41 protein-coding genes (2 of these 41 cut by a window edge) are annotated in these 57,671 nt (G+C 69.6%); 22 read left to right on the top strand and 19 right to left on the bottom strand.

The window, feature by feature from the left end:
* From D7Y04_RS33715 to D7Y04_RS33735, 5 genes are all read left to right on the top strand, one after another.
* On the top strand, positions 1–389 hold the final stretch of the coding sequence (locus D7Y04_RS33715) for a hypothetical protein (RefSeq protein ID WP_121761961.1). Its footprint begins 424 nt before the window's first position; only the last 389 of its 813 coding nucleotides appear in the window; its start codon lies off the left edge, out of view; the stop codon is at positions 387–389.
* Entirely contained in the window at positions 386–1,300 is a 915-nt protein-coding gene (locus D7Y04_RS33720; RefSeq protein ID WP_199749776.1) for a type VI immunity family protein, read from the top strand. Before D7Y04_RS33715 ends, D7Y04_RS33720 begins: the two co-directional genes overlap by 4 nt.
* A 28-nt stretch (positions 1,301–1,328) precedes the next feature.
* Complete coding sequence (locus D7Y04_RS33725) at positions 1,329–2,615, top strand: TIGR04013 family B12-binding domain/radical SAM domain-containing protein (RefSeq protein ID WP_121761962.1); 1,287 nt, start codon at positions 1,329–1,331, stop codon at positions 2,613–2,615.
* A gap of 26 nt (positions 2,616–2,641) precedes the next feature.
* Entirely contained in the window at positions 2,642–2,977 is a 336-nt protein-coding gene (locus D7Y04_RS33730) for a hypothetical protein (RefSeq protein WP_121761963.1), read from the top strand.
* 82 nt (positions 2,978–3,059) lie between these two features.
* Positions 3,060–3,305, top strand: coding sequence for a hypothetical protein (locus tag D7Y04_RS33735; protein WP_120575298.1), 246 nt, complete (start codon positions 3,060–3,062; stop codon positions 3,303–3,305).
* Positions 3,306–3,365: 60 nt separating this feature from the next.
* Here D7Y04_RS33735 and D7Y04_RS33740 read toward each other — a convergent pair whose 3' ends face one another.
* The 3 genes from D7Y04_RS33740 to aceB form a co-directional block, all read right to left on the bottom strand.
* Positions 3,366–3,782, bottom strand: coding sequence for a hypothetical protein (locus D7Y04_RS33740; RefSeq protein ID WP_121761964.1), 417 nt, complete (start codon positions 3,780–3,782; stop codon positions 3,366–3,368).
* A gap of 213 nt (positions 3,783–3,995) precedes the next feature.
* Positions 3,996–5,282, bottom strand: a complete 1,287-nt coding sequence (gene aceA, locus D7Y04_RS33745) for an isocitrate lyase (protein WP_120575296.1) — start codon at positions 5,280–5,282, stop codon at positions 3,996–3,998.
* Positions 5,283–5,345: 63 nt separating this feature from the next.
* Positions 5,346–6,968 (bottom strand): malate synthase A, encoded by a 1,623-nt coding sequence (gene aceB, locus D7Y04_RS33750; RefSeq protein ID WP_121761965.1) that lies wholly within the window; start codon positions 6,966–6,968, stop codon positions 5,346–5,348.
* Between the two features lie 275 nt (positions 6,969–7,243).
* On the opposite strand from aceB, the gene D7Y04_RS33755 reads away from it, so the two are divergent.
* The gene (locus tag D7Y04_RS33755) at positions 7,244–7,603 is read left to right on the top strand and encodes a PspC domain-containing protein (protein ID WP_120593617.1); all 360 of its coding nucleotides are present in this window, start codon (positions 7,244–7,246) and stop codon (positions 7,601–7,603) included.
* A gap of 32 nt (positions 7,604–7,635) precedes the next feature.
* On the opposite strand, the gene D7Y04_RS33760 is transcribed toward D7Y04_RS33755, so the two are convergent.
* Together D7Y04_RS33760 and D7Y04_RS33765 are read right to left on the bottom strand one after the other, a co-directional pair.
* Positions 7,636–9,543 carry a methyl-accepting chemotaxis protein gene (locus D7Y04_RS33760; RefSeq protein WP_121761966.1) on the bottom strand — a complete coding sequence of 636 codons (1,908 nt, stop codon included), beginning with the start codon at positions 9,541–9,543 and terminating at the stop codon, positions 7,636–7,638.
* Positions 9,544–9,574: 31 nt separating this feature from the next.
* On the bottom strand, positions 9,575–10,126 hold the full coding sequence (locus D7Y04_RS33765) for a PDC sensor domain-containing protein (protein ID WP_121761967.1): 552 nt from the start codon (positions 10,124–10,126) through the stop codon (positions 9,575–9,577).
* A gap of 258 nt (positions 10,127–10,384) precedes the next feature.
* Here D7Y04_RS33765 and D7Y04_RS33770 point away from each other — a divergent pair, with 258 nt between their 5' ends.
* Positions 10,385–10,927 (top strand): Uma2 family endonuclease, encoded by a 543-nt coding sequence (locus D7Y04_RS33770; RefSeq protein ID WP_233601699.1) that lies wholly within the window; start codon positions 10,385–10,387, stop codon positions 10,925–10,927.
* Positions 10,928–10,931: 4 nt separating this feature from the next.
* Here the strand turns inward: D7Y04_RS33770 and D7Y04_RS33775 are convergent, their stop codons facing one another.
* Positions 10,932–11,411 (bottom strand): MOSC domain-containing protein, encoded by a 480-nt coding sequence (locus D7Y04_RS33775; RefSeq protein ID WP_233601700.1) that lies wholly within the window; start codon positions 11,409–11,411, stop codon positions 10,932–10,934.
* Positions 11,412–11,510: 99 nt separating this feature from the next.
* Here D7Y04_RS33775 and fumC point away from each other — a divergent pair, with 99 nt between their 5' ends.
* Positions 11,511–12,908 carry a class II fumarate hydratase gene (gene fumC, locus D7Y04_RS33780; protein WP_121762060.1) on the top strand — a complete coding sequence of 466 codons (1,398 nt, stop codon included), beginning with the start codon at positions 11,511–11,513 and terminating at the stop codon, positions 12,906–12,908.
* Between the two features lie 9 nt (positions 12,909–12,917).
* Here fumC and D7Y04_RS33785 read toward each other — a convergent pair whose 3' ends face one another.
* Positions 12,918–15,656: a hypothetical protein gene (locus D7Y04_RS33785; protein ID WP_121761969.1), complete on the bottom strand. Its 2,739-nt coding sequence runs from the start codon at positions 15,654–15,656 to the stop codon at positions 12,918–12,920.
* Positions 15,657–15,932: 276 nt separating this feature from the next.
* On the opposite strand from D7Y04_RS33785, the gene clpP reads away from it, so the two are divergent.
* Both clpP and D7Y04_RS33795 read left to right on the top strand, forming a co-directional pair.
* Positions 15,933–16,532 carry an ATP-dependent Clp endopeptidase proteolytic subunit ClpP gene (gene clpP / locus D7Y04_RS33790; protein ID WP_014399808.1) on the top strand — a complete coding sequence of 200 codons (600 nt, stop codon included), beginning with the start codon at positions 15,933–15,935 and terminating at the stop codon, positions 16,530–16,532.
* Positions 16,533–16,744: 212 nt separating this feature from the next.
* Complete coding sequence (locus tag D7Y04_RS33795) at positions 16,745–17,065, top strand: hypothetical protein (protein ID WP_233601701.1); 321 nt, start codon at positions 16,745–16,747, stop codon at positions 17,063–17,065.
* Between the two features lie 3 nt (positions 17,066–17,068).
* Here the strand turns inward: D7Y04_RS33795 and D7Y04_RS33800 are convergent, their stop codons facing one another.
* The 5 genes from D7Y04_RS33800 to D7Y04_RS33820 form a co-directional block, all read right to left on the bottom strand.
* Positions 17,069–18,982 (bottom strand): bifunctional UDP-sugar hydrolase/5'-nucleotidase, encoded by a 1,914-nt coding sequence (locus D7Y04_RS33800; RefSeq protein WP_121761971.1) that lies wholly within the window; start codon positions 18,980–18,982, stop codon positions 17,069–17,071.
* A gap of 144 nt (positions 18,983–19,126) precedes the next feature.
* Complete coding sequence (locus D7Y04_RS33805) at positions 19,127–19,576, bottom strand: DUF3293 domain-containing protein (RefSeq protein WP_121761972.1); 450 nt, start codon at positions 19,574–19,576, stop codon at positions 19,127–19,129.
* On the bottom strand, positions 19,569–21,110 hold the full coding sequence (locus D7Y04_RS33810) for an MBL fold metallo-hydrolase (protein WP_301540810.1): 1,542 nt from the start codon (positions 21,108–21,110) through the stop codon (positions 19,569–19,571). The genes D7Y04_RS33805 and D7Y04_RS33810 overlap by 8 nt, the downstream gene beginning before the upstream one ends.
* A 135-nt stretch (positions 21,111–21,245) precedes the next feature.
* The gene (locus D7Y04_RS33815; RefSeq protein WP_121761973.1) at positions 21,246–21,761 is read right to left on the bottom strand and encodes an ester cyclase; all 516 of its coding nucleotides are present in this window, start codon (positions 21,759–21,761) and stop codon (positions 21,246–21,248) included.
* On the bottom strand, positions 21,758–24,172 hold the full coding sequence (locus D7Y04_RS33820; RefSeq protein WP_121761974.1) for an acyl-CoA dehydrogenase: 2,415 nt from the start codon (positions 24,170–24,172) through the stop codon (positions 21,758–21,760). The genes D7Y04_RS33815 and D7Y04_RS33820 overlap by 4 nt, the downstream gene beginning before the upstream one ends.
* 151 nt (positions 24,173–24,323) lie before the next feature.
* Here D7Y04_RS33820 and D7Y04_RS33825 point away from each other — a divergent pair, with 151 nt between their 5' ends.
* A complete protein-coding gene (locus D7Y04_RS33825) occupies positions 24,324–25,592 on the top strand; it encodes a phosphatidylserine/phosphatidylglycerophosphate/cardiolipin synthase family protein (RefSeq protein WP_121761975.1) in 1,269 nt (422 codons plus the stop codon).
* A 3-nt stretch (positions 25,593–25,595) separates the two neighbouring features.
* On the opposite strand, the gene nth is transcribed toward D7Y04_RS33825, so the two are convergent.
* On the bottom strand, positions 25,596–26,360 hold the full coding sequence (gene nth, locus D7Y04_RS33830) for an endonuclease III (RefSeq protein ID WP_233601702.1): 765 nt from the start codon (positions 26,358–26,360) through the stop codon (positions 25,596–25,598).
* 264 nt (positions 26,361–26,624) lie between these two features.
* On the opposite strand from nth, the gene D7Y04_RS33835 reads away from it, so the two are divergent.
* Entirely contained in the window at positions 26,625–26,912 is a 288-nt protein-coding gene (locus D7Y04_RS33835; RefSeq protein WP_233601703.1) for a hypothetical protein, read from the top strand.
* Between the two features lie 74 nt (positions 26,913–26,986).
* Here D7Y04_RS33835 and D7Y04_RS33840 read toward each other — a convergent pair whose 3' ends face one another.
* The 4 genes from D7Y04_RS33840 to D7Y04_RS33850 are packed head-to-tail and all read right to left on the bottom strand — an operon-like array spanning position 26,987 to position 31,506.
* Positions 26,987–28,573: a DUF262 domain-containing protein gene (locus D7Y04_RS33840; protein ID WP_121761976.1), complete on the bottom strand. Its 1,587-nt coding sequence runs from the start codon at positions 28,571–28,573 to the stop codon at positions 26,987–26,989.
* Between the two features lie 2 nt (positions 28,574–28,575).
* Positions 28,576–29,679 carry a hypothetical protein gene (locus D7Y04_RS44165; protein WP_147477247.1) on the bottom strand — a complete coding sequence of 368 codons (1,104 nt, stop codon included), beginning with the start codon at positions 29,677–29,679 and terminating at the stop codon, positions 28,576–28,578.
* 43 nt (positions 29,680–29,722) lie between these two features.
* On the bottom strand, positions 29,723–30,988 hold the full coding sequence (locus D7Y04_RS33845) for an AAA family ATPase (RefSeq protein WP_121761977.1): 1,266 nt from the start codon (positions 30,986–30,988) through the stop codon (positions 29,723–29,725).
* Positions 30,988–31,506, bottom strand: a complete 519-nt coding sequence (locus tag D7Y04_RS33850) for a GNAT family N-acetyltransferase (RefSeq protein WP_121762064.1) — start codon at positions 31,504–31,506, stop codon at positions 30,988–30,990. The genes D7Y04_RS33845 and D7Y04_RS33850 overlap by 1 nt, the downstream gene beginning before the upstream one ends.
* Before the next feature lie 166 nt (positions 31,507–31,672).
* On the opposite strand from D7Y04_RS33850, the gene D7Y04_RS33855 reads away from it, so the two are divergent.
* The 3 genes from D7Y04_RS33855 to D7Y04_RS33865 all read left to right on the top strand — a co-directional run bounded on the left by D7Y04_RS33855 (position 31,673) and on the right by D7Y04_RS33865 (position 38,812).
* Positions 31,673–37,375 carry a hypothetical protein gene (locus D7Y04_RS33855; RefSeq protein ID WP_121761978.1) on the top strand — a complete coding sequence of 1,901 codons (5,703 nt, stop codon included), beginning with the start codon at positions 31,673–31,675 and terminating at the stop codon, positions 37,373–37,375.
* A 33-nt stretch (positions 37,376–37,408) separates the two neighbouring features.
* Entirely contained in the window at positions 37,409–38,335 is a 927-nt protein-coding gene (locus D7Y04_RS33860; RefSeq protein WP_233601704.1) for a CHAP domain-containing protein, read from the top strand.
* Between the two features lie 72 nt (positions 38,336–38,407).
* The gene (locus tag D7Y04_RS33865; protein WP_233601705.1) at positions 38,408–38,812 is read left to right on the top strand and encodes a hypothetical protein; all 405 of its coding nucleotides are present in this window, start codon (positions 38,408–38,410) and stop codon (positions 38,810–38,812) included.
* A gap of 13 nt (positions 38,813–38,825) precedes the next feature.
* Here D7Y04_RS33865 and bla read toward each other — a convergent pair whose 3' ends face one another.
* Positions 38,826–39,572, bottom strand: a complete 747-nt coding sequence (gene bla, locus D7Y04_RS33870; protein WP_233601706.1) for a subclass B1 metallo-beta-lactamase — start codon at positions 39,570–39,572, stop codon at positions 38,826–38,828.
* Between the two features lie 119 nt (positions 39,573–39,691).
* Positions 39,692–42,136: a protein kinase gene (locus D7Y04_RS33875; protein ID WP_199749777.1), complete on the bottom strand. Its 2,445-nt coding sequence runs from the start codon at positions 42,134–42,136 to the stop codon at positions 39,692–39,694.
* Positions 42,137–42,304: 168 nt separating this feature from the next.
* Between D7Y04_RS33875 and D7Y04_RS33880 the strand changes: the two genes are divergently transcribed.
* From D7Y04_RS33880 to D7Y04_RS33910, 7 genes are all read left to right on the top strand, one after another.
* Positions 42,305–51,844 (top strand): flagellar hook-length control protein FliK, encoded by a 9,540-nt coding sequence (locus D7Y04_RS33880; RefSeq protein ID WP_121761980.1) that lies wholly within the window; start codon positions 42,305–42,307, stop codon positions 51,842–51,844.
* A gap of 13 nt (positions 51,845–51,857) precedes the next feature.
* The gene (locus tag D7Y04_RS33885; protein ID WP_120593600.1) at positions 51,858–52,466 is read left to right on the top strand and encodes a hypothetical protein; all 609 of its coding nucleotides are present in this window, start codon (positions 51,858–51,860) and stop codon (positions 52,464–52,466) included.
* 57 nt (positions 52,467–52,523) lie between these two features.
* A complete protein-coding gene (gene queC / locus D7Y04_RS33890) occupies positions 52,524–53,219 on the top strand; it encodes a 7-cyano-7-deazaguanine synthase QueC (RefSeq protein WP_121761981.1) in 696 nt (231 codons plus the stop codon).
* On the top strand, positions 53,219–53,884 hold the full coding sequence (ddpX, locus tag D7Y04_RS33895) for a D-alanyl-D-alanine dipeptidase (protein WP_199749778.1): 666 nt from the start codon (positions 53,219–53,221) through the stop codon (positions 53,882–53,884). Before queC ends, ddpX begins: the two co-directional genes overlap by 1 nt.
* A 98-nt stretch (positions 53,885–53,982) precedes the next feature.
* Positions 53,983–55,221, top strand: coding sequence for a serine/threonine-protein kinase (locus D7Y04_RS33900; RefSeq protein ID WP_121761982.1), 1,239 nt, complete (start codon positions 53,983–53,985; stop codon positions 55,219–55,221).
* A gap of 52 nt (positions 55,222–55,273) precedes the next feature.
* Positions 55,274–56,893 (top strand): DUF1800 domain-containing protein, encoded by a 1,620-nt coding sequence (locus D7Y04_RS33905; RefSeq protein ID WP_121761983.1) that lies wholly within the window; start codon positions 55,274–55,276, stop codon positions 56,891–56,893.
* Positions 56,894–56,954: 61 nt separating this feature from the next.
* A protein-coding gene (locus D7Y04_RS33910; protein ID WP_121761984.1) for a DUF1501 domain-containing protein crosses the window boundary here: on the top strand, positions 56,955–57,671 show its 5' portion. It continues 522 nt past the right edge of the window; only the first 717 of its 1,239 coding nucleotides appear in the window; the start codon lies at positions 56,955–56,957; its stop codon lies off the right edge, out of view.

Raw genomic sequence — 57,671 nt, forward strand, 5'->3', positions numbered from 1 at the left:
CGGCGCTGGAGTGCGTACAGCGGGAGTTGGGCGCCACGGACGCGGGGCGGTTCAGCCTGGCGCCGCGCTACCTGCGCGATGCGAAGACGGGCCGGACGCGCTGGTTGGATCCGGAGGAGGTGGCGCGCTGGCTGGCCGCCGGACAGTTCTTCCTGCTGACAGGGACCATCGCTCCGGATGTGGTGCTGCACGCCTTGGGGAACCCGCTGAATGTCCAAGCCGTCTACGACTTCAAGTTCCCGTGCCCGGTAGGCAACTTTCCTAGATGGGATCCCTATCCTGACGGGCACCCCTTCGCTTCAAAGGATCAGGGCGAGATCTATCAGCAGATACTCAAGAGTGAGGGGGCACCCCAGCTGATGTCTCCCAACTTTGGAGTTACGCCATGAGCGGGCGAGTCCCAAGGATTCGTGAAGACATCGACATCGACGGCCAGTGGGTGGCCCTTGTGCGGGAGGGGCTCAGCATCGCGTTCTACATGCGGCAGCCCCACGAGTTGATGGCCCCGGCCGTGTTGCGAGCACTGGAGCGTTACCGTCAGGCCATCAGCCCGCGCCAGCCTGGCTGGTACGTGGACTCCTCGGGGGACTGGCAGCCGGTGGACGCCGCAGGCGAGGCTGTCGTCCGGCAGCGGCTGCTGGCAACCTCCGCACTGGTCGATCTGATCGAGCGCCCCGACTCCGTGACCGGCGTCGCTTTCAAATACCAGGGGCGGAGCAAAGCGGTGGCTGGCTTCGAGAATGAGGATCGGGAGAGTACCTGCGCTCTGGAGTTCAGGCTGCCCATCGAGTTCCTGGACGAACGCGGGCCGGAGTGGATCCGCTCATTCGCCATCGACCTGGGGAGTGAGCTGCCATGGAGCTCAGGGCACGCGGGGCTCTCGCTTGAAGTGGGCGCCTGGCCCCGGACCCTTACGCCGCGCCTGCGTGAAGTGACCCGGCGTCACCCCGGCTTCGACCTGAACCGGTTGGGCAGCCTGTCCCTGTACCTGGGCACGAAGCTCCGCCCCCCCGCGTGGCTCAACTTCCTGGGCCCACCGGTGCTGAACGAACTGGGCGGCGCGGAGGGACTGCGCTCACGGCTGCACTCACCCTCGACCCAGGTCGAATCCCTGTCCCCGGACCGCGCCGTGGTGTCACTGGGCCCGGTTCCCGAAGCCGGGGACCTGGAGGCCGGTGACACACTGCCCGCGTACCGCGAGCTGGCCCGCGTGCTGGAGCCGTGGCTCTACGCGCACAAGGGCTCCTGGGGCGACCTCACCGAAGCCGAGGTCCGCCAGTGGGAGCGCCGCTTCCTCTGACCGCGCTGTGGCATCATCCGCGGTCGCCATGTCGCAGACGCCTCGCAAGGTCTCGCTCGTCCTGAGCTACCAGTACCCCGGCAAGTACGCCTTCACCGTGCTCGCTGGCGCCGTGGAGGCGGACCCCTCGCTCGCGGACGTGTCGATGCACTTCCCTCGCAACCGCGAGGACCTGCTGACCACCGTGCGCGAACGCGTGGACGCGGGTGACACCGTCGTCGCCGCCTGGTCCTTCTACTCCGCCAGCTTCGGCCCCTCCGTGGAGGAGCTGAACTGGGTGCGTGAACGGCTGGAGGGCCGCGACGTCCTCTGCATCGCGGGCGGGGTGCACGCCACCGCCGAAACGCTCCAGACGCTCCAGGCCGGCTTCGACCTCATCGCCGTGGGTGAGGGCGAACACACCCTGCGCGCCCTCCTGGCCCGCATCCTCAAGGGCGAGGACCCGCGCACCACGCACGGCACCGCGCACCTCAAGGACGGCAAGCTCGTGCAGCACGGCCACGGTGAGGGCGTGCGCCTGGACGACTTCCCTCCGTTCGCCGTGAAGAACGTGAAGTTCGGCGCCATCGAGATCACCCGCGGCTGCATCTACGCCTGCCGCTTCTGCCAGACGCCCTTCATGTCCAAGGCGCGCTTCCGGCACCGCACCGTGGCCAACATCGCCCACTGGGCCCGCGAGCTGCGCCGCGCGGGACGGCGCGACCTGCGCTTCATCACCCCCACATCCCTGTCCTACGGCACCCCCAACGAGACCGTGAACCTGGCCGCCGTGGAGGAGCTGCTCGCCGCCGTGACGGAGGCCATGGCCCCGGACGGGCGCATCTACTACGGCACCTTCCCCTCGGAGGTGCGCCCGGAGCACGTCACGCCGGAGGCGCTGGCCCTGCTCAAGCGCTATGTGGCCAACGACAACCTTATCATCGGCGGTCAGTCCGGCTCCGAGCGCATCCTCCAGGCCACCCGGCGCGGCCACGACGTGGAGACCGTGGTGCGCGCCGCGCGGCTCGCGGTGGAGGGCGGCTTCGTACCCAACGTGGACTTCATCCTGGGCCTGCCCGGCGAGGAGCCCGCGGACGTGGACGCCACGCTGGACCTCATGCAGCGGCTGTCCGACCTGGGCGCCCGCGTGCACGGCCACACCTTCATGCCGCTGCCCGGCACGCCGTACCGCGACGCGGCCCCCGGCCGCATGGACGAGCGCACCCGGCAGCGGCTGGACTTCCTCGCGTCCCAGGGCCGCCTGTATGGCCACTGGCGGGCGCAGGGCGTGCTCGCGGAAGGCATCGCCGCTCGCAGACAGCCGCGCGCCCGCTAGCCACAGCCGTTACACTGCCCTCCGCGATGGCTGAACAGACGCCCTATTGGCTCCTCATCTCCGTGCTCTTCAGCTCCCAGCCCCTCACCCCGGCGCTGGCCATGACGCTGCACGAGGCCGCCTTCGAGCTGTACACGCGCGGCGAGGGCTCGCGAGAGGTGGCCGGCGATCTCATCTCCGGCCGCGTGAACAACCTGCGCAAGGACGTGTCCCTGGGCGGCATCGCCGGGCCCGCCTTCGAGGCTGAAATCGAGACCGAGCGCGGCTCCGGCGTCGTCCGCTTCATCCTCACCCGCCAGGGGCTGGAGATGATGAAGGCCCAGTCGCCCGCCGCGCCCGCGAAGCCGAAGTACCTCAACTGAGGAAGGGGAGGCCTGTCCGCCCGGCCGCTCCCGGTACGGCGCTTCCGTCACCACCTTGAGGACTCAAGGGAGGAATGACGGCATGGACCCCAAGGACGAATACCTCAAGAAGAGCGCCGGCATCCCGCTGGACCCCAGCAAGCAGAAGGACCCGGAGGAGCACGGCGACCGGGTGCCCGCCGAAGGCCGCGCCGAGGAGCTCAACGACGTCACCGGGCAGAACGGCGGGCAGCGCTCCGACGTGGATCAGCCCTGGAACGACACGAAGAACCGGCACGACGGCATCCGCGACCAGTACAGCGACGACAGCGACAAGAAAAAGCCCTGAGGTCTCCCCCAGGGCTCATGTGAAGCAGATGCTGTGAAGGACGGCCTTGGGGCGCGGGGACTACTCGCGGTCCAGGGTCAGCTTCATGCCGCCCATGTGCAGGATGGACTGGGACATGGACACCGCGGACATGGTGGCCAGGTCTTCAATCGCCTGCATCTCCTCGCTCTTGGCCTCCGTGCCCGTGCCCGTGCCCGTCTGCGAGGCCGCGGCCTGCTGCTGCTGCTGGCCCGTGACGTTGACCGGCGTGGAGGTGGCGCCCGCGGTGTAGGTGCCCAGCAGCGACCCGTGCGGCACCGCGCCCATCTGCGCCAGCGCCGTCGACACCACCGACCCGCCCGTCACCTGCGCGCCCACCTTCGGCTGCGCGGCGGCGCCCGACATCAGCGAGCCGAAGCGGCTGCCCGACACGGAGGAGGCGGTGTTCGTCGCGGTCGGCTGCACCCGAGGACCGGAGAGAGACGTGATGCGGTTCATGGCGGCTCCCGTCAAAAGGCCCCGATCTGCGCGGCGCACCCGAAGGCGTGCCTGTGGGGCTTCAAGTTCGTTCTCTGCATTATCGCCCCAGCCCCGGGGAAGTTGCCTCTTTCGCCTCGCGAACGGCGAAGGCCGCGGAATCCCAGGGAATTTTCCCTGGGACGCCACGGCCTTCAGTGCCTTTTCAGGGCGTCCGAGCCTGATCCGCCAGGCCTAGAACTGGTGGGCCTCGGTGGACTCGTGCAGGGCCAGGGTGCTGGCGCTGCCGCCGGAAATCACCTCGGCGACCTGGTCGAAGTAGCCGGTGCCCACTTCGCGCTGGTGGCGCGTGGCGGTGTAGCCGTTCTTCTCCGCGCCGAACTCCGACTGCTGCATCTCGCTGTAGGCCGCCATGCCGCGGTCCTTGTACTGACGGGCCAGCTCGTACATGGAGAAGTTCAGCGCGTGGAAGCCCGCCAGGGTGACGAACTGGAACTTGTAGCCCATGGCGCCCAGCTCCCGCTGGAACTTCGCGATGGTGCTGTCGTCCAGGTTCTTCTTCCAGTTGAAGGACGGCGAGCAGTTGTACGCGAGCATCTTGTTGGGGAACTTCTTGTGGATGCCCTCGGCGAAGGCCTTGGCCTGCGCCAGGTCCGGGGTGCTGGTCTCGCACCACACCAGGTCCGCGTACGGCGCGTAGGCCAGGCCGCGCGCGATGGCGCACTCCAGGCCGCCCTTGATGCGGTAGAAGCCCTCGGCCGTGCGGCCCGCCGCCTTGTCGATGAAGGCGTGGTCGTACTCGTCCGCGTCGCTCATCAGCAGCTTGGCGCTGTCCGCGTCCGTGCGGGCGACGAGCAGCGTGGACACGCCCATCACGTCCGCCGCCAGGCGCGCCGCGGTCAGCGTGCGCACGAAGTGGCTGGTGGGCACCAGCACCTTGCCGCCCATGTGGCCGCACTTCTTCTCGCTGGCCAGCTGGTCCTCGAAGTGCACGCCCGCGGCGCCCGCTTCGATCATGCCCTTCATCAACTCATAGGCGTTGAGCGGACCGCCGAAGCCGGCCTCCGCGTCCGCGATGATGGGCGCGAACCAGTTGCGGTCCTTGCGGCCTTCCGCGTGGTCGATCTGGTCCGCGCGGCGCAGGGCGTTGTTGATCTTCTTCACCACGGAGGGGACGGAGTCCACCGGGTAGAGGCTCTGGTCCGGGTACATCTGGCCCGCGGAGTTCGCGTCCGCGGCGACCTGCCAGCCGGACAGGTAGATGGCCTTGAGGCCCGCGCGCACCATCTGCACCGCCTGGTTGCCGGTGAGGGCGCCGAGCGCGTTGATGTACTCGTCCGTGTGGAGCAGCTCCCAGAGGCGGCGGGCGCCCATCTCCGCCAGCGTGTGGCTCACGCGGATGGAGCCGCGCAGCTTCTCCACGTCCTTGTCCGTGTAGGTGCGCTTGATTCCCTCGAAGCGCTGCGCGTGGAGCTTCGCGTGAGGGGAGGCATCGGAAGTGGTCTGCGTCGCGTCGTACATGCCAGGACTCCTCGGGCTACAGTGAAGGGTTGAAAAAGCTTCGGTGCTGCGTTTGGAAAAGCGTCAGGACCGCGGGTCGAGGGCCTCGTAGGCCGGCAGCGTGAGGAAGTCCTCGAAGGCGGGTGCGGTGGACAGCTGCTCGAAGAGGGCGCGGGACTTCTCCATGTGCGCCTGGCCGTAGCGCTCGGTGGCGCCCTCGCGGTCCATGCGCGCCATCTCCTCCGCGAGCAGCGTGCGGAACAGCTCCGGCGTCACCTGGCGGCCGTCCTCGAGCGTGGCCTCGTGGTGGATCCACTGCCACACCTGGGCGCGGGAGATTTCCGCCGTGGCCGCGTCCTCCATCAGGTTGTAGAGCGGCACGCAGCCCAGGCCGCCCAGCCACGCGGCGGTGTACTGGATGCCCACGCGGATGTTGTGGCGCAGGCCCTCTTCGGTGCGCGTGCCGGAGGGCAGCTTGAGCAGGTCCGCTTCGGTGATGCGTACGTCCTCGCGCTTGTTGGCCACCTGGTTGGGGCCCTGCATCTGCGCGTCGAAGATCTCCTTGGCCAACGGGACGAGACCGGGGTGCGCGACCCAGGTGCCGTCGTGGCCGTTCTTCGCCTCGCGCAGCTTGTCCGCGCGGACCTTGGCCATCACCGCGTCGTTGGCGGCGGCGTCTCCCTTGATGGGGATGAAGGCGGCCATGCCGCCCATGGCGTGCGCGCCCCGGCGGTGACAGGTCTGGATGAGCAGCTGCGAGTAGGCGTTGAGGAAGCCCTTGTCCATGGTCACCTGCCCGCGGTCGGGCAGCACCACGGACGCGTCGGACTGGAGCGTCTTGATGAAGCTGAAGATGTAGTCCCAGCGGCCGCAGTTGAGGCCGGCCGAGTGCTCGCGCAGCTCGTAGAGGATTTCGTCCATCTCGAACGCGGCGGGCAGCGTCTCGATGAGGACCGTGGCCTTGATGGTGCCGCGCGGGATGTCCAGCTCGCTCTGGGCCAGGTGGAACACGTCGTTCCACAGCCGGGCCTCCAGGTGGCTCTGCATCTTGGGCAGGTAGAAGTAGGGGCCCGTGCCGCGCTTCAGCTGCTCGCGCGCGTTGTGGAAGAAGAACAGGCCGAAGTCGAAGAGCGAGCCGGAGATGGGCTTGCCGTCGATGCGCACGTGGCGCTCCGGCAGGTGCCAGCCGCGCGGGCGCACGAACAGCACGGCGTGCTTCTCATTCAGCGCGTAGTGCTTCCCGTTCTCCGCGGAGAAGGAGATGGACTTGCGCACGGCGTCGCGCAGGTTCAGCTGGCCGCGCACCACGTTGTCCCAGGTGGGGCTGTTGGCGTCCTCGAAGTCCGCCATGAAGACGCTGGCGCCGGAGTTGAGCGCGTTGATGATCATCTTGCGGTCCACCGGACCGGTGATTTCCACGCGCCGGTCCTGCAGGTCCGCGGGCACCGGGGACACGGTCCAGTCGCCCTTGCGGATGTCCGCCGTCTCCGGGAGGAAGTGTGGGCGCTCGCCCTTGCGCCAGTCCTGCGCCACCTTCTTGCGCCGCTCCAGCAGTGCTTCCCGCCGTTCACCGAAAGTGCGGACCAGCTTCGCCACGAAGGCCATGGCCTCCTGCGTCAGCACCTCCGCGTAATCCGGGTGCCAGGGGCCCTCCACGGTCACGCCGGGGCCGAAGGCCGGGGGATTCTGGGAGGTGCGCGCGTCCATGTCGGCTCCTGACGAGATGCGTTGTAAAAGCGGTCCAACGGGCTGAAAGATGTCCCTGCCGTCTAGGGAAGGGAAGCCTTGGTGAATTAGAAGCTGCTTGCCTGTAAGGCTGTCAACATCGCCCGGATTAAATCTGTAAATCCACTGACGCAGCCGGCCAGAACCCCCCGGAATCACGACATCGGAGGGGCGGGTGCAATCACGGGCGGTGGGTTCCGTAGGTAGGTATGGGACCCCCATCGTGCCAAGCGGGGGCCTGACTGGGAGGTCACCTCATGGACGTCACGACACGCTGCAGGGCCTGTTCGAAGGAGCTGTCCGGCGAGGCGCAGCGCTGCCCGCACTGCCGTGCGCGCACGGTGCCCATGCACCGGGGGCAGGGGCGGGCGCTCCTGGGCGTCTGCGCGTCGCTGGCGCGCGAGCTGGGCGTGGACGTTTCGCTGGTGCGGGTGGCGTTCGTGCTGATGCTGTTCGCGTCCGCGGGGATGAGCGCGGCGCTCTACCTGCTGCTCTGGGCGTTCATCCCGGCGAAGGCGTTCGGCCGGGCCCCGATGCAGGGGACGCTGGACTGGGTGTCCAAGGTCGCGAACACGCCCGTGGACGACGACACGCCCCGCTGGGAGAAGCGCGTCTGACGTGGCTGCCGTCTCCCTGGCGCGTTTCGCTGCTAGACGCGCCAGACGCCGGCCACGGACTCCATGCGCTCGGCCACGCCGCGCAGGGCTTGCGTCATGCGCTGGGTGCCGTGCATGGCCTGGAGGGTGTCGTCCATCATCCGGGACAGGTCCGTGACGGCGGCGAAAATCTGCGCGATGCCGGCGTTCTGCTGGATGACGGCGGCGGCGATCTGCTGGGCCGCGGACGCGTTGTCCTGGATGATGTCCGTCAGCGCACGCAGGCTCTGACCGCTCTCGCGCACCTGGGCCAGGCCCGCCTCGGAGCGGCGCTGGCCCTCTTCTGAGAGCGCCACGGTGTCGCGGATGCCGCCTCGGATGGCGTCCAGGATGTCGCGCACCTTGCCGGTGGCCTGGATGGACTGATCCGCGAGGCTGCGGATCTCCCTGGCCACCACGCCAAAGCCCTTGCCGTGCTCGCCGGAGCGCACTGCTTCGATGGCCGCGTTGAGCGCGAGCATGTTGGACTGGTCCGCCAGGTCCTTCACCGTCTGGGTGATGCCGCCAATCTGGCGCGTGCGCTCGTTGAGGGAGGAGATGCCTTCCGCCAGGCGCTCGCCGTGGTCGCGCAGCTGTTCGAAGCCGTCCAGGCTGGCGCCGAGCGCCGTCTGTCCAGCGCCTCCCGCTTCACGCGCCCGCGCCACCAGCGCGAGCACGGCCTGCGAGCGCTCCGCGGCCAGCTGCGAGGTCTGTTGAATCTCCTTCGCGGTGACCTGCGTCTCGTGGATGGCGGTGCCCTGCCGGGTGAGGTTGCGCTCCTGCTGCTCGGTGGCTTCGGTGAGCTCGCTCACCGTCTGCCCCAGGACGCGGGTGGCCTGCTGGAGGCTGGTGGTGGACTCGCGCAGGTGGTCCATCATCCGGGAGAAGGCGGAGGCCAGCTCGCCCACTTCGTCCTGGTGGCCGTGGGCTTCCACCTTCTGGGTGAGGTCGCCCTCGCGCACCACGCGGGACACCAGCGCGCTCAGCGTGGCGATGGGCCGCGTCACCCCGCGCGCCAGGGCCCAGGCGGCCAGGACGGCCACCCCCAGGAGCGCGCTCCCCGCGAGCAGGCTGAGCTGCAGGAAGCGCCGCAGGGGCAGGAAGGCCTCGTCCGACTCCATCGCCGCCATGAAGCGCCAGTCCTGGCCGGCGGCGAAGCGGTGGGTGGTGCCGTTGTGGACCTCGGCCCGCACGGGGTTGATGAGGTTCGGCGTGCCTTCCGCGCGGGCGCTGAAGAGGCTGGCGCCGTCCGGGGCGAGGACCTCCAGGGTGAAGCTCTTCTGGCCCCGGTCCTGGGCCCGCTGGAGCGCACCCTCGACCACCTTCTCCACCTGGCCCCAGTCATACGCGGCCAGCAGCACGCCCACCCTGGCTCCGGAGATGGGGCTGAGCACGGGCATGGCCAGGGGCATCACGGTGCGGTCGAGGAAGGGGTCCTTCTTCGTGAGGGCGCCCGTGAGGACGGCGGGGTCCAGCCGGTCCTCCAGCGCGGTCTGGAACCAGGGCGCGGCGCGCACCTCCTGTTCGCGGCCGGCGAAGGCCTGGAGCAGCTCCGGCCGGCTCACGGAGACGGCGCGTCCGTCGGGGGTGAACAGCACCAGTCCGGCGAAGCTGGTGTGCCGGCTGTTCAGCGAGGCGAGCACCGCGTCGCTCTTGGCGTAGGTGTCGAAGAGGAGCGCGCCGCGCACGATGGCGTCCTCGGTCCACGCGCGGGCGTTCGCTTCGCGCTCGTTCAGCGAGGCTTCGATGAGGTCCTGCAGGCCGTCCGCCTCCACCTGGAGGACGCCGCGCACCTGCTGCTCCAGGTTGCGCCGGAGGGTGTGGACGCCAGCGCCGACGGCGGGGACGAGAGCCGCGACGAGCAGCAGGCAGATCCACAGCGTGAGGCGGCCCCGCAACTTCAATCCGGACAGCAGTCGCATGCAGGAGAATCCAGTTTGGGAGCGGTCGGTGTCACAGGTCGAGCAGGGACAGGCCCACGGTGAGCGCGCCGATGACCTGGGCGCCGTCGCGGACGGGGAGGGACACCTGGATGACGTAGGCCTGGGAGGACTCGTCGAAGAAGGGGGCTTCCTTCAGCGCGGGGCCGCCGCGGCCCTGGGCGTAGGTGAGGCGCCACTTGTTCTCGTCGCCCTGCCAGTAGTCGGACGTGCGCCGGCTGGCGCAGACGAGCGCGCCTTGATCATCCATGGCGAAGGCCTCCGCCATCGCCGGGCCCAGGCGCTCCCGCAGGCGGCGGAGCGCGCCCGTGCAGGGGCCGTCCAGCACGCGCTGCTTGTGGGGCGTGAGGCCCGGGGTCGCCATCCATTCCGAGTCCAGCTGCTGGATGGTGGCAAGCGGCGTGCGGCGTGCGTTCTGGGCGCGGAGGGCGCGCACCACTTCCGGGTCCTCCGCCAGACGCCGCAGGTGGGGCATCACGCCATCCACCTTCTGGAGCTGCGCGACGCCGTCCGGCGGCAGCTGCCCCCAGGCTGCCAGCGCCAAACCCAGCCAATGAATGGACATGCAGGCATCCCCAGGGGCCGTGAGAACGATTGAGAAAAGTGTGTCACGGAATCACTCGTGACGTCACCCGGGGTATATGTGAAATGTATAATTCAAATTAAGCTTGTTTTCATCGGGTTCAGGGCAGGCAGCGCTGCACGGGCCTGTCTTCCTGCCTCTGTGCGCCGGGCATGGTCGGCCGTCGGCTTGAGGATGTCAGGGGTAGGGGGCATCCTTGCGCGCATGGGTGATGGAAACGGGAGTGGGAAGGGGAAGTCGGTGTCGTACTCCGTCCTGGAGGACGTGCCGCCGACGAAGGTGGGGGAGATCATCGAGGGGGAGTTGGTTGTCAGTCCCAGGCCGGCGTCTCCCCACGCGCGGGCGGCGACAAAGCTCGGCGGCTGGTTGGATGGGCCGTTCGACGAGGGCAGCAGCGGGCCCGGCGGGTGGCTCGTCCTGGATGAACCGGAGTTGCGCTTCGCAGGAACAGGGGATGCGCTGGTGCCGGACCTCGCGGGCTGGCGCCGCGACCGGATGCCGCGCTTGCCCAATACGCCTGTCTTCTCCCTGGCGCCGGATTGGATTTGCGAGGTGTTGTCACCGTCCACCTACCGATGGGACCGGGGCCCGAAGATGCGCGTCTATGCGCGCGCGGGCGTGGAGTGGCTGTGGTTCATCGACCCGCTGGCGATGGGGTTGGAGATCCACCGCCTCCAGGACGGGCAGTGGCGCCTGCACGGGGTGCATCTGGGCAGTGGAACCGTGAATGCCGTTCCCTTCGACGCGGTGCCCTTGAATCTGGGCCGGCTCTGGAGCCGGTGACGGCTCAGGGCAGCTTGGGCCGGATGATGCGCGGGGCGTCCGGGTTCACGTCCAGCAAGCGCACGGTGTCGCCTTCATGCACGGTGCCTGCCTTCAGCACCCGAGCGAGCTGACCCCTGCGGCCCCAGCTGTCCTTCAAGAGCCCGGGGCGCAGGGCGTCCAGCTTCCAGCAGGGCACGCAGGGCTCGGTCAGCTCCACCACGACTTCGGCTCCCAGCGCCAGGCGCTGTCCTGGTGGCAGCGCGTCCAGGGGCAGTCCTTCCACCAGCACGTTCTCCTTGAGCGCGCCTTCGGGCACATCCAGCGCCGCGCGCTGCGCTTCGTCCATGAGCAGGAGCTGGCGCTTGTGGCCCACCGCCCTGCGCTGGTGGCGGTCGCCCTCGAAGCCGTGCTGCTCCACGGCCCGTGCCTCCGGGACGCGGCGCATGGGCGTGCCTCGCTCCTGGGCCAGGAAGAGGGCTCGGATGGTGCCTGCGGTGCTCACGAAGTGACACTCATGCCAGGGTCGTCACTCTGCCCTGCCGTGACAGCTCGGCGGTGTTAATCGCGCGGGACATCGTTCCTTTTGCGCGGAGGCCGCACCGTGAGCACGAAGAATGTTCGCATCGAGAAGGACACCTTTGGTCCCATCGAAGTCCCTGCCGACCGGCTCTGGGGCGCGCAGACGCAGCGCAGCCGCCAGAACTTCGCCATCTCTTCCGAGCGCATGCCGACGGCGCTCGTGCACGCGCTGGTGCTGGTGAAGAAGGCCGCAGCGCTCGTGAACCAGGAGAACGGCTCCCTCTCCAAGGAGAAGGCCCAGTCCATCGTGAAGGCCTCCGATGAAGTGCTCGCCGGCCAGCACGACGAGGAGTTCCCCCTGCTGGTGTGGCAGACGGGCAGCGGCACCCAGACGAACATGAACTGCAATGAGGTGCTGGCCAACCGCGCCTCGGAGCTCTTGGGCGGCGAGCGCGGTGAGGGCCGGAAGGTCCACCCCAACGACGACGTCAACAAGGGCCAGAGCTCCAACGACGTGTTCCCCACCGCGATGAGCGTGGCCGCCGTGGAGGCCGTGGTGAAGCACGTGCTGCCGGAGCTGGTCGCCCTGCGCGACGTGCTCGCCCAGAAGTCCCAGGCGTTCCAGTCCATCGTGAAGATTGGCCGCACGCACCTGCAGGACGCGACCCCGCTCACCCTGGGCCAGGAGTTCAGCGGCTACGTGGCGCAGCTGGACCGCGCGAAGGGCCACATCGAGTCCGCGCTGCCGCACATGCTGGAGCTGGCGCTGGGCGGCACCGCCGTGGGCACCGGCCTCAACGCGCCCCCGGGTTACGCCGAGCGGGTGGCGGCGGAAATCGCGAAGCTCACCGGCCACGCCTTCGTCACCGCGCCCAACAAGTTCGAGGCGCTGGCCGCCAACGACGCGCTGGTGCAGGGACACGGCGCGCTCAAGGGCCTGGCGGCGGTGCTGTTCAAGGTGGCCAATGACATCCGCTGGCTGTCTTCGGGGCCACGCTCGGGCATTGGGGAGATCAACATCCCGGAGAACGAGCCGGGCAGCTCCATCATGCCGGGCAAGGTGAACCCCACGCAGAGCGAGGCGCTCACCATGCTGTCCGCCCAGGTGATGGGCAACGACGTGGCCATCTCCCTGGGCGGCGCGTCCGGCAACTTCGAGCTCAACGTCTTCAAGCCGCTCATCATCCAGAACTTCCTGCAGAGCTGCCGCCTGCTCGCGGACGGCATGCGCAGCTTCCGCCTGAACTGCGCGGTGGGCATCGAGCCCAACCTCCCGCGCCTCCAGGAGAACCTCCAGCGCAGCCTGATGCTCGTCACCGCGCTCAACCCGCACATCGGCTACGACAACGCGGCGAAGATCGCCAAGACGGCCCACAAGCAGGGCAAGACGCTGAAGGAGGTGGCGGTGGAGCTGGGGCTCGTCACCGCCGAGCAGTTCGACCAGTGGGTCCGCCCGGAGAAGATGACCGGGAACCTCTAGGCCTTCGCCTCACGGCATGGGCAGGGCCCACAGCTCCCGGCCCTGGGTGGGTGTCCAGGCCGGGAAGTACACGCGGTCACCCGAGGGCACCATGGGCCCGCTGGGTGCGGAGGACAGGAGCCCCGGCGCGATGTCCGCGGCGCGCACCGTGCCCCCGGGCGTGCCGTCCGTCTTCCACAGCTCCAGGCCGGAGACGCCGTCCGACGCGGCGAAGAGGAAGGGGCCTCCGGGCCTGCTCCGCACGAGCGGGCCCGGCGTCGCCACCGCGCTGCGCCCCGCCTGCGCCTGCATCAACAGGGTGACGTCGTCCCCTGGCCCCGCGCGCCACAGCGCGTAGCCGCTCGTGGGGGTCGCGGCCCAGAAGAGCAGGTGGTCGTCCTGCACCGTCAGGTGGTTGGGCAGGAACGGCGTGCCTTCCGGCCCGAACGTGTCCGTCATCCGGCCGATGTCCCGTCCATCGCTCCACCAGCACAGCTGGGGCGCTCCCAGGTTGGAGCGGCAGGGGAAGTAGAACCTGTCCCCCACGGCCACGCCTGGATCCGTCGATGTCGGATGGGCGCCGGGCATGGCGCCCACGGGCACCGTGCCCTCGGGCGTGCCGTCGCTCGTCCAGAGCACCAGCGTCTCGCTGCCCTGACCGGTCCAGAAGAGGAGGTGGTTGCCCATGGCGGCACCTCCGAAGATGAGCGGGGTGAACTCCGGGGCCGTGAGCCGCACGGTGCCCGCTTCGGTGCCGTCGCTGGTCCACAGCTCCGCGTGGGTCGGGCTCTTGTTCACCGCGATGAAGAGCCGTGAGCCCACGGGCATGAAGTTCGCCGCGAAGGAGGGCTCGAGGTGGGTCTTCAGCCGCACGGTGCCCGCCTCGGTGCCGTCTGTCTTCCACAGCTCGTCCGGGCTGCCACCGTCCTTCCCAGAGACCATGAAATACGCCTGGCGTCCCACCTTGACGGGGTGGGAGGTGAACAGCAGCGGATCCGTCGCCGTGACCCAGCGGCCCAGCGAGGTCGCGAGCCGCGTGGCGTTCCCGGACGCCGGGTCGTAGCTCCAGAGGGAGTAGGGCACCTGGAGCTCCGGGGACATGGCGGCGAACAGGAGCTGCCCGTTCACGACGGTGAGCATCTCCGGTGACAGCGGCACGTGGTTGAACTCACCCGCGACGGGGGGCTTCGCCTGGACCGTTCCCGCCGCCGTGCCATCGCTCTTCCACAGCCGCCAGGTGTCCATCCGGGTGGGGTCGCGCTGGGTGAAGTACAGCGTGCCTCCCAGGTCCACCGCTTCCGTGGCTCCCTCCCAGGAATCCGCGGGCAGGGGAGATGGCGGCACGACCTGGGTCGCGGGGCCTGTCATGCCATTGTGCGTCCAGAGCCCGTCCTCCAGGCTGCTGAGATAGAGGACGCCTCGCGCCGGTATCTCCAGGCTCATGGGCACGGAGAGCGGCCCCGACACGGCCGTCGCCCCGGCGGTGGTCGCTCCCACGCGCCACAGCCGGAGCGACGTGTCCGCCTGCGTGGTGGCGAGGAAGAACAGGGCGTCGTCGGTGGCGACCATCCGTCCCCCGGTGGGCTGCGGAGCCTGCTGTGCGCCGTCGTCCCAGGCGTTCACGCGCGTCGTGTTCTCCTCGGCCCCGAGGGTGCGGAACAGGCGCGTCCCGGCCTCCGTGCGCGCGGTGAAGTAGACGTAGAAGCCCTGACGCGTGAACGCGGTGGGGTGGGAGCCCGCGGTGCCGGGGATCATGTCGGCGATGAGGGCGGTGCCCTGCGTCGTGCCATCCGTCCGCCAGGGCTCGCTGCCGGTCAGCGGATCCTCTCCGCTGAAGAACGCCATGCCGTCCCGCACGAAGAAGCTGTCCTGGTCGCGGTCCGGGGCGATGTCCGCGAACGGGACGGTGCCCTCCTCCGTTCCGTCCGAGTGCCAGAGGACCACCCTCTGAAGGCCTCCCAGGGCCTGCGCCCAGAAGATCACCTGGCCGCCCAGCGTCGTGAGCCGCCGGGGAGTCTCTACGTTCCCATAGGGGGGCAGGAGCGCCAGCCGCCGCGTCCCCTCCATCGTTCCGTCCGCCCTCACCAGCTGCCAGCCCCCAACGGAGGTCCGGGCGGTGACCAGCACCGCGTTGCCCAACGTCGCGGCGCTCGAATCCTTCAGGGAGAGGCGGGTGTCGGGTGGTAGCGCCACCTTCCGGCTGCCCCCGGGCGTGCCGTCGCTGAACCAGAGCGACGCCGCGTCCTCGCCGGAGTCCGTGAAGTCCGGCGCAGACAGGTAGACGCCGCCGCTCGCGGTGACGAGGAAGCCCGGGCGGCGGGGCAGCGCCAGCAACAGGGTGGTGCTCTCCGCGGTTCCCCGGGTGCGGAACAGCGCGAAGGTGTCCGCGCCTCGGGGAATCACGGTGTCGGAGGCGTAGGTGGTCCGGGCCACGAAGTAGACGCTGTCGTTGTCCGCCCGCGTGAAGGTGTCCGGCTCGGAGCCCGGGAACCCGGGCAGCAGGTCCAGCATCATCGCGGTCCCCTGCGCGGAGCCGTCGGTGGTCCAGAGTTCGCGGCCGTGGACGCCGTCGTCCTGGGTGAACAGGAGGGTGGTGCCCAGGTCCATCAGGTCGCGAGGCGCGCTCGTCCTCTGTCCAGGACGGTCGCCCGTCTGTCCATCCCAGACGGGGTACGCGTCCCTGGGACCTTCCGGCGTGCTCTTCCCACCGCAGGCCATCCCCAGGGCCAGTGCTCCTGCCAGCAGCATCTTCACGGACTTCGACGTCATGCGTCCCCCTCTGCGCTGGGCCCGGAGTGTCCGGTCCCGCACGGCGGGGGCAATCCCTATCAAATCCGCCGGAGCGTACGACAGCCACTCTCCGGCGAACCGCCAGGCTTTCCCCGCGTCAGCGCGGGGGCGGCTTCCTGACCGTCCGGACGGTGGGTGTGTGTCGGCGGGGGATGTGTTGGGACCCGCCTCCGACCCGCCCAAGCGTGGGACAGCGCACGCTCCCGCAAGAAGGGGGGAGCGCGCGGGAAGGGGGACGATTAGGGTACGGGGGCCATGAACGTCCCCTTCGTCATTGAGACCACGCACCGCGGCGAGCGGGCGTACGACCTCTACAGCCGTCTGCTCAAGGACCGCATCATCCTCCTGGGCACGCCCATCAACGACGATGTGGCCAACCTCATCGTCGCCCAGTTGCTGTTCCTGGAGTCCGAGGACCCGGACAAGGGCATCAACCTCTACATCAACTCGCCCGGTGGCTCCGTCACGGCGGCGCTCGCGATGTATGACACGATGCAGTACGTCAAGTGCCCCGTGTCCACCATCTGCGTGGGCCAGGCGGCCTCCGCGGGCGCGCTGCTGCTGCTGGCGGGCTCCAAGGGCAAGCGCTACGCCCTGCCCAACAGCCGCATCATGATCCACCAGCCGCTGGGTGGCGCGCAGGGCCAGGCGACGGACATCGACATCCAGGCGAAGGAGATCCTCCGCCTGCGCACGTACCTCAACGGCCTGTTCGTGAAGCACACGGGCCACACCATCGAGCGCATCGAGAAGGACACCGAGCGCGACTACTTCATGAGCGCCGAGGAGGCCCGGCAGTACGGCCTCATCGACGAGGTCGTGGAGCGCGCCTCGGGCGTGCCGGCGCCCAAGTAGCTTCCATTCCTGCGGGACCGGAGGAGCAGGCCCCGTGCCGCTGCTCCGGGCAGGCATTCGACGGGTAACGGCTTCGCAAGCCGTCCCACGGTGCAGCTTGACGGGGGGGTGCCCAATGTTTGGGCATGCTGCCCCGCCTCCTTGCCGCTGCTCTGCTGCCTGCCTTCCTGGCGGGTGTGGGTTGTGCCACCGGTCCCACGGGCCGCCTTCCCGTGCCCCCCAGCTCCCAGCCGGTCCAGGAGGAGTTGGGGGAGCGCAATGTCGTCGACGCGGGCGCGGAGTACGCCCGGCAGAGCGGCATGGTGCTGGCGGAAGCGGGCGAGGCGGTGCGGATCCGCCCCAACTACTGGCGGGTCCGCTTCGCGCTCCCGGAGGAGGGCTCCGGGAAGGTCCTGGAGCTGGACTTCGACGAACTGGCGCAGCGCGTGACGGGGTCGAGGCTCATCGACATCAACCCCTCCTTGCTGCCCCTCCCCAGGACCTCCCTGCCCAGCGAATCGAGCCCCGCGACGGGCGGCTCGGGCCCCCAGTGAGGGCTACGGCAGCCGCGTGACGCGGTCGAGCGCCGGGGCCGGGAGTGGCGTGGCCTCCGAGCTCTTCGCGGTGAGGTAGGCCTCCAGCGCGTCCGAGTCCACCGCGCCGCCCAGCGGGTTCGTGCCCTCCGCGAGGACGGTGAAGCCGTCGCCGCCGGGGGCGAGGAAGCTGTTCACGGTGACGCGGTAGCTGGCGGCCGGGTCGATGGCCACGCCGTTGAGCTGGATGCTGGCGGGGTCGATCTTGGCGCCCGCGGGCGCGGACGCGCTGAACGCATACGTGAAGCCCGCGGAGGGATGGAGGATGCGGGGGCTGGCGAGCTGGAACTGCTGCTCCATCAAGCGCTCAATCTGCGCGCCCGTCAGCGTCAGGGTGACCAGGCTGTTGCCGAAGGGCTGCACGGTGAAGGCCTCGCCGTAGGTGACGGCGCCCTTGTCGTTGGGGTCGGCCGGGTCGCGCAGCAGGTCCGCGCGCACGCCACCCGGGTTCATGAAGGCAATCTGGGCGCCGCCCACGGTCGCGCCCTTGGTGGCCTCCAGCTGCGCGTCCGCGATGACGAAGCCCATGGTGGACTGGCCGGTGGGGTCCAGCTGGATGTTGCCGCGAATGAGCGTCTGGTCGATGTAGCCGATGACGCGGTTCTCCAGCGGCGTGGTGAGGCCCTTGTAGCGGGTGATGAGCTCCGCGACCTCCGGGTCGGGCGTCACGGTGCGGGTGACGATGACGTTCTGCGCCTGGGCCTTCACGACCTGACCCGTGGCCGCGTCCAGCGTCACGTCGATGTCCGTGACGAGCCGGCCCACCGACGCGGCGCTGGTGACGAGCTTGCCGCTCAGCGTGCAGTTGTAGGCCTGGTGCGTGTGGCCGCTGACGATGATGCTCACGGCAGGGTCCAGCTTCGACGCGATCTCCACGATGGGGCCGGTGAAGCCCTTGCACTCGTTGTAGAGCGAGTCGACGCCGGGCGTTCCGCCCTCGTGCACGATGACGACGATGGCGTTCACGCCCTGCGACTTGAGCTCCGGGACGAGCGCGTTGACGGTCTCCACCTCGTCCTTGAACTCCAGGCCGCGGATGCCCGTGGGGGTGACGATGTTCGGCGTGCCCTCCAGGGTCATGCCGATGAAGGCCATCTTCACGCCTTCGAAGGTGCGCACGTCGTAGCGCGGGAGGAGGGTGCTGTTCGCGCCGGTGGCGACGTTGGCCGCGAGGATCTTGAACTTCGCGCCGGTAAAGCCGGTGCCGTCCTGGCAGCCGTCCACCGGGTGGCAGCCGCCGGACTGCATGCGCAGGAGCTCCGTGCCGCCCTCGTCGAACTCGTGGTTGCCCACGGCGCTGATGTCCAGGCCGATGTCGTTCATGGCCTCGATGGTGGGCTCGTCGTGGAAGAGCGCGGAGAGCAGCGGCGTGGCGCCGATGAGGTCACCCGCGGACACCACGATGGAGTTCGGGTTCTTCGCGCGCAGGTCCGCGATGTAGCGGCCGAGGTACACGGCGCCGCCGGCGTTCACTCGGGTGGTGGTGTCCACGCCGCCATCCGGCAGCAGGGCCTGGTGAATCTGTCCGCCGCTGCCGGCCGCGGGCTCCAGCTGCCCGTGGAAGTCGTTGAAGGCGATGATCTTCACGGCGACGGTGGTGCCGCCGTCGGTGCCGGTGCCCGCGTCGTTGTCGCCGGTGCCCGCGTCGGTGTTGTTGGCCGGGGGCGGGAAGGTGACGGCCTGGCAGACGTGGTCCACGCAGGTCCAGCCCTGGCCTGCCGGCGCGGGGTTCTGCTCCTGGCAGTCGAAGGCGTTGGTGCACTCGTTGTTGCCGCAGCCGCCGTGGAAGGCGAGCAGCAGGCCGGTGACGAAGGCGCCGGCGAGGAGGAAGACGCTGGGACGCGCGACATCACGCGCGCTAGGGACAGAAGGCTGCATATCGAGACGGCTCCTGGGACAGGGAGGCGGTGGACCCGGCGAGGCGCGGGGACCCTGGCATCGTCTCGTGGCGTGGAGGTGAGGGCCGGGTCCCGAATGCGTGTCGTCCCGTCGGATGTGACCTGCCTGACACCTGTCGCGGGCTCAGGAGTGCGCGGGCACCCGGCACATCACCAGCTCCGCGGCGCCGCCCACGGCACCCCAGAGCACGGCCTCCTGGTCGAACAGGCGGCCGAAGCGCAGGGCCTCGTCGCGGGACAGGCCGGGGACGAAGAGGCTCTCCTCGAACCAGCGGCGGTCCTCCGCCACGCCCACGGCGGACACGCTCGGGTGGCCCCGGGCTTCGAGCAGCGCGAGCAGCCGTTGCTGGAGGCGCGCGTTGGTGCGGAGCGGACGCGCGTGCGCGTGAGGGTTCCACGCGGTGAGGAAGGCCCAGGTGGTGAAGCGGTGCGCGGTGAGCGCGGCGTCGAGCTCCGGATGCAAGGCATCCACGCGCAGCACGTGCTTGCGGTCTCCGACGAGCGGATGCGGGCGCACGACGTAGCCCGTGGCCTTGAAGGCCCCGAGCAGCGCGGCCCGCCGTGCGTCACTCATGCGGAATCGCGACAGCGGCTCCCGTGCCCTGTGGACTGGGGACAGGAGTGACCACCGTCGCTGGGACGGCGGGCTGCGTCCCCGCGCCTTGCGGAGCCGGCGACGGAGGATCCGCGCTCGGCGGAGCGGATGGCGGAGTCGCTGCCGTCGGACTCGCGCCCTGCGGAGCCGCGGGCGGCGCGGGAGGATTCACGCTCGGCGCTGCTGGTGGCTTCGGGGTCGCCTGCTTCGAGGCCTGCGGACTCACGGCTGTGGGCACCGGGAGCAACGGCAGCGCCGGGTGTCCTTCTCGCAGCTTGGGCGGAATCTGGCTGGCCACGATGGGCGATTCCTCCGCCGTCTTCCACGGACGGTCGGGCCACCAGCGCTCCACGGGCGGCGGCGTCAGTGCGAGGAAGTCCTGCCCGGGCCGGGGCGTGGTGATGCCCACGCCGTCGTGCTTCGCGGCCACGAGCGAGCGCTCAACCGGCTCCGTCCAGCCGTGGTACGCCAGCGTCACCAGCCCCCAGTGCACCGGCAGCATCAACCGGCCCTGCACCAGCCGGTGGGCCAGCACCGCCTGCTCCGGCCCCAGGTGCCAGTCCGGCCAGCCCGCGCCGTACTGGCCCGTTTCAATCATCGTCAAATCGAACGGCCCCAGCTTCGTGCCAATCTCCTCCATGGCGGGGAACAGGCCCGTGTCGCCGGAGTAGTAGACGCGGTGCTTGGAGCCGACCAGCGCCCAGCCCGCCCACAGCGTCTTGTTCTGCTGGAGGAACCGGCCCGATGCATGCCGCGCGGGCGTGCACACGATGTCCAGCCCCTTCACCTTCGTGCGCTCCCACCAGTCCAGCTCCACGATGCGGTTGGCCGGCACGCCCCAGTATTCCAGGTGCGCGCCCACGCCCAGCGGCACCACGAACGTGGTGTCCCAGTCCTTCATCGCCTCGATGGTGGCGAAGTCCAGGTGGTCATAGTGGTCGTGGGAGATGACCACCGCGTCGATGGGCGGCAGTTCGTTCAGCGCGATGGGCGCGGGGAACCAGCGCTTCGGGCCAATCCACCCCAGCGGTGACGTGCGCTCGCCCCACACGGGGTCGGTGAGCACGCGGTGCCCGTCCACCTCCACCAGCGTGGACGAGTGCCCCAGCCAGGTGACGCGCAGTCCGTCCTCGGGCGGCGTGGCGAAGCGCTTCGGGTCGATGCGGTCCACCACCACCGGCATCCGGGGCGAGCTATCCGGGCTCGAGTGGAACAGGTCCGACAGCGTCCGCTCCCAGTTGTTCAGGATGGGCTGCGGGTTCTCGAAGCTTCCGTCCAGCCACTGCGGCGAGCGCTTCATCCGCTCCAGCCGCGCTCCTTCCGGCACCTCGCCGAACGAACGCCAGCCGTCGATGACGACGACCAGCAGGAACGCACCCAGCAGGAGCAGGCCCCATCCGAACAGGCGCAACAACCTGCCGCCCCAGGACGGCGGCTGGCCGTGGGAGGGAAAGGCCGTGCGGAAGGCCTTCTGTCGGGCCTTGTCCGCGGCCCGCATGGGTCCCGCGTTCATCCTCATCCCCGGACCCTGATGGGTCCGGTGTCCCAGTGTCAATGGGGAGACATCCCGCTACGCCCCGGTTTTTCCTGACTCCAGCGGCGTCGAGCCCGACCCGTGGCCGTTTGGCGCGTCCCGGGTCAGGACGCTTCAGGACTCGGGCGGTACGACCTTGAACCCGCGCTGGAGCAGCGGATCCAGCCGGTCCGTGAGGTCCCACGACTCCACCAGCCTGCCGTCACGCAGCCGGTACAGCGAGTCCCCGTGGAACGTGAGCGGGCGGGACTTGCCGTCCGCGGTGGGCGGGCCCTGGGTGTCCGTGCCCGTCGCGCGCCAGCGCACCATCACCCAGTCGTCCTCCGCCATCACGTGGAGCAGCTCGAACTTCAGGTCCGGGAAGAGGGTGAACCCGGCTTCCGCCTGGGTGCGCACCACCTCCGGGCCGCGGAGGTCCTGGGGGGCGCCCTCGGAGCGGTCCACGTAGTCGGCCGCGATGTACTCCGGGAGGCGCTCCAGGCGCTTCTGGTTGTAGATCTCCTCGGTGAACAGGCGGGCGCGTTCCTTGTTGGATTCGCCCATCTGACGGGCCCGTTCCGCCGGGGACACCGTCGCGCAACCGGTGAGCCCCACGAGCCCCAACACCACCCACGACGCACAGGTCCTCATGACGCGCGGGAATCTGCCGGGCCCGCACGGGCGCTGTCAGCCGCCGTGTCGTCGAACCGTTCACCGCCGGGCGCCAGCCGCCCCAGGCCGATGGGCGCCGCCAGGCAGGTGTCGGGAATCCCGAACGCGTCCACCAGCCCCACGGCATCCGGCCGCAGCTCCTCGCACAGCTTCACGCGCTCCTTGCGGATGGCCTGGGCCTTGGGGGCCGTGAGCCAGCCGTGCTCCAGGAACCAGCCGCTGGCGGACTCCAGGCAGGACAGGCCGAAGAGGTCCGCCATGCGCCCCAGCACCGGCTTGAGCGCTTCGTCCTTCACGTCCGCCACGCCGCGCAGGAACTGCTCCAGCACGATGCGCTCCACGCTCGCGTGCGCCAGGGCCAGCAGGTGCGCCTGCACCTGGTTGAAGGCCTCGAAGGCCTCCACGCCCGCGGTGAGCCGCTTGCGGATGCGCTTGGACACCGACGCGAGCAGGGCCTCCTCGCGGAAGCGCAGGGCGCGCAGCTGGAAGTCACTGTCGCGCAGGTGGTCCGTGTCCGTGCGCCGGCCGGCGATGGGGTTTCTGTCCGTGAACACCGTGGCGGCCTGGTCCACGATGAGGCGCAGCACCGCGAAGACGCGGTCGTCCTCGAAGCGCTGGCGGTAGCCCGTGAGCAGGCCCTTGGCGACCAGCTGCATGAGCACGGTGTTGTCGCCCTCGAAGGTCGTGAACACGTCCGTGTCCGCCTTGAGCGACGCGAACCGGTTCGCGGTGAGGTAGCCCTGGCCACCGCACGCCTCGCGGCACTCCTGGATGGTGGCGGTGGCGTTCCACGACGCGTAGGCCTTGAGGCCCGCGGCGAGCGCCTCGATTTCGCGCGCGTCGTCCTCCGTGCGGTGGACGTAGCGGTCCACCAGGTACTCCAGCGCGAAGTCCACCGCGTACGCCTTGGCGACGAGCGGCAGCAGCCGCAGCTGGTGCACCTGGTGGTCCAGCAGGCGGACTTCAGGAGCGCCCTGGGGGCCGAACTGGCGGCGCAGGTCGCCGTAGCGCACGGCGATGGTCAGCGCGCTCTTGGTCGCGCTCAACGACGCGCACGCCACGCTCACGCGGCCCGCCACCAGCGCGCCCAGCATGGTGAAGAAGCGCTTGGAGTCGCCGGTGATGGAGGAGGTGTACTCGCCGGCCTCCGTCACCTGTCCGTAGCGGTCGAGCAGGTTGTCGCGCGGGACACGCACGTGGTCGAACCACAGCCGGCCGTTGTCCACGCCGTTGAGGCCCATCTTCTCGCCGCAGTCCTCGATGCGGATGTTCGGCAGCACCTTGCCGTGCTCATCGCGCAGCGGGACGAGCAGCGCGTGCACGCCCAGTCGTTCCCCGTCCACCTCCAGTTGAGCGAACACGGTGGCGATGCGCGCGTGACGGGCGGCGTTGCCAATCCACTCCTTGCGCGCGGTCTCCGACGGCGTGTGGATGACGAACTCGCTCGTGGCCGCGTCGTAGCGGGCCACCGTCTCGCAGTCGCGCACGTTGGAGCCGTGGCCCAGTTCGCTCATCGCGAAGCAGCCGGGCAGCTCCAGCGATGCGACCCTGGGCAGGTACTGCTGGTGGTGCCGCTTCGTGCCCAGGAACAGGATGCTGGAGCCGAACAGGCCGAAGTGCACACCCGCCTTGATGACGAGGCTCAGGTCGAAGAAGGCCATCGTCTCGAACGCGGCGATGAACGCGCCCAGGTCGCCGCCGCCCTCGCGGCCCTTGGGGAAGGCGAGCTGGCCCAGGCCGTCATTGGCCAGGTGCTTGAGCCAGTCGAAGACCTGGTCGCGGTAGGCGGTGGTGCCGAGCCCTTCCTTGTAGCGGAAGTCCGCGTCCTCCAGCCAACCGCGCACCTGCCGGCGCACGTTCGCGTAGGTGCGGTCCAGCACGGCCGTCATCGCCGTGGGGTCGAAGGACGACGTGTGGGAACGGGGCTCCGCGTGCGGAACGCGCGACGCCTTGGGCACCAGCGAGCGCACCGCTTCCTTGCCGTCCACGCCCAGGGTGGCCTCGATGGAGGCCAGGGCCTTGGCCAGCTCCGCGGGCGGGATGTTCAGGGGCGCTTCACCCGCGAGCGCCTGGGCCAGCTGCACGCCCAGCTCCGCCAGGTTCTGCTGCTGACTGGTGGCCAGCTTCTCCGCGGTGGCGCGGATGTGTTCGCGCACGAGGGCCAGTTCGCGGGGCGGGGGCGGACGCAGCGGATCCACCCAGAGGGCCAGGACGGAGCTGGACTTGAGGTCCAACCAGGGCTGGGAGCGAGCGGCGGAGCCCAGGGCGCGGAGTTCGTCGCCCGTCAGCTCGCCGTCCGTCCAGGCGACGTACAGCATGGGGACCAGCGGGGCGAGGCTGGACAGGGACAGCAGCTCCCGGGCGGAGGGGCGAGATGGGGCGTCGAGCATGCGGACTCTCCAGGCGAGGGAACGGAACCCGGGCAGTGTCGCCACGCTGAAAGGCTCCGGCAATGACGGAATGGGGTCCTGTTCACCGGCCGGAGCGGGAGGTGGGCGGTGACTCCCGGGGGAGGGCAGGCGTCCCTACGTTGCCGGGACCATGAGCGAGCTGATGGACGAGTTGCTGCCCCAGCCGGGGGCGCATGGGTTCGACGGCGGCGACGAGACGCGCAAGCACGAGATGCAGGGCCCGTTCGAGTTGCCACCGGGACCCGAGGGCTTCTCGTTCGCGCTCTACCAGTCCACGGGCGTGGGGCTGTCGCCCGGGCACCGGATGCACCTGTTGGAGAACAGCCAGGTCTTCGACCGGATGTTGGAGGACATCCGCGCGGCGAAGCACAGCGTGCACATGCTCGTCTACATCTGGCGGCCGTGCGAGCTGTCGGACCGGTTCGTGGAGGCGCTGATTGAACGCTCGCGCGCGGGCGTGCAGTGCCGCGTGGTGGTGGATCCGGTGGGCAGCGAAGAGACGACCGGGGACAAGGACTTTGATCAGCAGATCGAGAAGCGTCTGACGGACGCGGGCGTGGAGGTGCACTACTACCGGCTGCTGGCGGGCAAGGTGCTGGGGCGGCTGTTGAGCCGGTCGCACCAGAAGATCGTCGTGGTGGACGGGCGCATCGCGTACACGGGCGGCTTCGGCATCTGGAAGGTGTGGGAGGGGGACGGGCTGAAGGAGGACAACTGGCGTGACACGCACATCCGGGTGGAGGGGCCGGAGGTGCGGCGCATCCAGGTGACGTTCTCCAAGCACTGGATTGAGTCGGGCGGAGGGTTCCTGCCGCGCGAGTGCTTCCCGGAGCTGAAGGAGGACGGAGGCGGATGCGCGGCGTTCATCGACAGCGCCGGTCGGTTGGGCATCACCGAGGCGGAGCGGATGGTGCGGTTGGTGGTGGCCGCGGCGACGAAGCGGCTGTGGATCGCCAACGCGTACTTCACGCCGCCCAACGACATCCTGGAGCAGCTGGAGGTGAAGGTCCGGCAGGGCGTGGACGTGCGGGTGATGGGCCCGGGGCCGATGCACGACGTGCCGGTGGTGCGAGCGTCGCAGCGGTCCACGTACGAGCGGCTGTTGGCTGCGGGGGTACGCATCTGGGAGTACCAGCCGGCGATGCTGCACTCGAAGACGATGCTGGTGGATGACTGGCTGTGCGTCGTGGGCTCCACGAACCTGGATTCGCTGTCGCTCAACAAGTTGAGCGAAGGCTCACTGGTGTTCGAGGACCGGGAGATCGCCGCGAAGTTGGAGGCGTGCTGGGAGAAGGACGTGCGGCACTCGAAGGAGATCTCTCTGGAGAACGGCGGCCGGACGAACCCCTGGCGGAGGTTCGCGCGGAGGGCGACGCAGTGGGCGGGGCACGACCGGTAGTCGTCAGCGGTGGGAGGTGACGCCTTCCTGCCGGCAGTAGGGGAGCACGGGGCAGGTGGAGCACTTCGGGCGGGAGCCGGTGCACACGTGTTTGCCGAAGGGGACGAGGAGCCGGTTGAGCTCCACCCAGTAGGGGCGAGGGAGCACGGCTTCGAGCGCGGCGAGGGTGCGCTCCGGAGTGGAGGCCTTCACGTAGCCCCAGCGGTTGGTGACGCGGTGGACGTGGATGTCCACGCTGATGACCTCGTGGCCGCAAGCGATGCCGAGCGCCAGGTGCGCGCACTTGGGGCCCACGCCCTTGAAGGACTGGAGCACATCCGGATCCGCGGGGAGCTGGCCCTGGAACTCGTCACGTGTGCGCACGGCGATGGCGTGGACCTGGTGGGCCTTGCCTTCGTGGAAGGTGACGGGGCGGATGAGGGCGTCGATTTCCGCTGGGGTGAGGCGCGAGAGGGCTTCGGGCGTGTGCGCGCGGCCGAGGAGCCGGAGGGACGCGGGGAGGCTGACTTCATCGAGCGTGCGGATGGAGAGGATGCACGCGATGAGCTGTTCGAAGAGGGAGCCGTGGCCTTTCGCGGCGAGCTCGAACATGGCGGCGTCCGCGAAGGAGCGGACCTCGTGGCGCACGCGGCGGAGGACCTCTTCGATGTCGAAGGGGAGCTTGTCCGTGTCTGACGGAGCGGTGTGCACGGTGCGGGCGCTCTGGGTGCGCGGCGCACGCCGTGGACCTGTCATCGTCGTGGAGCGGGACTGCTTCTTGACCGCCATTCGGGCCTCCTGACCTGGGAAGTTGGGTCCGGAGGGTGTGACTGGCCGGGCGTACTTGCCGGGCCGGTGGGCGGGCGGTCAGGCTGGCGGGGTGATGCGGCAACGTCCCCACTTGCGAGGTGCTTCTTGCTGAAGCCTCATCATGTCCTGCTGTTGGTGTCGCTCGTTGCTGATGGGGGGCTCATGCCCTCCCGACCAGATGCAGGAGTTCCTGCAGAGCCGGATGCCGGAGCTTCGGGCGCAGGCATTCAGTGGCCTACGGATTTGCGCCCGCTCGCGACGCTGGATGGGCCAGCTGTCCTGGCGGCCCATGCCGCGCTCCAGCGCGTCCTTGCGAGCTTTCCCAATCAGGACGCGGGGGCTTGTGAGTCATCCGCCCGGTCGCTGGACGTGGTGGTGGGCCTGGAGGGCGGCGTCTACTTCGTCTGGATCGACCGGAGGCTCGACCGGTGTGGATGGCCCGTGGGCAGTCAGACGGAGTTCGACTGGTTCGAGCTGTACGCTGTATCTCCCGAAGGAAAAGTCCTTGGGCAGCGCGTGCGTCATCCATAGCCAATGCGTATGGGAATCCGGAAAGGCATTCAATGTGGAATTGATTGGTTCTGCCGGATTAGCCAGATGGTCGACTAGAAATAAGGGTCTAGACCCAAATCCTTTATGAATCGTGCCTCCAGTGCGCTAAGCATCAATCGCCTTTCTTCAAGAATGTATTGCGGATCGCGTACCCTGAAGAGAGGTGCCGAATCAGTCGGAACGCTGTATCGGGATAGCAGGGCAGAATTACTTTCTGAAAGAGGCTTGTTCTGCGTTACAACTTTACGCAGGCGACCCAACTCGTCAGAAAGTGCGACGACTCTATTGGCAGGGTCTTCGCTGGCCTCTTCAGGGAAGAGTCGTTCGACTGCGGAGGAACCGGTTATTCCCAGGATGCGTGCAGTTCTCTCGCGGAACCCCTTTTCCTTGATTTGATTTACGAGGAGAAGCGCGAAAGCCTTGCTCCTTGTTGAGTTGAAATTGAAGTTTTCGAGCGGTTGGACTTGGCGAGATAGATCGACGGGTAGAGGGCTCAGGTTGTCTGTCAGTATATGGAAAAGGTCGTCAATAGAATCTCGGATTCTGTTTGAAGTGATCCCAGTGAAATATCCAGTGTATGTTGTCGCCCAAAACCAAATTCGAAGAGCCTCTTTCTGAGACGGAGAAAGGTGGCGAGTTATTCTGCGGAGTGCTTCAATGATTGCAACCAGTTGATATGCGTAGGGGAGCGAGCGCGGGCCCCCAACGCCGCAAGTGGCTAGAAATTGAACTGCTTGCCTTGTGTTGGCTTCGAGTTCGTCAAAAATAAAATTCTTGTCTGACCTTGAGAGGTGATCGTTTAATTCTCGAGGCCCTGCTTTGTAGATGTCTAGCTCCCAGCGTGCCTTGAGTGTGTTGACGAATACCTGGTCTTCCAGCTCAGACCAGCCTAGAGGCGCCAGTCGTTGCCGAATTTGATTGAGCTTTTCTCTGATGTCCATGCTTGAATACGAGAGAGCACGAATCATGTGTGTCTCTTGCATGGGCTTGCCCTGATTGTTTACCCGGACAAAGCTGTCTGTCACCACGTCAAGGTCGTCCGTGACTAGCGGTATGATGGGGATTTGGTAGTCCTTGAACGCGTTTGCAAGCGCTTCTGCTCGCTCTGCTTCTCGGAATAAGCCCTTGTCCATCAGGCCTTTCTGGAACGCGTAGAGTTCTCTAGGTGCAAGCAGAACAGAGAGTGGAACCCAAGTGGGTTTAGGTGCAGCTCGTCCTCTCCGGAAAGTGAATGCTTGTTCGTTCCGGTTGGCTGAGAGGTCGTAGTAGACAGGCCAGCGCACTGCATTGTTTTCAGGGGAGATTGTGGTCGTTTCGGTGAGCGCCGAGAACAGGGTTGTTAGTCTTTGGTGCCCATCAAGAAGATACGAGCGCACTTCTCCTTCGACGGGCTCCTTGTCGAGCTTGAAAGGGCCGATGCTCTTGTATGACTTCAACTCGCTCTTCCGAGTTCTCCAGACAAGAAAGCTTCCTATAGGCATTCCTTTGCTGACGCTGTCGAGCAATAGGAGTCTGCGGTCGTCATCCCATTCAAAGGGGCGCTGGAAGTCTGGGATGAGCAGATTGCCGCTGCGAACTTCCTCAAGCACCGTCAGTAGACGCGGTACCGTGGGATTGTCAAATAGGCTTCTGCTGGACATTGTTACATCCGGGAAATGATTGAAGAGAGAAGATGCAGCCGCTGAGGCTGATTTGACGGGCCCTGGTTGTACTCTGCTTCAAAGGAGGTTTCCCAGGATGTTTGGTGGCGTTTGTATAGGCGGGCTATGTCTTTTCCGAATCCATGAGACAGGGACTGGCGGCTGGCATCATCTAGAGGGGCGAAAATGGGGTCTACGTCAGTTGCTCGAAGATCCCTGCCCTGGTTTTCTATTTCCGTCAAGGTTGCGCGAGAAAGATCTCCGTAAAAGCCGGATTTCATGTTGTACTGCCACTTGGCGGAAGGGCTTTGCTTGCCAAGGAATGCGAAGGCTTCAACTGTTCTTCTGCGATCTGTTCCTTCGGCTCCAGAGCGCTCTGCTTGCCAAGCCTTTAATGCGTCAAGCGGTATGTAGTTTTCGATACTGCGCCGTCCAAGCTGGAAGAAGTCAAGAGGCCATGGCTTTTGAGCCTTGAATCGTTCACAGATGGAGCGAACTTGATTTGAGGCGGCTGATGCTTGGCTTCGGTCTGCTGCATCACTATCCCTGTCGAACATGACCCAAAGGCGTAGCCTGTGTATGTGCGACGAAATGTCGGAGGGTGGCGCTGTATACAGATCCTCAAGAATGGTCTTCATCTCCCCGAGTCCTCCAGCTTGCTCTATTTCAATCCACCCTTTGTTGATGAATTCATTTAACTCTTGCCTCTGTGTGGGAGGGGCGAGTTGGAGTAGGAAGTGAAAGTCGTTTCGACTGTTCTCAAGTAGGATCTTTAGTGGTGTTCGCAGCAGACGCACTGCGTCGTTGATGTTTATGCGAGCATTTTCCCAGTTGCTTTCGGAAGAAATCACGGTGATGCGAGATGTGTTGATTGGTCTGCGCAGCGCTAGTGATATTCCCTGTGTTAATATTTGGGTGACTTCTCTCTGAAGTGGAGTTGAGAGTGTGTTGATCCATGTGTTTGCGGGAGCGTTTGCAGTAGGGTCAAATTGTGGCCGGGTGAGAATGGCATGGCGCTCATCCCAACCTAGCGAGAACAATTCAAGCAGTGATAGGGGACGGTTCTTTCCGTGGTTGAATGCCGTTTGATCAATGATGGCGAACACGTGGTGTCCCTCAAAATAGACCTGGAGACGCTTGGCGATGCTGCTATTCTTTTGTGGAAAGTTGTTCTGCTAATAGTTCGCGGGCTAGGCTTTGGTCCTCCGCGAATGCGCTTGAGGGCCAATTGCTAAGGCCTCCACTAGTGTCAAATTCACCTAGTGTTGCTACGCTGTGGCCACCTTCTTCTTGATCCACCCAGTAGGCACACGCTTTCTCCGGGGGGAGACCACGTGCAATTGCTAGTTGTATTCCAAGCAAAAGCATTCTTGAGTGGGTCTCAATGATTACTGTAGGCGCCGTCGCGCTAGCCGCTATTTGGGAGAAATAGGCTGCAAGTGCTTTTTGGGCGTTCGCATGGAGATGAGACTCAGGCTCCTCTACGGCTAAGAACGCGGTGCTACCTACTTGCCGAGCGAGTGCGGCTGCAACGAGCACCGGAAATACCTGAACCATCCCCTCGCCGGTGTCAGATATATCGATATCGCGGCATGGGCCTTCCTTGGGGTTTAGGAAGATTCGATACATTGGATTTAATATTTCTTTGGCTTCGAGAGTACGTTTGATTTCTGGGCTCGAGTACCAGGATTGAAGTTCGCTAAATATGAAATTCGAAGCCAAGGTGGCTTCCGCTGCTCTCTTCCCGTTTGGGCTGAGGACTCGCGGTGTGCCGCCAGGTTTGCGAATAATCCGCTCGGGGGGGATTCGAACTGATTCAAGCCACTGTACTTGGTTCCGGAGAGACTTTAGTCGTTCTGTGAGTTCTTTTAGTTCGGCGATTGGCTGGGGACTGCTTGGAATGAGTCCGGTAAATGATATTTTCATCTCGCCCTGGATGGTGTCTTTTTTTATGACGGTGTATTTTTCTTCTTCTCCAAAGGCTACGGCGTCCAGGGTGAGCTTGGTTTGGTTGTTTTTGTCTGAGTTTGTGTATTTTCTGACGTATGTTCCGATTTTGTCTGAGTGGTCGAGCGTGTAGCTGTCCGTAGTTGTTGAGTCGTCAGACGCCCACTCAAGTTCGAGAGTGAGTTTTTTGCTGTCTGGTAGTTGGCCGCGCCAGAGGATGTCGAGAAAAGTGGCGCCTCGGGCGGCGGGACCAGATAGATCGAGTGGGGATTCTGCTCTGTCCGAAACAGAGTCGGCTAGGATGGGAAGTAGTCTGAGTAAGGCGCTCTTTCCTGCATTGTTTCTGCCGTATATGAGTGTGAGAGGCCTGAGTTCAAGGGTTGTCTTGTTTGCGAATGATCGGTAGCCTGTGAATCTGATTGCTTTTAGTTTGTGCATGGTGGGTACGCTTGTTTCGGTCTTGGACATTATGCCGTGGAATCGGAAAGATTGAGATTGGCGAGGTTCATCGCGTACCAGCGGTCGCAGCCGAAGTGGCCGGTGCGGCCCATGGGGGCGCAGAGCGGTTCGAAGCCGACCTTGCGGTAGAGCTTCTGTGCTTGATCCATGCCCGCCAGCGTCTCCAGGTAGCACTGCCGGAAGCCGGCGCTTCGTGCGAACTCCAGACAGTGTCTCAACAGGCGCTCGCCCGTGCCGTGGCCTCGGGCCTTGGGCAGGAAGTACATCTTGCGCAGCTCGCAGACGTCCGGCGCTCCTCCGTCCAGCGGCGCGATGCCCGCGCCTCCCACCACCTGGCCCCCATGCTCCACCACGAAATACACGTGCCGGGGACGGCTGTAGGCCGCGGTCATCGCGTCCACTTCCGGGTCGTGGATCGCGAACCCCGGGCCGTCCGCTCCGAACTCGGGCATCACTGCTCGGATGACCGCCGCCACCGCCGCGTCGTCACGGGCCTCGATGGGCCTCAACGCCAGTTCCGTGCTCATGACCTCCACGGTCCCATGAGTCACGCCCTCCGGCCAGCGGCGACCGGTGTGCACCTGTGCAGCGCCCTGCACAACCGCCACGCGCCCGACGCACCCCGGCGGATTTCAATCCCGCGCCTTTCCAGGGCATTCTCCGTGGCACGGTCGTTGTAGAGGGGGAAGTTCCATGTACTGTTCCGCCTGCCGACAAGAACGCCTGGGAAGCGCGTCCCAGTGCGTCGTCTGTGGCAATCGTCTCGCCGCCCGCGCTCGCTCCGCCATCGAGGCCGAGCTCGCGCATGTCCACTTCCTCCTGGACGAGGTGCGCCGCTGGGATGTCCACGACGTGCCGCCCATGGTCGGCCGCCGCCTCACCGAGCGCTACGAGCGCCAGGCCCGCGTCCTCCTCTCCGTCCTCACCGAGACGCCTGTCGACGCGCTGCCGTCCGCGCCCATCCAGCTTCGCAATGAGGCCGTGACGCCTCAGACGATGGGGGAGGGCGCTGTCGCCCTCGGTCCCGTGTCGCTTCCCACCGTGGAAGCGGCCGTCGAGGAGATCCCTGTCGCGCAGGCCATGGCCTCCGACGTAGACGTCGCTTCTGTCGCGCAGGTCGCCGCGAACGTCGTCGAGGACGCTTCCGTTGTTCACGCGGCGGTCGTCGATTCCACCGTCGCTCACGTTGCTGCTGCTGACACCGCTGTCGCTGACACCGCTGCCGCTTCGGACGCTTCCGCCGCTGTCCCCGACGCCTCCGCGACTCCTGGCTCCACGGGCGCTTCCTCTCACTTCAACTTCAACTCGCTCGACCTCATCGCGTGCCTGGGCATCGCCTCCCTGTCGGATGCCTCCGCGGCTCGCCGGCTGAACGCGGGCCGTGCCTCCGCCGAGTCCCGCGCGCGGGCCGTCAACGAACAGCGGACCGCTCGCCAGTTGCCCCCGAACCCGGGCGAACCGTTCGTGGAGCCTCCCGCTCCGAACAGCCGCACCGCCCGCATCGTCGAGGAGACCTCGACGTGGAGCCGCGTGTGGCGGCCGTTCCTCTACGAGAGCATCGCGTGGTTCATCGGCGCGTTCCTCATCCTCTCCGGCACGCTCTACTTCGTCTTCGAGTCCTGGGACGGGATGACGTCCGTCACCCGCTCGCTCACCGTCTTCCTCATGACCGTGGGCTACTCCGTCGGCTTCTCCGTGTGGGGCGGCTACCTCGCCCGCCGCGAGTCCCTGCGCAAGCCGGGCCGCATCCTCGGCCTCATCGGATCCGCCGTGGCTCCGCTGGGTGGCGTCGCGCTGGGACCCCTGGGCTTCGGTGAAGCGCTCCACCTCGACGGCGTGCGCCCCTTGTTGCTCGTGCCGCTCCTCTTCGCCTGGTCCGGCGTCGCCGCGTGGCTCGCGCGCAAGCCCATCGAGTCCTTCGATGCGCCCTCGCGCCCGTTCATCCAGCTGGGCCTCGTGGGTGCCACGCTCATCATGGGTCTGGCCCCCGTAGCCGCGCGCGTGGGCGTTCCTGCGGTGTGGCTCAACACCCTGCCGTGCATCCTCTTCTTCTTGCTGTCGAGCAAGGCCACCGAGACCCCTCGCAAGGGCGGTGCGCTCACCTTCGCGCTCGCCGCGCCCCTGTTCCTCACCGCGATGTTCGCCATCCGGTTGCACCTGGCCCTGGGCGCCGCTGGGACCTCCGTTCCTCCTGGCACCTACGCGCCCTTCGCGGCGTTCCTGCTCGCAACCTGCCTGCGCTTCCGCACGCTCGATGAGAAGCGCGCCGCGGATCCGCTCGCGGTCGTCACCATCGCGCTCCAGGTGGCCTGCCTCGCGGGCGCCATCGTCGGCACCAAGCCCGCCTTCTTCTTCACCGCCGCCATCTTCACCGGCACGCTCGTGTCGCTGTCGCGCGGCCCCCTCAACCGCCTGCCGTGGCTCTACCCGGCGTACGCGGGCGCCTACTTCAGTTATGCGTCCAGCGCGCAGTTGATCCCGCACGCGCTCACGCTCCTCATCAATGCCATCAAGACGCGCATGGGCTACCCGCCCGCGGCGCCGCTGCCCATCCAATACGGTGCGCTGACGGCCGTGCCCTTCGTGCTCGCGGGCCTGGTGCTCGCGTTCTTCGCCCAGAGGCGCGGCGAGCGCACCGGTGACGCTCGCTCCCTGGGACTCGCGGACGTGCTGCTGCGCTGCACCACCTGGGCCGCGCCCGCGTTCGTCCTCTACTCCCACCTGGGTCCCGACTCGCGGCCCTCCTTCTTCGCCACGCTCGCCCTGGCCGCGATGTCCCTGGGCGCGGGCCTGCTGTTCAAGCGCTTCCCGCTGACCGCCGTGGGCGCGGTGCTCTTCGGCCTGCTGCCCTTCAGCGCCTTCCGCGTCTACGGCGCGGCCCCCGCGGCCGTCGTGTCCGGCATCCTCGCCCTGGGCCTCGCGGGCCTCACGTGGCGGCTCACGGACGAGCGCACGCGGCGCTTCATCTCCGCCGTGGTCGGCGTCATCGCGACGTGCGGGTTCGCCATCGCGCTGGGCATCACTCCCGTCGCCGCGCCCGTCGTGGGCATGACGCTGGGGGCCGCGGGCGTGCTGGTGGCCGCGTACCGGCTGCGAGACGAGAACTACCTCGCCTACGGCGCCTTCCTCGCGGGCGCCATCCTGCCGAAGCTGGCCGCGGCCCACTCCACGCAGGCGCTGGTCGCCGCGATGGTGGGTGGTTCGCTGGTGCTGGCGCTCCTGGGCGAGCGCGGCGGCCTGCTCAAGCGGTTCGGCGTGCCGGGCCTCCTGTTCGCGGGGCTCGCGGTGGTGTGGGGCCTGACCGAGCAGGTCTTCATGGGCCCCGTGCTCCTCACCGCCGCCGCGACGGTGGCGGTGGCCTCCCGCTCCTTCCCCGGTGTGCGGCCGTTCGCGGTCGTGCTCGTGGGTTTGGCGCTCCTGCCGGACGTGCCGCACGCCTACACCGCGTGGGGCCTGTCTCCGGGGTTGTCGTTGGTGCTGCTCATCGCCGCATCGCTCGCGGGCTCCATCGTCGCCGCGCGCAAGGGCAAGAGCGCGAGCACCACCACCGCGGGCATCCTCGCGCTCATCCTGCCGCTGTTGCCGGTGGCCCTGGGTCGCTCCAGTGATCAGTCCCTGTTCCTGATGGGTGCGGCGCTGGCGGCGCTCTTCACCGCCCGCACGCTGCCCGTGACGTTGGGACTGATGCTGGCCTCCATCGAGGCCATCTTCGCGCTGCACTCGTCCGGCCCGCTGGCCCTGTTGGGGCTCGCCACGTTCCTCAGCGTCCTGGCCCTCCTGGAGGACGTGCCCGCGGTGCGGCGCATCGCCGCGGGTGGCGAGTCCTTCCGCATCGTCGCCACACTGGGCGCGATGGTGGTGCTGGCGGACGCCTCCTTGTCGTGGGACGGGCACGCGCTGTCGCAGATGCGCGGCGCCACGCAGCTCGCGCTCATTGGTCCGGCGCTGCTGCCGCTGTTGTGGACGCGCTCGCTGCACCGGCCCTTCGCCGCGGCGCTGATGGTGCCCTACGGCGTGGTGACCCTGATGGCCTGGCACCCGCCCTTCGCGTGGGTCGCGCTGCTGCCGCTGTTCCCGCTGCTGGTGGTGCGCGTCGTGGAGCACGTGCCGGCCGTCGCTTCGCTGCTCCTGCGCTCACGGGAGGAGGGCCCGCGCCACGAGCTGTCGATGTGCATGCAGGTGGCGCTCGCGTGCCTGGGCGGACTGGCGCTGCTGGTTCCGGAACAGGGGCTGAGCCAACGCACGGCCCTCTTCTGCGCCATCGCGCTGGTGCCCATGACGGGCCCGCTGCCTTCCTTGCGCGTCATCGCCGCGTCCCTGCTGCTGATGTTCATCCCGGAGGCGCGTCCCTGGGCCACGGGCCTGCTGCTGGCCCTGGCGCTGGCGGACCACCACGCGCCCCAGGCCCTGGTCTCCTTCTTCCGTGGCCCGCGTGACGCGGCGCTGCGCGCCTCCGCCACGGGCTCGGCCCTGGCGATCTCGGCGATGTCCACGCTGGTGGCGCCGACCCCTGGCGCGCTGACGATGCTGGGCGCGGTGGTGCTGCTGTCCGCGTTCCTGTTGTCGCAGCGCTGGTTGCTCACGGCGGCGGTGGCGGTGTTCGCGCTCGCGCCGCTGGGCCAGACGGACGTCTTCTCTCTGGGCCAGTGGCGTCCGGAAGGCGGCCTGCTCGTCGCGGCCGTGGGTCTGGCCTCCGCGTTGCTGTCCGCGCTGTGCCAGTCCGGCGCCGTGCAGCGCACGCTGACGAACGTCACCGCGCGCCTGACCCCCGGCATCGAGGGCACCTGGAGCGAGCCGCTGTGGGCCGGTGGCGCCGGCACCGTGGCGCTGCTCGTGGGTTTGCGGCTGTTGGACGCGGGGCCGGGCGAGCTGCCCCTGTCCGTGGCGCTGGTCGCAGGCGCCGCGTCGCTGACGCTGATGGTGACGCGCGAGCGCCTGATGATGAACGCCGCCACGGCGCTGCTGGGCCTGGTGCTGGTCGCCACCGTGCCGCCGCTGTGGGCGCCCGCGGTGGTGGCGGGCACGGGCCTGCTGCTGGCCGTCGTCGGCTTCGCGCTGGACAAGCGCGGCGTGGCGGTGGGCGCGGCGCTGCACAACGGCGGCGCGGTGCTGGCGCTGCTGTCACTCGTGGGCCTGCGTTCGCTCACGCACCCGGGCATGCCGCTGTGCGTGTTCTTCGCGTGGGCCACGGCGTGGGTGGTGGTGCTGCGCCGCCGCGACCGCGAGTGGGTGGGGTGGCTGGCGTCCCTCTTCGCTGTGCACGCCTTCCTCCTGAACTATGGCGCGACCCACTCCACCGGCCGGGGCGCGCAGTTCCTCCTCCCGTACTTCGGGGCGGCGACGTCGCTGCTCGCCACGCTGGTGCTGTCCGTGGCGGGCAAGGCGGTGCGCGGGCGCATGGGACGGGCGTTCTCCATCATCGCGCTCACGGAGGTGCTGTTCGCGGTGCTGGCGGTGCGTCTGCCGGGCGGCGCGGCGCGCGAGGCGTGGGTGGCATGCGGCGGGCTGGTGTTCCTGCTGTTCGCGCTGGTGCGTCACGCGGCGCGCGAGGAGGACGAAGGTGCGGCGTGGCTCGCGCAGGCGGCGGTGGCGTTGGGCTACTTCTGCGTGCGCTTCATCGGCCTGAACGCGCGCCCCGACGCCGCGGACAGCCTGGTGTCCATCATGGGCGGCGCGGCCTTCATCGGCCTGTACCTCTTCGTGCGGCGCGAGGGCTCGGGCCTCAAGGCCTTCCGCCGTCCCGCCGTGGCGGGCGCGTGGCTCTTCCCTCTGGCGGGCCTCCTGACGGTGCCGTGGAGCCAGCCGTTCATCGCGGTGGCGCTGCTCGTGGGCTACGCGGCGCACTTCGCGGCGCTCGGAGCGTTCACGAAGCAGAAGGGCCTCGCGTCGACGATGTCCGTCGCGGCCTTCAACACGGCGCTGTACCTCGTGTGGCTGGCCACCGGCTCCGGCGAGCCGCAGTACTACGTCATCCCCGCGGGACTCTCCCTGCTCCTGCTCCTGCGCGTCTTCCGCAAGAGCCTGTCGCAGGACGCCTACGCGCAGCTGCGCGCCATGGCGGTGACAGGCATCTACGTGGCCGGCGCGTGGAAGCCGCTGCTCTTCAACGACGGCGGGGCGATGCTCCTGTGCGTGTTCCTCTGCCTGGTGGGCGTGGGGGCGGGCATCGCGCTGCGGATCCGCTCCTACGTGTACCTGGGCTCGGCGTTCTTGGTGACAGCGGTGGCCGCCAACCTGGTGCGCTTCGGCATGCGCGACCACCGCATCGGCGCCCTGTTCCTGTCGATGCTGGGCCTGCTCGTGGTGGGTTTCATGGTGGTGCTCAGCGCCCACCGCGCCACCCTGCTCCAGAAGTACGGGCGGGTGCGCGACCTGCTCGCGACCTGGGAGGGATGATCGCTGTTTGACGTAAAACGATTCCGGGGTTGAATGCGCCCGCTTTCACCCCCGGAGGACTTGTTGCTGCTGCGCCGTTCGTCGCTCGTCATCCTGATGTCGCTGGGCTGCCTGGTGGGTTGTGCGCACGTCCCGGACGCCGCGCCTCGCATGGCGGTGGAACTTCCGGTCTCGGCCGTCACCCGCTCCTCCGTCGTTGAAGCACCAAGGGGTACCGCGGTGGGCGCGGAGGGCGCACTTGGCGTGAAGGCCGAAGCGCCTCCGCCGCTGGCCTTCGTGACGCCGGAGGGCAGCGCGGGACTGGCGGCGCTGCTGGAGGCGGATCCGCACCCGGTGCCGGAGGAGGCGGGCGTCATCGCGGCGGCGCTAGAGGCCGCGGCGCTCTTCACCGGTCCCACGCAGGGGCCGGGCGGCTTCTGGGATGAGCTGCTGCCCCCGCCGTCGAAGCTGGCGCGCGGCATCGTGGCGCGCGCGGCGCAGCTGGTGGGCGCGCGGCGGTTGGACCGCTCGGTGCCCAATGACTGTTCGGGGCTGGTGCGGCTGGCGTACCTTCAGGCCGGCATCGACCTGGTGGCGCACGGCTTCCTCGCGGGCGAGAACGCGGTGACGGGCATCTTCCGTCGCGCGCAGGCCGCGGGCGCGGTGCACCGGCTGAACCCGCGTCCGGGCGACCTGGCGTTCTTCAAGGAGACGTACGACCGCAACCGCGACGGCAAGCGCAACGACGGCATGACGCACATCGCGGTCGTGGAGAGCGTGGCGCCGGACGGCACCGTGACGTTCATCCACCGCGGCGGCAAGGGCGTGTCGCGCAGCCACATGAACCTGGCGCGCCCCACGGTGCACAAGCTGAACTCCGGTGCGCTTCTCAACGACTTCATCCGACCGGCGAGCAAGGGGATGCGCGCGTACCTCGCGGGGGAGCTGTTCGTCGCGTTCGCTTCGCCTGGAGGTTTGTAGTCTCACGGCAGTCGCAGGGGACGCACGGCGCGCACGTTTGAATTGATGCGCGGGTGTGGCGTCATCCCGCGCATGAGACTGCCCCTGCTCCTGGGAAGCCTGTTGTTGTCGTCCGGCTGCATCGTGGCGGAGACGCGTCCTTCGCGTCCGCACCCGAGGCCGCCGCCGCCGCCGTCACGCCCCGTGGCGATGAACTACGACGAAGCCGTGCGGCGCGGGTTCGACCAGTGCCGCTCACGCGGCTATCGCTGCGACCTGCAGGAGGCGCACCTCACCGGCAACAACGTGTGGAAGGTGAAGTTCCGCGTGGATGGCCGGGGAGAGAAGGGCCACCTGCACCTGGACTACGACGCGTACTCGCGCAACCTCATCAAGGTGAACGACAAGGTGAAGGGCAAGGGCCGCGACTGGGACGATGACGACTGGGACGGCCCGGGGCGTGGCAAGAAGAAGGGCCACGCGCACCGGGACGACTGAAGCACCGCGCGTTTCAGGGCGAGGTCTTCTTCAGCAGGGCTTCGGTGTGGTCGAGCAGCTCCGGTCCGCCGGGCTGCTCGTGGCCGGGGATGATGATGCGGGCGTTGGGGAAGTGCTCACGCTCGCGCTGGAGACTCGACGGCCACGAGGCGACGTCCGCGTCCTCCAGGTTGCCCAGGTTCTTGGCGTGGGCGTCCTTGATGAAGCAGCCGCCATAGAGGATGCCTGACGCCGGGTGCATGACGACGAGGTTGTCGGGCGAGTGCCCCGCGCCGGGGAAGAACACCGACAGCGGCCCGAAGTCCTGCGCATCCGACAGCCGCTGCGAGGGAACAGGGTTGCCCTGCTTGCCCGCACGGAGCGCGGTGTCCTCGCGAGCGTGGACGGGGATGCCCTGCGCGTCGAGCGTGGGGATGCCGCCAGTCCGGTCGAGATGGAAGTGCGTCACCACCGCGGCGCGCACCGGATGGTGGAGCGTGTCGCGGGCCCAGGTGAGCAGCGCTTGTGCGTGCTCCGGCGTCCAGCCGGTGTCGACGAGGATGGACGCGTCACCGTCCTCCACGAGGAGCCCGTTCGCGGTCACACCTGCCCAGTCCCCGCTCGCTTCCGTGACATGCATCCACACGCCCGGCGCCATGCGCCGCACGCGCACGTCCTTCGCGAGCACGAACTCCTCCTGGGAAAGGGGAGGAGGCCCGGATGGCGTGGAGGCACAGGCCGTGAGGAGGAGCAGGAGAGGGCCGCAGCGCAGTGGATTCATGAGGCTCCAGAGAGGGGAACGCATGGGAGGCCCGCCGCGAGTGCAAGATGGATGCACAGCGGATCCGCGGGGAGCGCGTGGCCTGCGTGCCACATGCGCGTCCGTGGAGCCACGGAGGCTCAGGGCGCGGACTTCTTCTTCAGCTCTTCGATGGCCCGGTTGAACGTCTGCGGGTTGCAGGCCTTGCCGCCGGGAGGGTTTCCCGCCGCGCGCGTGAGGGCGGGCAGGGCGGCCGCGTTGCCCAGGCTCACCAGTCGCAACGCTGCTTTCGTGCGCACGCCGCAGTCACTGGACTCCAACGACGTGGAGTAGAGCCCCACCAGGTCCAGGCCCGCGTTGTCCTTCGCGTCCAGGTAGCGCAGCGCTCCCCACTGCTTCGTCGAGGGAGTTCCTTTGGCCAGGGACTCGAGATGGGAACGCACCGTCGTGGCGGGCAACGCCTCCAGGGCCCTGCGCGCGGAGAGGTCCTTCTCGTTGTCCCCGAAGTCCTCGGCCAGTCCGTCCAGGAGCTGCGGCTCCGGAGCCTCCCGGCCTGCCTTGTCCAGGCCCAGGATGAGGGCGTGCTCCTCGTTGTGCGCGCCCACCGCGTGCTTCGCCAACGCGCGCAGCCGCGCCGTCTCCGCGTCCTTCGGAACGCCCGGCGCATCCAGACGCTGGAGCGCTTCCCTGGGCTTGCCGTCCTTCAGCAACCCACGCGCCTGCACCAGCGGATCATTCGCGTGCACCGTCCAGGCCGCACCCGCCAGGACCAGCACCAGCGCTCCCGCGACGCCAGCCTGCACGAGCGGACGTTGCCGCAAGAGGGCCGCACCCTCGCGTGCCTTCGAGGCGAGCCTGGCCAGTGGTGACCCCTTCGCCCCGGAGTCGGGGATGCCCAGCGCCGCGCCGAACGGTGAGCCCTCCGTCGCGCGCGTCACCCGGTACAGCTGCACCTTCTCATCGCGTCCGGGCAGGGGAATGGTGCCGCAGGGCTCGGCGGCGGCCTCGGCGCGGTTTCGCACCATGTTCACGGCTTCGGTGAAGGTCACCTCGTCCGCGGCGGCCACGTGCTCCACCGCCTTCACGACCTCCATCGGCTCGCCGAGCACCGAGTCGTTCGTCACCAGCACTTCGCCCGCGTGCAGGCACACGCGGACGTGGAGCTGGTAATCTTCCGGCACCGTCTGGTTGTAGCGCCACAGCGCCTGCTGCATCGCCATGCCGCAGCGGATGGAGGCGCTGGGGGCCCGGAAGACCGCGAGCAGTGCGTCGCCGCGCTTCTGCACCAGCTTTCCGTCGTGCTCGCGCACCAGCGGCAGCAGCAGCCGGTCGTGCGTGTCCAGCATCCGCGCGTTCTCCTCGTGCGTCTGCCGGCTCATCCGGTCGGTGAAGCCCTGGATGTCGGTGAGCATCATCGTCACGTTCTGCGCCTTCGTCACCACCGCGCCGCCCGTCACCGCTCCCAGCGGGCCCGTCAGCCGGCCCGTCATGCCGAACGCCGCCGTGCCCGTGCGCGGCGCGGTCTGCACCGGGGGCGCCGTCACCGAGGGCGCAGCGGGCGCCACGCCGAACGCCGACGTCCCGGAGCCCGGGCCCGCGGGCGCGGGATTCACGCCGAAGGCCGCCGTGCCCGAACCCGGGACGGCCGCAGGGTTCAGTCCGAAGGCGGACGTGCCGGCGGAGGGCGTCGCGTTCGCGTGGACGATGGGCGTGCCCTGGCTGGGGGTGAACGCCATCAGCGCCGCGTGCGCCAGGCCCAGCGCTTCCGCCAGCTCGGTCGCCGTCTGCGGGCGCTTCACCGGGTCCTTGTCCAACAGCCGCATCACCAGCGACAGCAGCCCCACGTAGCGCGACAGCTGCGGCGCCGCTCGGTCCAGCGGCAGCGGCGCGTGCGAGGCGTGCTGCGACAGGAAGTGGCGCGGTGTAGGCCCGTCGAACGGCAGCCGCCCGGACAGCACGCGGTAGGCCAGCACCCCGAAGGAGTACAGGTCGCTGCGCGTGTCCACCTTCGCGCCCACGGCCTGCTCCGGAGACAGGTACTCCGGCGTGCCCAGCACCACGCCCACCTGGCTGAGCGCGCTGCCCGCCTCCGGCTCCACCAACCGAGCGATGCCGAAGTCCAACAGCCGCGCCTGTTCCCCGCGCGCGGACGGGGAGATGAGGACGTTCTCCGGCTTCAGGTCGCGGTGGATGATGCCCTTGTCGTGGATGGCGGCCAGCCCTTCCGCCAGCTGCTGGAGCAGCGCCAGCCCGCGGGGGGCGAGCAGCGGGCCGCCCTGGAGCGCGTCGTAGAGGCTCTGCCCCTCCACGAACTCCATGACGAGGCACGCGGCGTCGCCGGACTGGCCGAAGTCCACGATGCGCACCACCGCCGGATGCTCCACCGCGGAGAGCAGGCGTGCTTCGCGCTTGAAGCGCTCGGCCATGCCGGCCTGGGCGTGCAGATCGTGGTGCAGGACCTTGATGGCGACCTTGCGGCCCAGGGAGACCTGCTCACCCAGGTACACCTCACCCATGCCACCGGAGCCCAGGGGCTTGAGAACCCGGAATCGACCGTCGAGGACCAGTGCGTCGGGGGCCAGCACGGCGCGGCATATTGCACGGCTTCCGCTTTGGGCGCATGACGTTCCTCCTGGACGGAATCACCTGGGAAACGCCTGGGTACGCCATGCCCCGCCGCCTGCCGCCCTACCGAGGGTTTGCCTAAAAATTCCAGGGCTTAGGGGTCATGGTAGCCTCCCCAGCCTCCTCCGATGGCCACCGATAGCGAGTCCCCCAAGCCCGTCGCGCCTGCTTCAGGCGCCGCCCCCGAGCTTCGCCTGTTGGATCGGCGTGCGTTCGTGGGCTTTCCGGCATTGGAGGTCCAGCCCGGGCTGCGCATCGCCGACTTCGCGCTCCAGATTCCGGACGTCAGCTTCCCGTTCAACGTCAGCGCGGGCGCCACGCGCTACCAGCGCAAGAAGCTGCTCTTCGGCTTCCTGGAGCTGACGGTCGACGCGGACCTCGTCACTCGCAAGGTGGCGGAGCTGGCCGGTCGGCTCGCGGGCATCGAGGAGCTGCGGCTGCACTTCCGCCCCGGCTACCTGGAGGGCCAGGGCCGGCTGCCGGCGCCGGAGCGCACGCCGTTCACGTTCAAGATCGCCTTCGACGCGGACGGGGACCGGCTGGCCATCTACGTCTACGACGTGCGGCTGTATGGCTTCTCCGCCACGCCGTCGGTACAGCTGCCGGGCCTGTTGTCGGAGGCCGTGGGCGCGCTGGGGCTGCTGCCGGAGGTGGAGGTGCGCGGCGCCACCGGCTTCTCCACGCGCGTGCTGCCCGCGCTGTGTGAGCTGGCCGCGCTGAGCCGGGGCTACAAGGTGCCCACGCTGGACACCGCGCGCCTGTCCGCGGCGGAGGTCTCCAGCACCGGCTTGCGTCTGCGCTTCGCCGCCGGAGGGCTGCCACCGCCCGCCGCGCCGGACGAGGAGCTGATGCTGGCGCTGGAGGGCGCGCGGGCCTTCGCGGACGCGGAAGGTCTGGTCGCGCAGGGACGGCTCGCGGAGGCTCGGCAGGCGTACCTGCAGGCCGGTGACGCGCAGGACGCGCACCCGTTCGCGGCGGAGCGGTTGCTGGCACTGCTCGTAGCGGATCCGCAGGCGCATGACCTGGCCCTGGACGTTGCGGCCACGCTGTCTCGCCGACGCGACCGCAGCCCCGCTGCGCTGTGGGGCGAGGCCGTGGTGCGCGAGCGCCGGGGCGAAGGTGCCCGCGCGGCGGAGCGCTACCTGGCGCTGTGCGCGCTGGCTCGCCGGACATCGGAAGAGGCCGCTGCGTTCTTCGCCGCCGAGGCCGCCGCGCGCTCCTCGCGCGACACCGCGCCGCAGGTGGCGGTGAAGGCGCTGCACGAGTTGCTGGGCCTCAAGCCGGACCACCTGCCGTCGTTGAAGGCGCTGGCTCGCGCGTCGGATCAGGCGCGCGACCGGGCAGGCGCGGTGCGGGCGTACAGGCGGCTCGCGGCCCTGGCTCGCGATCCGTTGGAGGCCGCGGACGCGCATGTGCATCTGGCGCGCCTGTGCGCGCAGACGGAGGACGACATCGCGGGGGCCCGGCTGCACTGCGAGGCCGCGCTGCGTCTGTCGCCGGACCAGCCGGACGCGCTGCTGCTGTTGGGCGAGCTGTGCCACCGCGGCGGTGAGCACCTGCGCGCGCTGAAGGCGCTGGACCGGCTGCGCGAAGTGTCCATGGCGCGCCATGAGCTGGACCGCGTGGGACAGGCGGACCTGCTCGCAGGCCGGGTGTGGGAAGAGGGCCTGAAGCAGCCGGAGAACGCGCTGCTGCGCTACCGCGAGGCCGTGTCGCTGCTTCCCGGTGAGCCGGAGCCGCTGTTCGCCTCCGCGCGCGTGGCCGAAGGTTTGGGCCGGTTGCAGGAGGCCCTGAGCGGCTACCAGCAGGCGCTGGAGCTTGCGGGGCCGGCGCCGCGTTCGGAGAGCGTGCGTCATGCAGCGCACGAGAGTCACCACGCGCTGGCGCGCCTGTCGCGCACGAAGCTGGGCGACCCTGCGCGGGCGCGTGAGCACCTGGAAGCGGCGCTCGCGTTGGATCCTCGCGACGCGGTCGCGCTGGAAGAACTGATTCCGTACTTCCGCGTCACCGGCCGCTCGCAGGAGTTGGCCGAGGCGCTGGAGAAGGCCGCCGCTCTCAAGGAAGAGCCGAAGGCCCGCGCCGCGCTGTGGGCCGAAGCGGGCGAGCTGTACCGGGGCAAGCTCCAGCATGCGGACAAGGCCGACAAGCTGCTCACGCTCGCGCTGGAGGCGGACGGCGACCACCGGCCCGCGCTGGAGTCTCTGCTCGCGCTGGCTGAGGCCCGCCGCGACGGCGCGCAGCTCACCCGCTGCCTCGCGGCGCTGGCGCGGCTGACGACGGAGCCGAAGGAGCGGGCGCAGAAGTACCGCCGCCTCGCGGTGGCCGCGCGCGACCTGGCCTTCGATTTGGATCTCGCCGTGCACGCGTTGCAGGAGGTGCTGCGCGCGGAGCCGGACGACCTGCCGGCGCTGGGCGAGCTGTGCGCGTTGCAGCGCAAGCGCTCCGACCTGGCGGGGCTCGCCACCGCGCTGGAGGACCGCGCGCGGGTGGCGGAAGCGCAGGGCGACAAGCGGCTGGCGGCGGCGGCGCTGCGCGAACTGGCAGGCGTGCTGGAGGCGCGGCTGGGTCGCGTGGGCGACGCGCTGGTGGCGCTGGAGAAGGCCGCGCGGCTCGCTCCGGACGCGGCGGTGCTGCTGGACCTGGCGGACCTGAGCCTGCGCTGCGAGCGGCCCGAGCACGCCCGGCGCGCGCTGGAGTCGCTGCTGGCCACGCTGCCGCGCACCGCGGCGCCGGAGAAGCTGGCGGACGTGCGCGCTCGGTTGGGCCGCGCGTGCGAACTGCTGGGTGATCGAGAAGGCGCCATCGCCGCGTACGCGCAGGCGTTCCCGCTGCGGCGGCTGGACGACGTGCTCGCCACGCGGCTGGAAGCCCTCTACACGGAGGCCGGTGAGACGCAGGCGCTGGCCGAGCTGTGGGCCACGCGCGCGCAGGCCCTGTCCGGCGCGGACCGTTCGGAGGAGGCGGCGCCGCTGTTCCTCCAGAGCGCTCGCGCTCTGCTGGAGCGCGGAGAGAAGGCTGCCGCGCTGATGCGCCTGGCCTCCGCGTTGGAAGCGAGCCCCGAGGGGCCGCTCGCCGCGGAGGTGCTGGAGGCCCTGGCCGAGCTGGAGCTGGAGCGCGGCGAGAAGCTGGAGGCGGCGCGGCTGTACGCGCGGCGGGCCACGCTGGTGCCGGATGCCCGGGCGGGCTCGAAGCTGCTCTTCCGCGCGTCGCTGCTGGCCGCGGGCACGAGCCGCGAAGAGGCCTTCCTCGCCGAGGCGCTGGAGCGCGACCCCACGTTCGCGCCCGCGCGCATTCGCCGGGGCGAGCTGCGGCTGGCCACGGATGCTCGCGCCGCGCTGGAGGACTTCGAGGCGGTGCTGGCGCTGCCTCCCGCGGACGTGGATGCCCCGCGTGAAGCGGAGCGCGTGGCCCTCACGCGCAAGGCCGCCACCGCCGCCGTGCGCGCGAACCGCACGGACGCGGCGAGGCGCCTGCTCGCGGAGTTCTGTGCGCGCACGCCGGAGGACCTGGACGCGCGGCTGGAGCTGGCCGCGCTGCACCGCAAGGCCGGCGCCCGCGAGGCCCTGGCGGACCTGCTGGTGGAGCTGTGGCCGCGCCTCTCCGGAGACGCCCGCCGTCAGGCCCGCCGCGAGCTGGCCGAGCTGTGCCTCGCCCTGGGCCGCGCGAGCGCCTCGGCGGATTCGCTGCGCAGCCTGCTGGCGGAGGAGCCGCAGGACGCGTGGGCGGCGCAGGCGCTGCTGGAGCTGCTGCCTCCGCCCGGTACGGGCACGCTGGAAGAAGAGTCCGAGCGGCTGGAACTGCTGGGCACGCTGGTGTCCGCGGCGTCGGGTGAAGCCCGCGCCGAACTGCTCGCGCGCCGGGCCATGCTGCACCGGAGCGCCGGCCGCACGGGTCCCGCGCGCGATGACTGCGCCCAGGCCGCGAAGCTGTCGCGCCGGCCCGCGCCGCTGCTGCTGATGCTGGCGGAGCTGGCGCGCGAAGCGTCGGACGCGCCCGCGGAGCTGGATGCGTGGCGCCGCGCCGTGGCCGCCGATGCCACCCTGGGCGCCCGTGCCCGGGAGCGGCTGCTGGCCCTGGCCACGGTGCTGCTGGAGAAGGACGAGCGCGCCTCCGCTGGAGACGCGCTCCGTGCCGCCATCGCGCTGGAGCCGCCCGCCGACGCGCGGTGCGATGCCTTCTTCCAGCTCGCCGAGCTGGCCCGCCGCGACGGCAAGCCCTCGGACGAAGCCGCCGCGCTGGCTGAAGCCGCACGCCAGGGGCCCACCGCCCGCCGCGTGGAAGCGCTCCTGATGCGCGCCGCGCTGCTCGAAGGCCAGGGGGACCGTGAGGCTTCCGCGCGCGACCTGGAAGCCGCGCTCGGTCTGGCACCGCGCCACGAGGAAGCCACGCTCGCGTTGCAGCGCGTGCTGCGCGACCTGGAGGACTGGGCCCGGCTCGCGGAGTTGCTCGCCGCCGAAGCGCCGCATGCTCCGCCCGCCGCCGCCGCGTCGCTGTACTCGGAGCTCGCGAGCCTCTACCTCGACCGGTTGGGGCAGGGCGCGCCCGCCGAGGCCGCGCTGCGCCAGGCGCTGCGGCTGACCCCGGCGGACGCGGCGGTGCGCCGCCGGCTGGTGTCGCTGGTGGCCGGTCGCGGAGAACTGCTGGAGGCCGCTGGCCTGCTGGAGGCCGCGGCGGAGGACGCTGACGCCGCCGAGGCAGCTGCGCTGCTGCGCGAGGGTGTCACCTACGCGAGGCAGGCCCAGGAGTTGGATCGGGCGCTGGCCCTGGCGCGTCGCGCGCATGCGCGGGTGCCCGCGAAGGGCGAGGACCTGGCCACGCTGGCGGACCTGCTCTACCTGCGCGGCGTGGTGCGCGAAGCCCTGCCGTTGCAGGAGGCCCTGGTCCAGGCGGCGGACTTCCGCGCGGCCCCGGAGGCGGCGGAGGCCACGAGCCTGCGCCTGGGCGACCTGGCCGAGCAGTCCGGCGATGTGAAGCGCGCTGTGACCGCGTACCGGTACCTGCTCACGGAGCGTCCGCTGTGCGAGCGCGCCGTGGAGCGGCTCGCCGCGCTGCTGGAGCGCGACGACCCGCGCGGTGCCTTCGAGGTGCGCGTCGCCCACGCGCGCGTGCTGGCGCCGTCCGAGGACACCGTCGCGCGGCTGGTGTCGCTGGCGGAGCGGGCGCGCGAGGCGCTGGCGGACGCGGGCATCGCCGCATCGCTGCTGTCCCACGCGGCGCAGATGGCGAAGGAGCCCCTGCCGCTGCGCCGCAGGCTCGTCGCCCTCTACCGCGAGACGGGCCGCACGTCGGAACTCCTCGCGGAGCTCCAGCCGGTGGCCGCGCTCAGCCTCCAGGCGGGAGAAGTGGACGCCGCGCTCGCGGCCTACGACGAGGAAGCCCGGCTCGCGGAGTCGATGGGCCGCGCGGATGAAGCGCTGCGCTCGCTCGCCAACGCCCGTGACCTGCTCGCCGCGGGTGAACGCAACGCCGAAGCCGCCGCGTGCGAGCGCCGCCGCGCGGAGTTGCTGCGCGACGTGAAGCTGGACCTGAACGCGGCGGAGGCTTCGCTGGAGCGTGCCTTCGGGCTCGCCGCGGAGCTGGACACCGCGCGCATGGGCGCGGCCCTGGCCGAGCGCCGCGACGACGCGGCCGCCGAGGCGCGCTGGTGGGAGCGCGGGCTGCCCCGGATGACGGGCACGCGTGAAGGCGCGGCGGTGCTGCTGCGCCTGGCCCGCCTGAACCTGGGCGAGCTCTCGGACACGCCGAAGGCGGAGGGCTTCCTGCGCCAGGCCCTGCGCCAGGACCGCTGGCTCACGGAAGCCGAAGGTCTGCTCGCGGAGTTGCTGGAGCGCGACGGCCGCCTCGCGGAGCTGGCCGCCTGGTACGAGGAGTGCGCGGAGTCGGAGATCGACGCCGACCGTCACGCGGCGCTGCTGTACCAGGCCGCGGTCATCTACCGCGACCGCGCGAACAAGCCGGAGGCCGCCGCCGCCGCGCTCATCGCCGCGCGCGCCGCGAAGCCGGACGACCTGAGCCTGACCGCGCAGGCCGCGGAGCTTCTGCACCAGGTGCGCCGCCCCGCGGACGCAGCCGAGTTCGACGCCATCCTGTTGGAGGCGGATCCGTTCCACGAGCCCGTCTTCACGCGCCACCGCGCCTTCCTGGAAGAGAGCGGCGAGCGTCAGGCCCTGGCCGAGCTGATGCTCCGCCGCGCCGAGCGCCAGACGCCCGCCGAGGCCGCCGCGAGCTACCTCGCCGCCGCGAGCGCCTTCCGCGACGAAGGCGCCCGCGAGCGCGCCATCCTCTGCGAGGACCGCGCCTTCGAGCTGGATCCCGCCAACGCGGAGGCCTTCCAGCACGTGCGCGAGCGCGCCGCCGGAGACGTGCGCCGACTGGCGGACCTGCTGGGCCAGCGCGCGGAGGCCGTGAGCCCCGAGGACGCGCTCCCCCTGTTGCGTGAGCGGGCCCAGCGCCTGCTGGACGCGGGCGAAGCGCTCAAGGCCGCGGAGGCTTTCGACGATTACCTGAGCCGCGCGGGCGGCGACGTGGACGCCCTCTGCGCGCGCGCCGAGTTGGCCGCACAGGGTGGAGGCCCCGCCGCCGCGCAGCCGTATGACCGCCGGGTGCTGGCGCTGGGCGGGGACTCGCTGCCGGTGCCGGTGCGCGTGCGCACGTGGCTGCGCCTGGGCCATGCGTCGCTCGCGTCGGGCGCGTTCCACGACGCGGCGGATGCCTTCGAAGCCGTGGTGTCGCTGGAGCCGGAGGGCGCGCGCGGCGGTGAGGCGCTGTCGCTGCTCGCGGAGGTGCACTCGCGCACGGGCAACGGCCCCGGGCTGTACCGGGCGTCGTTGCAGCTGGCGCGCAGGGCCCAGGATGCGGCGACGGAAGAGGTGCTGCTGCGCCGCGCGGCCGACCTCTTCGACGACCCACGCGAGGCCATCGACGCGCTGGTGCCCCTGGCCCGGCTGCGTCCGGCGGACGCGGGCGTCATCGACCGTGCGGTGGAGGGCCTGCGCGCCCTGGGCCGCCACGGCGACCTGCTGGGCATCTACGAAGCGGGCGCGGAGGCCGCGGGAGGCTCGCGCGCCGCGGAGCTGCTGCTCGCCGCCGCGTCCGTGGCGAACGAGTCGCTGTCGGACGCGGACACAGCCTGGGCCCTCACGCGCCGCGCGGCGGAGGCGGATCCGGAGAACCCGGCCGCCCTGCGCGCGCTGGTGGACGGCCTGCGTGCGCGCAAGGAGTCCACGGAGCTGCTCGCCGCGCTGGAGCGGCTGATTCCGCTCACGGACGACGCGGACGAGTCCGCGGTGCTCCGGCTGGAGTTCGCGGGGCTGGCGAAGGACGCGGCCCGTGAGGAAGCCGCTCGCGACGCGCTGGAGGTCGTGGTGGCGCGAGGTGCTTCCGGTGCCGGTTACGCCGACGCGCTGGAGGCCCTGGAGCCGCTGCTCGGTGATGCGCACGCGCGCCGCGCCGAGGTGCGCGTGGCCCGCGCGGAGCTCTCGTCGGGCGAGCAGCGCGTGTCGCTGCTGGTGGCCGCCGCTCGTGCCTTCGAGAAGGCGGGGCTGCTGGAAGACGCGCTGAAGTCCGCGAAGGCCGCCGTCGCCACGGAGCCGGACCTGCGCGCCGCGCTGCTCGTCGCGCACCTGCACCGCGCCTCCGGAGACGCGCCCCGTGCTGCCCGCGCGCTGTTGCAGGCGGCCCGGCTCGCCGCCCCGGAAGAGCGTCCCCCGCTGCTGCTGGAGGCCGCCGGCCTCTGGGAGAAGGCGGGCGAGATGGGCGAGGCGCTGGAGGTCGTCGAGCGCATCGCCACCGACGCACCGGACATGCTGTCCGCGACGGAGCTGGCCGAGCGCTTCGCCCGACTGGGCGCCTTCGCGCGCGCCCTGGACGTGGGCTTCGCGCCCGCCATGGCCTCGGGCGAGTACACCGACGCGCTGGCCATGGCCGCGCAGGCGGGCGACGTGCCCCGCACGCGCGTGGCCCTCTGGGCCCTGGTCGCGATGCCGGACGCGGACCCCGCCCACGCCTCCGCGCTGGCGGACGGCTTGCGCGAGGACGCGGAGTGGGAAGGCCTGCTGGAGCTGGCGGCCCTGTCCTACGACCGTGACGCCGCCTTCGCCGTGGCGCTGCGCGACGAAGTACTGCGCGCCCGTCCGGCCCCGGTGTTCGCGCGCCTGCGCGCCCTGGAGGAACTGGGCGGAGAGCCCGGCCTCGGCACGCGCCTGATGCTCCTGTTGCCGGAGCTGGGCCTGGAGCCGGAAGCCCTGGCCGAAGCGGTGCTCGCCCGCGTGCGCGCGCTGCCGGAGTCCGCGAGGCTGGAGTCCCTGGCCTTCGCCGCGGACGGTTGGCCCGCGCGCCGCGAGGAGCTGCTGCGCGAGCGCTACACCCTGGAGCGCGAGCTGGGCCGACTGGAGTCCGCGGAGCGCACGCTGGCGCTCATCGCCCAGGACACCCAGGACGCGAAGGCGCGCGCGCTGCTGCACCTGGAGCGCGGTGAGCTGCTGCAAGGCCCCCTGGCCCAGCCCGCCGAGGCGCGCGAGGCCTTCGAGGCAGCCCTCACCGACGACGCGGACAGCCTCGCCGCCGTGCAGTCGCTGCTCGCGCTGGTGGACGAGGCGCGCGAGTCCACGGTGTTCCTCACGCTGGCGGACACCCTCGCGAAGCTCGCGGGCGCCGACGCGTGGATGCCGTACCGCGAGCGCCTGGCGGACGCCTACGAAGCGCAGCAGCGCTGGGCCGAAGCGGCCACGCAGCTGGAGCAGCTCCCGGACACGGACGAGCGGCTGGCCCGCCGAGTGAAGTTCGCGGAAGCGCGCGGCCTGGTGGGCGAAGCGCTGCGGCTGCGCGAGCGCCTCACGCAGGACCCCGCGGAGCTGGAGGTCATCCTCCGTGGCTACCTGGACGCGCAGCTCGTGGGCCCGGCGGTGCGCCTGGCGGAGCGGCTCGCGGACGCGCAGCAGCTCACGCCCACGCTGACGCGGTGGGTGACGGAACGCTTCTCTCCGTCCCCGGACGGCGCGGTGCTCGCGGTGCGCTTCTGGCCCGCGCTCCTGCGTGAGAAGTGGCCGGACGTGGACGGCTGGACGTTGTACGCGGAAGCGCTGCACGCCCTGGGACGTCCGGAGGCGGAGCGCACGGACGGCATCGGCGCCGCGCTGGTGAGCAGCGACGCCCCCGCGCCGCGTGCACCCGTGTCCCGGCTGGAGCGTGCCGCGCAGGACTTCCAGCACCCGGAGCCGGACGGCCAGGTGCCGGTGACGGAGTCGAGCCTCGCTCGGCTGCACGTCGCGCTGAAGCCGGTGCTCGAGTCGCTGGGCGCTGGAGCCGTCCGCGTGTCCGTGGATCCTCGCGGCGGAGTGGAGGCGTACCTCACGTCGCCGGACGCGCTGGTGCTGGGCGCGGGCGCGCTGGGCTGCTTCGGCGCGGTGGAGCTGGGCTGGCTGTGCGCGCTGGCGTTGGCGCTGGGCTCGGAGGGTGTGGAACTCACCCGTCCCGGCGCGGTGCTGACGTGGGAGGACGCGGCGGTGGCGGCCTGGCGCGCGATGCCCGCGACGCTGGCGGCGGGGCGCGTGCTGGCGCGGCTGGACTCGGACGTGCGTGGCGGTGACCCGGCCAGCGTGGATGTGGGTGCGGTGTTGTCCCGCAGCGAAGCCTTCCGCCAATTGGCCCTGGCGTCGCTGGACGCCTAACCTGGAGCGCCTCATGCACCTGAAGCGACTGGCAGTGGCGCTCTTCCCCGCGGCGGCCCTGGCCGTGGCGGTGGGCTGTTTTTCCGACCCCGTCTACCCGGGAAACCAGGTGATGGGGACGTTCCGCTTCCAGGCGAAGCTGGACGCGGCGCGCACCACGTGTGACGCAGGCGCGCGAGACTTCGCGCAGCTGGACGACGCGGGCAGCTTCTACTTCGAGGGCACCTTCTCCCGCGACACGGACGCGGGCACGGGCTTCTTCACCGTGCAGGGCTTCTCGCGCGACGCGGGCTACACCGGCCAGAGCGTGTCCTCCACCCACCGCGCCGTCGCGCGCCGCGACTCGTGCGGCACCGGCTGCGAGGACTCCGAAATCGAGGAGGCCATGAACGTCATGCTCCTGAGCGACAGCCAGGCGCGCAACGTGGCCCGCGACTGCAAGCGCCTGGACGGCGGCGTGCCGGAGGGCGACCTCCCCGCGCCCACGGAGAACGGCTACGACGTGTCGCTCGCGTGCGGCTCGCTCACGGACATCTTCCTGCCCGGCAAGGGAGCGAGCTGCAAATGCAACCCGGTCACCTGCACCACCGTGTACACGGTGAGCGGCGACCGCATCGACTGAAACACCCGGGGCCTGTCCCCGTCGTGTAACGTGCGCCGCCCCGAAGTGGAGGATGGAATGGCGAAGCGTGCGGTGGTGCTCCTGTCCGGAGGCCTGGACTCAACGACGTGTCTGGCGATGGCGAAGGCGGACGGCTTCGAGCCGGTGTGCCTGTCCATCGCCTACGGACAGCGCCACTCGGTGGAGCTGGAGCGGGCGAAGAAGGTCGCGGCCATCATGGGCGTGCGCGACGTGCGCGTGGTGACGGTGGACCTGCGGCAGGTGGGCGGTTCCGCCCTCACGGATGACATCCCCGTGCCCAAGGACCGCTCGGAGGACGACATGTCCCACGACGTGCCCGTCACGTACGTGCCCGCGCGCAACGCGCTGTTCCTCTCCATGGCGCTGGGGCTGGCGGAGGTGGTGGGCGCCACGGACCTCTACATCGGCGTCAACGCGGTGGACTACAGCGGCTATCCGGACTGCCGCCCGGAGTTCATCCGCTCCTTCGAGACCATGGCCCAGCTGGCCACCAAGGCGGGCGCGGAGGGCGCGACCTTCAAGGTGCACGCGCCGCTCTCCGGCCTCACCAAGGCGCAGATCATCCAGGCCGGCGTGAAGCTGGGCGTGGACTACGGGATGACGCACTCCTGCTACGACCCGGACGCCCAGGGCCGGGCGTGTGGCCGCTGCGACAGCTGCCTCCTGCGCGCCAAGGGCTTCCAGGAAGCGGGAGTGCCGGACCCCACCGTGTACACGGACGGGGTGCGCTGATGCGCGCCGCGGCGGGCCTCACGCTGTCCCTGGCGCTGCTCGGAAGCTCCCCCGTCCTCGCTGAGGATGCGAAGGCCGAGAAGCCGGCCGCGAAGCCGAAGCCCGCCGCGCCGAAGGCGGAGCTGGTGGACGCGACCACCGTCATCCCGGACCTGGTGCTGGACCTGCGCTACGCGACGAAGGACAACTTCCTCAAGCGGCAGGTGTATCCGGACGGTGCGCGGTGTCTGTTGTTGCCGGACTCGGTGAAGCGCCTGACGCAGGCCGCGGACGCGCTGCGCCCTCTGGGCTACCGGCTGAAGGTGTACGACTGCTACCGGCCGCGCGCGGTGCAGTACGAGATGTGGAAGATTTTGCCGAAGCCCGGCTACGTGGCGGACCCGCGCAAGGGCTCCAACCACAACCGGGGTGGGGCGGTGGACCTGACCCTGGTGACGAAGGACGGGGCGGAGGTGGAGATGCCTACCCCCTTCGACGACTTCACCCCCGCGGCGCACCACGGCTACACCGGTGGCACCCCCGCCTCACGCGAACACCGCGAGGTGCTGCGCAAGGCCATGGAGGGTGCCGGCTTCCAGCGCAACCGGATGGAGTGGTGGCATTACGACCTGCCCGGCGCTACGAAATTGCCGGTGCTGGACGTGCCCTTCACCCCCGCGGGGTGACGCCTGGCCGCCTGCTGGCCTTGTAGTTTCGCGCGTTTGCATCATGGACTGCGCGTATGTGGGCGCGCGCGGGGAGTGCCTGCTATTCCTGGCGTCCCATGAGTCAAACGCTCGCGGTCGGCCTGGAAAACACGCTCATTTCTCCGAACTCGGGAGCCGCCGCGCTGGCGCCCACGCTGGCGCCCGGTGGGTCCACGACCCAGCGGCGCAACACGGTGCTGCCGCGCGTGGAGTGGAAGGGCCAGCAGCCCAGCGTGGTGCCGCTGCAGCGCGAGCGCTTTGAAGAAGTGCGCCCGCTGGGGCAGGGCGGCATGGGCGAGGTGGTGCTCATCCGTGACCACGACATCGAGCGGGAGGTCGCGCTCAAGCGGCTGCCTCCGGGCGCGGACCTGGACCGCGTGCTGCGCTTCGTGGAGGAGATCCGCACGGTGGGCATGCTGGACCACCCGAACATCGCGCCCGTGCACGACGTGGGCGTGGATGAGCAGGGCCGGTACTACTTCCTGATGAAGCACCTGAAGGGCGAGACGCTGGAGTCCATCATCGCCCGGCTGCGCCAATCGGAGCTGGACGCGCTGGTGCGCTATCCGTTCCAGGTGCGGGTGCAGATCTTCCTGGGCGTGCTGCACGCGGTGTCGTACGCGCACGGCAAGGGCTTCATCCACCGCGACATCAAGCCCGCGAACATCATGGTGGGACCCTTCGGCGAGGTGACGGTGCTGGACTGGGGCCTCGCGCGCCGCGTGGGCGCGGCCTCCGACAGGGCCCTGCCGGCTGGCGCGCCCACGGACCTGCACTCGGCCCGGCCGCTGCACACGGAGCTGGGCTCCGTGGTGGGCACGCCGCTCTACATGTCCCCGGAGCAGGCGCGCGGCGAGCACGACACGATGGACGCGCGCAGCGACGTCTACAGCCTGTCCGTCCTCTTCCACGAGCTCTTGTCGCTGTCGCACTACCTGGATGGCATCCAGTCGGTGCCGGACATCATGACGGCGGTGCAGAAGCGCACGCTGGACATGGGGTCCATGCACAAGAACAGCGCGCAGGGCCCGGTGCCCGCGGAGCTGATGTGGTTCGTGAAGAAGGGGATGAGCAAGGACCCCAAGGACCGCTTCGAGTCCGTGGACGACATGGTGGCGCAGCTGCAGGCCGCGCTGGAGGGTCGCATCCACGTGCACTGCCAGCGCACGATGCTGAAGAAGACCCTGCACAAGGGCCTGCGCGCCGCGGATCGCAACCCCATGGCCCTGACGGCGGCGGGCCTGGTGGGCGCGGGCCTGGTCATCGCGTCGGCGGTGAACCTGGGCATGTCGCTCTTCGGAGCGATGCTGCACTGAGTTGAAGGCAGGCTCGTAACTTCCGGGCGCGTCCGGGGTTGAATGCATCACCATGCGCGCCCTCCCTGTCTGGCCCCTGGTGGCCGTGTGCCTGTCGTGTGCGTCACGCTCGCAGGTCACGGCACCTGAAGCGCCTGCGCCTTTCGACGAGGCGCGAGCGGTGCATGTGCTGCAGCGGCTGGCGTACGGCCCCTCGGCGAGGGACCTGGCGGAGATGAAGCGGCAGGGCGTGGACGGGTGGGTGGATGCCCAGCTCCAGCCCGCGTCCGGTGAGGCGCTGCCATCCGGGTTGAGCGCGAAGCTCCAGGCGTTCCCCACGCTGGGCCTGTCGATGGCTCGACTCGTGGAGGACTACCCGAGGCCGCCCCCGGAGATGCCACGCGAGGAGAAGCGCGAGCGAGGCCCGGCGCGCGTCGTCTTCGAGCGGTCCTCCGCGAGAGTGCTGCGAGCAGTGGAGAGTCCGCGCCAGTTGGAGGAGGTGCTGGTGGACTTCTGGTTCAACCACTTCAACGTCTCCGAGGACAAAGGCGCGGTGAAGTGGCTGGCCACGTCCTACGAGCGCGACGCCATCCGGCCGCACGTCTTCGGCACGTTCCGGGAGCTGCTGGGCGCGACGGCGCACCACCCGGCGATGCTCTTCTATCTGGACAACTGGCGCAGCACGCGTGAGGGCCTGAGCCAGGAGGAGCTGCGCCACCCGCGCCGCTTTCGCCGTCAGGCCGCGATGATGGAGGACGCGGAGGACGAAGAAGAGGCGAAGCCGAAGCTGGGCCTCAACGAGAACTACGCGCGCGAGCTGTTGGAGTTGCACACGCTGGGCGTGGACGGAGGCTACACGCAGGACGACGTGCGCGAGGTCGCGCGCTGCTTCACGGGCTGGAGCATCCGCCAGCCGAGGAAGGATCCGGGCTTCGTCTTCCGCAAGGTGGCGCACGACGCGGAGTCGAAGGTGGTGCTGGGGCAGACGATTCCGGCCGGAGGAGGGGAGAAGGACGGGGAGCGGGTGCTGGACCTGCTGGCGAGTCATCCCGCGACAGCGCGTCACGTGGCGCGGAAGCTCGCGCAACGCTTCGTCGCGGATGAGCCGCCACCGGAGTTGGTGGAGCGCGTGGCGAAGGTGTTCCTCGACACGAAGGGGGACCTGCGCGCGGTGTATCGAGCCCTGTTCCAGTCGCCGGAGTTCCAGTCGCCGCAGGCACGGGCCGCGAAGGTGAAGACGCCGTTCGAATACGTGGTGTCCGCGCTGCGAGCGACGAACGCGCAGGTGGAGGTGACGCCCCGTCTACTGCGCCACCTGGCCCTGATGGGAGAGCCGCTCTACCGGGCCCCCGCGCCCACCGGCTTCCCAGAGGTGGCGGAGCCCTGGGTGAACAGTGGAGCGCTGGTGGCGAGGCTCAACTTCGGCCTGGACCTGGTGGGAGGCCGGCTGCCCGGAGCGCGTGTGTCATTGGACGCGTTCGCGCCGAAGCAAGCACCCACGGCGGTGGAGTGGGTGGACGGCCTGGGACAGGCGCTGCTGGGCGCGAAGCCATCGGAGGAGACCCGGGCCACCATCCTCGCGGCGCTGGCGGAGAAGCGAGAAGCCGCGAGCGCCGTGGATGAAGCACCGCCCGTGGACGTGCCACTCATCGCGGGGCTGCTGCTCGGCTCGCCGGAGTTCCAGAAACAATGAACCGCGTGTCTGTCGTTGCTCCGACCCGGGCGACTCCCGGCGCGCTGGAGGTCCAGGACCCATGACCGCACGTCTCTCCCGCAGGCAGCTCCTCCAGGCCCTGGGCCTGACGGGCGCGGGCCTCGTGCTGGCTCCGTCTTTCTTGTCCCGCGCCTGGGCCGCGACTCTAGGCGACGCGCCCGCCCGTCGCGCGCTCATCACGGTGTTCCTGCGCGGTGGTGCGGACGGCCTGTCGCTGGTGCCACCCGTTGAAGACGACGCCTATCAGCGCGCAAGACCCACGCTCGCGCTCAAGTTCGAGGGCGAGCACGCCGCGCTGAAGCTCACGGGCCCCTTCGGTCTGCATCCCTCGCTCGGCGCCCTGATGCCCCTGTGGTCGGAAGGAAAGCTCGCGGTGCTCCCCGGCGTGGGGCTTCCTGTCACGCCACGTTCGCACTTCGACGCGCAGGACTTCATGGAGTCCGGCACGCCGGGCCGCAAGGCCACCGCGGACGGCTGGCTCAATCGCGCGCTCCTGGACGCGAAGGACGACGCACCCTTGCGCGCCGTGGCCCTGCAACCCACGTTGCCCCGCGCGCTCTACGGCAACGCGGGGGCCCTCGCGATGGGGCGGTTGGAGGACTTCCGGCTGCGCACCGGGCGCCAGCATGGCGACGCGCGCCAGGGCTTCTCCGCGCTCTACTCCGGCGCGGTGGATCAAGCCCTGAAGGGCGCGGGCGCGGATGCTTTCGAGGCCATGTCGAAGCTGGACGGGGCCCGCCTCGCGAAGCTGCCCGTG

Source organism: Corallococcus sp. AB038B, assembly GCF_003668955.1.
Taxonomy (GTDB): domain Bacteria; phylum Myxococcota; class Myxococcia; order Myxococcales; family Myxococcaceae; genus Corallococcus; species Corallococcus exiguus.

Bases quoted from the DNA above. Each gene is read 5' to 3' on its own strand.
- D7Y04_RS33720 (WP_199749776.1), top strand. From the start codon at position 386: ATGAGCGGGCGAGTCCCAAGGATTCGTGAAGACATCGACATCGACGGC.
- D7Y04_RS33725 (WP_121761962.1), top strand. From the start codon at position 1,329: ATGTCGCAGACGCCTCGCAAGGTCTCGCTCGTCCTGAGCTACCAGTAC.
- D7Y04_RS33730 (WP_121761963.1), top strand. From the start codon at position 2,642: ATGGCTGAACAGACGCCCTATTGGCTCCTCATCTCCGTGCTCTTCAGC.
- D7Y04_RS33735 (WP_120575298.1), top strand. From the start codon at position 3,060: ATGGACCCCAAGGACGAATACCTCAAGAAGAGCGCCGGCATCCCGCTG.
- D7Y04_RS33740 (WP_121761964.1), bottom strand. From the start codon at position 3,782: ATGAACCGCATCACGTCTCTCTCCGGTCCTCGGGTGCAGCCGACCGCG.
- aceA (WP_120575296.1), bottom strand. From the start codon at position 5,282: ATGTACGACGCGACGCAGACCACTTCCGATGCCTCCCCTCACGCGAAG.
- aceB (WP_121761965.1), bottom strand. From the start codon at position 6,968: ATGGACGCGCGCACCTCCCAGAATCCCCCGGCCTTCGGCCCCGGCGTG.
- D7Y04_RS33755 (WP_120593617.1), top strand. From the start codon at position 7,244: ATGGACGTCACGACACGCTGCAGGGCCTGTTCGAAGGAGCTGTCCGGC.
- D7Y04_RS33760 (WP_121761966.1), bottom strand. From the start codon at position 9,543: ATGCGACTGCTGTCCGGATTGAAGTTGCGGGGCCGCCTCACGCTGTGG.
- D7Y04_RS33765 (WP_121761967.1), bottom strand. From the start codon at position 10,126: ATGTCCATTCATTGGCTGGGTTTGGCGCTGGCAGCCTGGGGGCAGCTG.
- D7Y04_RS33785 (WP_121761969.1), bottom strand. From the start codon at position 15,656: ATGACGTCGAAGTCCGTGAAGATGCTGCTGGCAGGAGCACTGGCCCTG.
- clpP (WP_014399808.1), top strand. From the start codon at position 15,933: ATGAACGTCCCCTTCGTCATTGAGACCACGCACCGCGGCGAGCGGGCG.
- D7Y04_RS33800 (WP_121761971.1), bottom strand. From the start codon at position 18,982: ATGCAGCCTTCTGTCCCTAGCGCGCGTGATGTCGCGCGTCCCAGCGTC.
- D7Y04_RS33805 (WP_121761972.1), bottom strand. From the start codon at position 19,576: ATGAGTGACGCACGGCGGGCCGCGCTGCTCGGGGCCTTCAAGGCCACG.
- D7Y04_RS33810 (WP_301540810.1), bottom strand. From the start codon at position 21,110: ATGAACGCGGGACCCATGCGGGCCGCGGACAAGGCCCGACAGAAGGCC.
- D7Y04_RS33815 (WP_121761973.1), bottom strand. From the start codon at position 21,761: ATGAGGACCTGTGCGTCGTGGGTGGTGTTGGGGCTCGTGGGGCTCACC.
- D7Y04_RS33820 (WP_121761974.1), bottom strand. From the start codon at position 24,172: ATGCTCGACGCCCCATCTCGCCCCTCCGCCCGGGAGCTGCTGTCCCTG.
- D7Y04_RS33825 (WP_121761975.1), top strand. From the start codon at position 24,324: ATGAGCGAGCTGATGGACGAGTTGCTGCCCCAGCCGGGGGCGCATGGG.
- nth (WP_233601702.1), bottom strand. From the start codon at position 26,360: ATGGCGGTCAAGAAGCAGTCCCGCTCCACGACGATGACAGGTCCACGG.
- D7Y04_RS33840 (WP_121761976.1), bottom strand. From the start codon at position 28,573: ATGTCCAGCAGAAGCCTATTTGACAATCCCACGGTACCGCGTCTACTG.
- D7Y04_RS33845 (WP_121761977.1), bottom strand. From the start codon at position 30,988: ATGTCCAAGACCGAAACAAGCGTACCCACCATGCACAAACTAAAAGCA.
- D7Y04_RS33850 (WP_121762064.1), bottom strand. From the start codon at position 31,506: ATGAGCACGGAACTGGCGTTGAGGCCCATCGAGGCCCGTGACGACGCG.
- D7Y04_RS33855 (WP_121761978.1), top strand. From the start codon at position 31,673: ATGTACTGTTCCGCCTGCCGACAAGAACGCCTGGGAAGCGCGTCCCAG.
- D7Y04_RS33860 (WP_233601704.1), top strand. From the start codon at position 37,409: ATGCGCCCGCTTTCACCCCCGGAGGACTTGTTGCTGCTGCGCCGTTCG.
- D7Y04_RS33865 (WP_233601705.1), top strand. From the start codon at position 38,408: ATGAGACTGCCCCTGCTCCTGGGAAGCCTGTTGTTGTCGTCCGGCTGC.
- bla (WP_233601706.1), bottom strand. From the start codon at position 39,572: ATGAATCCACTGCGCTGCGGCCCTCTCCTGCTCCTCCTCACGGCCTGT.
- D7Y04_RS33880 (WP_121761980.1), top strand. From the start codon at position 42,305: ATGGCCACCGATAGCGAGTCCCCCAAGCCCGTCGCGCCTGCTTCAGGC.
- D7Y04_RS33885 (WP_120593600.1), top strand. From the start codon at position 51,858: ATGCACCTGAAGCGACTGGCAGTGGCGCTCTTCCCCGCGGCGGCCCTG.
- queC (WP_121761981.1), top strand. From the start codon at position 52,524: ATGGCGAAGCGTGCGGTGGTGCTCCTGTCCGGAGGCCTGGACTCAACG.
- ddpX (WP_199749778.1), top strand. From the start codon at position 53,219: ATGCGCGCCGCGGCGGGCCTCACGCTGTCCCTGGCGCTGCTCGGAAGC.
- D7Y04_RS33900 (WP_121761982.1), top strand. From the start codon at position 53,983: ATGAGTCAAACGCTCGCGGTCGGCCTGGAAAACACGCTCATTTCTCCG.
- D7Y04_RS33905 (WP_121761983.1), top strand. From the start codon at position 55,274: ATGCGCGCCCTCCCTGTCTGGCCCCTGGTGGCCGTGTGCCTGTCGTGT.